At 40.9% G+C, this 47,380-nt stretch carries 42 protein-coding genes and 1 tRNA gene (1 of these 43 running past the window's edge); 9 read left to right on the top strand and 34 right to left on the bottom strand.

Going from position 1 to position 47,380, the window contains the following annotated elements; genetic code table 11:
* Window positions 1–540: 540 nt before the first annotated feature.
* From N3A72_05515 to N3A72_05505, 3 genes are read left to right on the top strand one after another with little or no spacing between them, the layout of a single operon-like run.
* Entirely contained in the window at window positions 541–1,989 is a 1,449-nt protein-coding gene (locus N3A72_05515) for an alkaline phosphatase family protein (GenBank protein MCX7919059.1), read from the top strand.
* 31 nt (window positions 1,990–2,020) lie between these two features.
* On the top strand, window positions 2,021–3,502 hold the full coding sequence (locus tag N3A72_05510) for a B12-binding domain-containing radical SAM protein (protein ID MCX7919058.1): 1,482 nt from the start codon (window positions 2,021–2,023) through the stop codon (window positions 3,500–3,502).
* Between the two features lie 47 nt (window positions 3,503–3,549).
* Window positions 3,550–5,211 (top strand): sugar transferase, encoded by a 1,662-nt coding sequence (locus N3A72_05505; protein MCX7919057.1) that lies wholly within the window; start codon window positions 3,550–3,552, stop codon window positions 5,209–5,211.
* A gap of 35 nt (window positions 5,212–5,246) precedes the next feature.
* Here the strand turns inward: N3A72_05505 and N3A72_05500 are convergent, their stop codons facing one another.
* The 11 genes from N3A72_05500 to N3A72_05450 form a co-directional block, all read right to left on the bottom strand.
* Entirely contained in the window at window positions 5,247–6,272 is a 1,026-nt protein-coding gene (locus N3A72_05500; protein ID MCX7919056.1) for an inorganic phosphate transporter, read from the bottom strand.
* Window positions 6,273–6,374: 102 nt separating this feature from the next.
* Window positions 6,375–6,998 carry a DUF47 family protein gene (locus N3A72_05495; GenBank protein MCX7919055.1) on the bottom strand — a complete coding sequence of 208 codons (624 nt, stop codon included), beginning with the start codon at window positions 6,996–6,998 and terminating at the stop codon, window positions 6,375–6,377.
* Between the two features lie 105 nt (window positions 6,999–7,103).
* Window positions 7,104–8,222: a glutamine-hydrolyzing carbamoyl-phosphate synthase small subunit gene (gene carA, locus N3A72_05490; GenBank protein ID MCX7919054.1), complete on the bottom strand. Its 1,119-nt coding sequence runs from the start codon at window positions 8,220–8,222 to the stop codon at window positions 7,104–7,106.
* A gap of 321 nt (window positions 8,223–8,543) precedes the next feature.
* On the bottom strand, window positions 8,544–8,966 hold the full coding sequence (locus N3A72_05485; protein MCX7919053.1) for a ferritin-like domain-containing protein: 423 nt from the start codon (window positions 8,964–8,966) through the stop codon (window positions 8,544–8,546).
* An 89-nt stretch (window positions 8,967–9,055) separates the two neighbouring features.
* Window positions 9,056–10,636: a D-aminoacylase gene (locus N3A72_05480; protein MCX7919052.1), complete on the bottom strand. Its 1,581-nt coding sequence runs from the start codon at window positions 10,634–10,636 to the stop codon at window positions 9,056–9,058.
* A gap of 8 nt (window positions 10,637–10,644) precedes the next feature.
* Entirely contained in the window at window positions 10,645–13,410 is a 2,766-nt protein-coding gene (locus N3A72_05475; GenBank protein MCX7919051.1) for a cation-transporting P-type ATPase, read from the bottom strand.
* A gap of 80 nt (window positions 13,411–13,490) precedes the next feature.
* The gene (locus N3A72_05470) at window positions 13,491–14,201 is read right to left on the bottom strand and encodes an HD domain-containing protein (GenBank protein MCX7919050.1); all 711 of its coding nucleotides are present in this window, start codon (window positions 14,199–14,201) and stop codon (window positions 13,491–13,493) included.
* Window positions 14,202–14,429: 228 nt separating this feature from the next.
* Complete coding sequence (yajC, locus tag N3A72_05465; protein ID MCX7919049.1) at window positions 14,430–14,789, bottom strand: preprotein translocase subunit YajC; 360 nt, start codon at window positions 14,787–14,789, stop codon at window positions 14,430–14,432.
* Between the two features lie 77 nt (window positions 14,790–14,866).
* Entirely contained in the window at window positions 14,867–16,009 is a 1,143-nt protein-coding gene (gene tgt / locus N3A72_05460) for a tRNA guanosine(34) transglycosylase Tgt (protein MCX7919048.1), read from the bottom strand.
* Between the two features lie 60 nt (window positions 16,010–16,069).
* Window positions 16,070–16,726: a lysophospholipid acyltransferase family protein gene (locus N3A72_05455; protein MCX7919047.1), complete on the bottom strand. Its 657-nt coding sequence runs from the start codon at window positions 16,724–16,726 to the stop codon at window positions 16,070–16,072.
* Between the two features lie 28 nt (window positions 16,727–16,754).
* Window positions 16,755–17,921, bottom strand: coding sequence for a 1-deoxy-D-xylulose-5-phosphate reductoisomerase (locus tag N3A72_05450; GenBank protein MCX7919046.1), 1,167 nt, complete (start codon window positions 17,919–17,921; stop codon window positions 16,755–16,757).
* A 239-nt stretch (window positions 17,922–18,160) separates the two neighbouring features.
* Here N3A72_05450 and N3A72_05445 point away from each other — a divergent pair, with 239 nt between their 5' ends.
* From N3A72_05445 to N3A72_05435, 3 genes are all read left to right on the top strand, one after another.
* Window positions 18,161–18,907: an N-acetylmuramoyl-L-alanine amidase gene (locus N3A72_05445; GenBank protein MCX7919045.1), complete on the top strand. Its 747-nt coding sequence runs from the start codon at window positions 18,161–18,163 to the stop codon at window positions 18,905–18,907.
* A 9-nt stretch (window positions 18,908–18,916) separates the two neighbouring features.
* Complete coding sequence (locus N3A72_05440; GenBank protein MCX7919044.1) at window positions 18,917–19,696, top strand: RMD1 family protein; 780 nt, start codon at window positions 18,917–18,919, stop codon at window positions 19,694–19,696.
* A gap of 68 nt (window positions 19,697–19,764) precedes the next feature.
* A complete protein-coding gene (locus N3A72_05435; GenBank protein ID MCX7919043.1) occupies window positions 19,765–21,264 on the top strand; it encodes an MFS transporter in 1,500 nt (499 codons plus the stop codon).
* 111 nt (window positions 21,265–21,375) lie between these two features.
* Here N3A72_05435 and nifA read toward each other — a convergent pair whose 3' ends face one another.
* The 10 genes from nifA to N3A72_05385 form a co-directional block, all read right to left on the bottom strand.
* Window positions 21,376–22,938 carry a nif-specific transcriptional activator NifA gene (nifA, locus tag N3A72_05430; protein MCX7919042.1) on the bottom strand — a complete coding sequence of 521 codons (1,563 nt, stop codon included), beginning with the start codon at window positions 22,936–22,938 and terminating at the stop codon, window positions 21,376–21,378.
* A gap of 184 nt (window positions 22,939–23,122) precedes the next feature.
* A complete protein-coding gene (locus N3A72_05425) occupies window positions 23,123–23,461 on the bottom strand; it encodes a P-II family nitrogen regulator (protein ID MCX7919041.1) in 339 nt (112 codons plus the stop codon).
* A 37-nt stretch (window positions 23,462–23,498) separates the two neighbouring features.
* Window positions 23,499–24,197 carry an ATP-binding protein gene (locus N3A72_05420; protein ID MCX7919040.1) on the bottom strand — a complete coding sequence of 233 codons (699 nt, stop codon included), beginning with the start codon at window positions 24,195–24,197 and terminating at the stop codon, window positions 23,499–23,501.
* 54 nt (window positions 24,198–24,251) lie between these two features.
* The gene (locus N3A72_05415; protein ID MCX7919039.1) at window positions 24,252–24,917 is read right to left on the bottom strand and encodes a hypothetical protein; all 666 of its coding nucleotides are present in this window, start codon (window positions 24,915–24,917) and stop codon (window positions 24,252–24,254) included.
* A gap of 107 nt (window positions 24,918–25,024) precedes the next feature.
* Window positions 25,025–25,969 (bottom strand): carbohydrate ABC transporter permease, encoded by a 945-nt coding sequence (locus N3A72_05410; GenBank protein MCX7919038.1) that lies wholly within the window; start codon window positions 25,967–25,969, stop codon window positions 25,025–25,027.
* 72 nt (window positions 25,970–26,041) lie between these two features.
* Window positions 26,042–28,729, bottom strand: a complete 2,688-nt coding sequence (locus tag N3A72_05405) for an extracellular solute-binding protein (protein ID MCX7919037.1) — start codon at window positions 28,727–28,729, stop codon at window positions 26,042–26,044.
* 307 nt (window positions 28,730–29,036) lie between these two features.
* Window positions 29,037–29,579 carry a cob(I)yrinic acid a,c-diamide adenosyltransferase gene (locus tag N3A72_05400; GenBank protein ID MCX7919036.1) on the bottom strand — a complete coding sequence of 181 codons (543 nt, stop codon included), beginning with the start codon at window positions 29,577–29,579 and terminating at the stop codon, window positions 29,037–29,039.
* Between the two features lie 426 nt (window positions 29,580–30,005).
* Entirely contained in the window at window positions 30,006–31,259 is a 1,254-nt protein-coding gene (locus tag N3A72_05395) for a hypothetical protein (protein ID MCX7919035.1), read from the bottom strand.
* An 8-nt stretch (window positions 31,260–31,267) separates the two neighbouring features.
* Window positions 31,268–31,720: a type II secretion system protein GspG gene (locus N3A72_05390; GenBank protein MCX7919034.1), complete on the bottom strand. Its 453-nt coding sequence runs from the start codon at window positions 31,718–31,720 to the stop codon at window positions 31,268–31,270.
* Between the two features lie 471 nt (window positions 31,721–32,191).
* Window positions 32,192–33,175, bottom strand: coding sequence for an SUMF1/EgtB/PvdO family nonheme iron enzyme (locus tag N3A72_05385; GenBank protein ID MCX7919033.1), 984 nt, complete (start codon window positions 33,173–33,175; stop codon window positions 32,192–32,194).
* Window positions 33,176–33,375: 200 nt separating this feature from the next.
* On the opposite strand from N3A72_05385, the gene N3A72_05380 reads away from it, so the two are divergent.
* Both N3A72_05380 and N3A72_05375 read left to right on the top strand, forming a co-directional pair.
* Window positions 33,376–35,040, top strand: coding sequence for a divergent polysaccharide deacetylase family protein (locus N3A72_05380; GenBank protein ID MCX7919032.1), 1,665 nt, complete (start codon window positions 33,376–33,378; stop codon window positions 35,038–35,040).
* A gap of 83 nt (window positions 35,041–35,123) precedes the next feature.
* Window positions 35,124–35,405 (top strand): hypothetical protein, encoded by a 282-nt coding sequence (locus tag N3A72_05375; GenBank protein ID MCX7919031.1) that lies wholly within the window; start codon window positions 35,124–35,126, stop codon window positions 35,403–35,405.
* Window positions 35,406–35,478: 73 nt separating this feature from the next.
* Here N3A72_05375 and N3A72_05370 read toward each other — a convergent pair whose 3' ends face one another.
* From N3A72_05370 to nagA, 12 genes are all read right to left on the bottom strand, one after another.
* On the bottom strand, window positions 35,479–35,691 hold the full coding sequence (locus N3A72_05370) for a DUF2997 domain-containing protein (GenBank protein ID MCX7919030.1): 213 nt from the start codon (window positions 35,689–35,691) through the stop codon (window positions 35,479–35,481).
* An 89-nt stretch (window positions 35,692–35,780) separates the two neighbouring features.
* Window positions 35,781–36,242: a hypothetical protein gene (locus N3A72_05365; GenBank protein MCX7919029.1), complete on the bottom strand. Its 462-nt coding sequence runs from the start codon at window positions 36,240–36,242 to the stop codon at window positions 35,781–35,783.
* 209 nt (window positions 36,243–36,451) lie between these two features.
* Window positions 36,452–36,625: a hypothetical protein gene (locus N3A72_05360; GenBank protein MCX7919028.1), complete on the bottom strand. Its 174-nt coding sequence runs from the start codon at window positions 36,623–36,625 to the stop codon at window positions 36,452–36,454.
* A 158-nt stretch (window positions 36,626–36,783) separates the two neighbouring features.
* Entirely contained in the window at window positions 36,784–37,020 is a 237-nt protein-coding gene (locus tag N3A72_05355) for a zf-HC2 domain-containing protein (protein ID MCX7919027.1), read from the bottom strand.
* A gap of 148 nt (window positions 37,021–37,168) precedes the next feature.
* Complete coding sequence (locus N3A72_05350) at window positions 37,169–37,849, bottom strand: RNA polymerase sigma factor (protein MCX7919026.1); 681 nt, start codon at window positions 37,847–37,849, stop codon at window positions 37,169–37,171.
* A gap of 172 nt (window positions 37,850–38,021) precedes the next feature.
* Window positions 38,022–38,097: transfer RNA gene (locus N3A72_05345), tRNA-Ala, on the bottom strand.
* Between the two features lie 90 nt (window positions 38,098–38,187).
* Complete coding sequence (locus tag N3A72_05340) at window positions 38,188–39,282, bottom strand: type II secretion system F family protein (GenBank protein MCX7919025.1); 1,095 nt, start codon at window positions 39,280–39,282, stop codon at window positions 38,188–38,190.
* Window positions 39,283–39,359: 77 nt separating this feature from the next.
* Window positions 39,360–41,540 (bottom strand): GspE/PulE family protein, encoded by a 2,181-nt coding sequence (locus tag N3A72_05335; GenBank protein ID MCX7919024.1) that lies wholly within the window; start codon window positions 41,538–41,540, stop codon window positions 39,360–39,362.
* Window positions 41,541–41,585: 45 nt separating this feature from the next.
* A complete protein-coding gene (locus tag N3A72_05330; GenBank protein ID MCX7919023.1) occupies window positions 41,586–42,071 on the bottom strand; it encodes a hypothetical protein in 486 nt (161 codons plus the stop codon).
* 149 nt (window positions 42,072–42,220) lie between these two features.
* Window positions 42,221–42,916 (bottom strand): hypothetical protein, encoded by a 696-nt coding sequence (locus N3A72_05325; protein ID MCX7919022.1) that lies wholly within the window; start codon window positions 42,914–42,916, stop codon window positions 42,221–42,223.
* Window positions 42,917–42,919: 3 nt separating this feature from the next.
* Complete coding sequence (locus N3A72_05320) at window positions 42,920–43,282, bottom strand: prepilin-type N-terminal cleavage/methylation domain-containing protein (protein ID MCX7919021.1); 363 nt, start codon at window positions 43,280–43,282, stop codon at window positions 42,920–42,922.
* A gap of 208 nt (window positions 43,283–43,490) precedes the next feature.
* Window positions 43,491–44,666: an N-acetylglucosamine-6-phosphate deacetylase gene (nagA, locus tag N3A72_05315; protein MCX7919020.1), complete on the bottom strand. Its 1,176-nt coding sequence runs from the start codon at window positions 44,664–44,666 to the stop codon at window positions 43,491–43,493.
* A 287-nt stretch (window positions 44,667–44,953) separates the two neighbouring features.
* On the opposite strand from nagA, the gene N3A72_05310 reads away from it, so the two are divergent.
* Window positions 44,954–47,095 (top strand): hypothetical protein, encoded by a 2,142-nt coding sequence (locus tag N3A72_05310; protein ID MCX7919019.1) that lies wholly within the window; start codon window positions 44,954–44,956, stop codon window positions 47,093–47,095.
* Here the strand turns inward: N3A72_05310 and N3A72_05305 are convergent.
* On the bottom strand, window positions 47,092–47,380 hold the 3' portion of the coding sequence (locus N3A72_05305) for a radical SAM protein (GenBank protein MCX7919018.1). 1,178 nt of this gene lie beyond the right edge of the window; only the last 289 of its 1,467 coding nucleotides appear in the window; the start codon falls outside the window, past its right edge; its stop codon occupies window positions 47,092–47,094. The genes N3A72_05310 and N3A72_05305 overlap by 4 nt on opposite strands.

Below are 47,380 nucleotides of genomic sequence, written 5' to 3'. Positions count from 1 at the left end.
CTTTTATACGGTGGAATTGTTGGAGCAATATTTGGGGTGCTGAAAGGGGTAGGATTTGCTTTAGTTAATGCCACGTTTATTGATCACTTAAGGACTATATTTTTATTGGGAATATATTTCGGGGCAGGATTCTTCTTTCTAGGGATTCTCCTTACGTTCGGAATAGTAATCCTAGTCTGGCTGGGTTTACTCTTGGAGAGAATGTTTTTTCATCGCAGGAAAATGGTTAACAAGAACACTGAATCAGAGATTGAACCACTTAGAATATCAACATCATCTTCTGAAAACAAATTTAATATGACATCGTTAAGCCGGTTGTGGTACGTTTTGCTTGCCGGTGTAATCCTCGTTTCTGGAATAACTTATTTGGGACTGCTACCGGAATTTAAACTCCTCATACCAAAATCAACACTCCAGCTATTATTCATATTTGGTTTAATCCAAATTATGACCGCTGGTTTTATATTTATCCTAATAATAATAAAATCCCATTCAAATCATGGTAGAAATTTTAAATCTATAATAGTGCTAATAGCAATTTTGCTCATCACAATTATTTTCGGTACCATAATCCAGAACCGGGTAGCTATTGCATGGCAAAAACAGCAGCAGGTTATTAATCCTGTTGAAACTGCAGGGGTTACAGCACTAGTTCCGCAGAACGTAAAAACGAAAGTTATCCTATTTGCTTGGGATGGTGCTTGCTGGGAAATTATCACCCCACTTCTTCAGCAAGGTAAACTGCCAAATTTACAACGCCTAATTACCCAAGGTGCTACTGGCAGAATTAAATCAATGCGACCAACAAAATCACCGGTTATCTGGACAGTTATCGTTACCGGCAAGCCTCCGGCTCAAAACGGGGTTTTTGAATTTGTACGAATTGCGAATATTCCCGGAATTCCAGAAGAATTTCCCATAACCACGACGTCAGAATTGACTCCCATCGAGTTTCGACTTTTTCCGGTAGCAGAAAAACTCGGGCTATGTTCTATGGTTCAAAATCAGCAAACCGACCGGCAAGTTAAAGCTATCTGGAATATTTTAAGTGAGCAAAAGAAAACCGTTGGAATTATCAATTTTTGGAATACCTACCCACCAGAACCTGTTAATGGATTTATGATTCCACATTTCTTAGATATCCACGCACACCACCAAGGGCAGATAACATATCCCCCGAGTCTTTACGCCGCAATAAGCGCATCGATTCCACAAGAACTCCCAATAACACACAAGCAGTTACTGCGCTATATTCCTATTCTCAAAAATAAACCAGCACTCGTTCTGCCGCAAGGGAAAGAAGAACAAGAACTCTATCAATTTCTGGTAAACCTTGGAGAACGTTGGGATACGTTCGTTGCTCGAATTGGAAAGCAGTTATTTCAACAATTACATCCTGACCTGCTTTGTATTTATTTTGAAGGGGGAGATATGGTCAGCCATAAGGCATGGAAATATTATTATCCAGAGCAATTTTGGGGTGTTTCTGCGAAAGAAGTAGCCCTGTTTCGAGAGATTCTTCCCAATTATTATATCTTTCTTGACCAGCAGCTAGGTGAGTTTCTCAACTTGATGGACGAAAATACGGTGTTTATCGTTATGTCAGACCATGGATTCCATGCGATACCTGCATGGAAAGAGTTTCTTTATAGTCGGATTACTGGACCGTACATTTCAGCAGACCACTATCTCGCACCAGACGGTATCATAGTTGTTGCGGGTAAAGGTGTTAAACCTAATAGCCAAATTACTTCCGCTTCTGTATTCGACATTACCCCGACACTATTATGGTTATTCGGGTTACCCACAGCAGAAGATATGACCGGAACGGTAATTAACTCCGTATTTGATGAACACATATACGGATCAATTCGGAAAATTCCAACGTATGAGTTTACGAAACGGAATACAATAACATCTACTACTCGCCAGGTATTAACTCCCGAAATGGTTGAACAACTGAAGAGTCTTGGATATATTGGGAAATAAAAGTCTAAATTGATATGCAAATTTCGAGTTTATGAAAATTTGGTTATTAAATCCACCATTTTTAAAGAAATTCTCTCGACCACAACGAAGCCCTGCGGTAACAAAGAGTGGGACACTCTATTATCCATTGTGGTTAGCGTATGCCACCGGTGTTTTAGCTGAAGCAGGATATGAAGTAGAATTGATTGATGCTCCGGCAGCCGGATTGGATTTACCACAGGTGCTTGAACGAGCAAAAATTTATCAACCGAATCTGATTGTTTTGGATACAAGTACGCCTAGTATTTATAATGATATTGCAGTAGCTGAAAAGCTAAAAGAAGTTGTACCAAATACCCGAATTGCACTTGTCGGTACTCACGTTACTGCATTACCCGAACAAACATTAGAATTAAGCGAAAAAATAGATTATATTTTACGGGGAGAATATGAATATACCTTGCTCGACCTCGTTCGATTATTAGATGATTCTTCGAACTTCGAACTACGAAATTTGAATTCAATTTTAGGATTGACGTATCGCCAGAACGGAAAGATTTTCCATACGCCTGAACGGCCGTTGATAAACGATTTGGATAAACTTCCTTTTGTCAGTAAGATATATAAAAAGTTCTTGCGAATTGAAGATTACTTTAATCCTAATGCATTATATCCGATGGTAACCATTGTTAGCGGTCGCGGATGCCCGAACAATTGTATATTTTGCGTATATCCACAGACGGTTAACGGTCGGCAATATCGGTATCGAAGTATTGACAATGTGGTTGCGGAAATGGAATATATCCAGCAAACTTTTCCACAAGTGAAATCTATCTTTTTTGAAGACGATACGTTAACTGCAAATCCCGTGCGATGTCGGGAACTAGCAGATTTAATTCAGCAGAAAAAACTTAGAATTCCCTGGACTGCAAATGCTCGGGCAGATGTTGATTTCGAGACCTTACAACATTTGAAGCGCGGTGGATGCCGGCAACTCTGCGTTGGTTTTGAAAGCGGAAATCAGGATATTCTGAATCGGATTCGAAAAGGATTAACGATTGACCGGGCAAAACAGTTTATGGCTGATGCTCGAAAAGTCGGAATCCTTATCCACGGATGCTTTATGGCAGGGAACCCCGGGGAAACCAAAGAAACGTTACAGCAAACCCTAGAGTATGCTAAAGAGTTAAATCCGGATACCGTACAATTTTATCCGGTAATGGTTTACCCTGGAACCGAAGCATATCAATGGTATAAAGCGCAAGGTTATTTAAGTACCGAAGACTATCGGCAATGGCTAACCTGCGAAGGATTGCATAATTGTGTCATTAATCTTCCGGGGTTAACCAAGACAGAGTTAGTTATATTTTGTGATCATGCACGACGCCAATTTTATTTACGCCCGAAATATATTTTCTATAAATTAAAACAAATGGTCATCCACCCCCAAGAAATTCGACGGACATTGAAATCACTTCGTACCTTTGTAAAATATTTATTGTTCGGCTCGTTCCGTAAAAACAAAACAACGTAAGAACCGAGATCCAAGGGTATTACGGATTTCCCGTTTTCAGATATACAATGTATATTTCAGTCATCGTTCCAGCATATAACGCTGAAACTACAATTGGCGAATGTTTAACAGCGCTTCTGAATCAGACTATTCCACGAGACCGATACGAAGTTATTGTTGTTGACGACGGTTCTACTGATAAAACGCCGGAAATCGCGCAACAGTTTCCGGTGCGTTATGTTCGAGAAGAGAATCAAGGTCCGGCTATGGCGCGAAATCTCGGCGCTAAAATCGCGACTGGCGAGATAATCTTGTTTACCGATAGTGATTGCGTTCCCGAAGCGGATTGGATTGAACAGATGCTGAAACCGTTTAAATCCGATTCTGAAGTGGTTGGGGTTAAAGGAATCTATTTAACCAAGCAAAAACAACTCAGCGCACGGTTCGCCCAGGCAGAGTTTGAAGAGAGATACGAACGATTAAAAAAATTCAAATATATTGATTTCGTTGATTCCTATTCTGCAGGATTTAGAAGAGAGATTTTCCTTTCGGTTGGTGGTTTCGACCCCCAGTTTGCTGTCGCTAATAATGAAGATGTTGAACTATCGTATAAACTCGCGCAGCAGAATTATAAAATGGTATTTCAGCCGACAGCAATAGTTTACCATCAGCATGCGGAAACCTTCTGCTCTTATCTCTATCTCAAACTTACCCGCGCTTATTGGCGAATGTTAGCATATCGGAGACATCCACGGAAAATGGCACAGGATAGTTATACACCGCAAACTTTAAAATTGCAAATTATTTTAGTTTTTCTAACTCTTGTATCCGGGTTTCTTTGGTTGACGCATGAAATGCTTCGTTATTTTCACACAAATACCTTATTTGACAAAATGTTGGGGATGACCTCTCTAATTTCCTTTCTAGTTTTATTAGCCACCACACTCCCGTTTGCGTTTAGAACGGCACAAAAAGACCTAGCTGTCGGGCTAGTTTCACCAATATATCTCATCAGTCGGTCAGTGGTTTTCTTGTTTGGTGCTGTTTGGGGATTTTTTATCTTCTTTACTGAACGGATTCGGCAGAAAACCTATCCAAGGATAAAACGGATTTTTGATATTGTTGTTGCCATGATAGTACTCCTGCTTATATCGCCAATTCTTTTGGTTATAGGATGTTTAATTAAACTTACTTCACCCGGTCCGATTATTTTTAAGCAGAAGCGATTGGGTAAAGATGGAAAATATTTTACTTTCTATAAATTCAGAACTATGGTTGCCAATGCTCATGCGATGAAAGAAAACGTGCGTCATTTAAGTAAACTTGATGGTCCGGTATTTAAAATTGAAAATGACCCCCGAATTACCAAATTCGGTTATTTCTTGCGGAAATGGAGTTTAGACGAACTTCCGCAATTATTTAACGTGCTGAATGGAACAATGAGTTTAGTGGGTCCACGTCCCTTACCCCAAGATGATATTGAGCATCCGGAACTATTGAATCCGAAACGAACCGTGAACGTTGAGCAAGTGAAACAATGGTTAGCAATCCGACAAACCGTTCCACCTGGCATCACTGGTTTATGGCAGGTTAGCGGACGGAGTGAATTACCTTTGGAAGGCTGGTTGAAATATGACGTTGAATATGTTCGGAGGAAATCGTTCTTGTTTGATTTATATATTATCATAAGAACAATTGGCGTGGTTTTACTCGGGAAAGGTGCGCAGTAAATACTACACTATAAAACTAAACCTGATGGTAGAATTTACTTAAATAGGGTTAATACAGCATAAATTATCGCAGCAATACCCGCAGAAACCGGTATCGTTAAAATCCACGCTAAAACGATACTACGCGCTACACCCCAACGTACTGCACTTATCCGATGTGTTGTTCCGACTCCCATCACGGCACCAGTTATTGTATGCGTGGTGCTAACTGGAATACCGAATGCACTCGCGATAAATAAGGTTATTGCTCCGCCGGTCTCAGCACAAAATCCATGCACTGGCTTGAGTTTGGTTATCCGCTGTCCTAATGTTTTAATAACAAACCAACCACCAGCCATTGTTCCCATAGCAATCATAAAATGGCATGTGATAACAACCCAGAACGGGACTTCAAATGGTTTTCCATAATAAAAAGTGCCCGGTGTGGTAAATAATAAAACAGCAATAATTCCCATGGTTTTTTGCGCATCATTTGTTCCGTGACCAAGACTATATGATGCAGCGGAAATCAACTGTAGTTTTCGAAAATATTTATCGATCCGCCGTGGGGGTTGCCTTTGGAATAGCCAGTAAACAATTATCATAAGTAACAATCCAAGTATTAGGCCTAAAATCGGCGCAATGAAAATAAATATCGCCGTCTTAATTATTCCTTTTAGTACCAGCGCACCAATTCCAGCTTTAACGAGAGCAGCTCCGGCAAATCCGCCAACTAAAGAATGCGAGATGCTTATTGGTATTCCGGAATGTGTACAGTATGCAGACCAAACGATTGCCCCGATTAGGGTAGCAAGAACCAGCCATTGGTCAACATAAGCTGGATTGACTACTCCTTTCCCAATAGTATTTGCTACGTGGAGACCAAGTACACCACTCAAGAAAGGAATATAACCGCCAAACGCGGCAACGAAATTAAAAAATGCTGCCCAGATGACCGCTTGCCATGGTTTTAAAACTTGTGTTGAAACTACCGTAGCAATTGAATTCGCTGCGTCATTCATTCCATTATAAAAATCAAACATTAATGCAATAAGTATAATTATCACTACCAGAGTTACCATACCCCTCCCGTAACATCTTTTTATCAAGCGGTTATTAAATTAATCGATACATTACGTAACTATCCGTTTGAATCTCATCTCTTTCGTAACCATCTATATAGCTTACACGTTTTTCAGCATTATCCCTTCTAGAATATTGGCAATATCTTCACATTTATCTGTCGCAAGTTCTACATATTCATATATTTCTTTCCATTTAATAATTTCTATCGGATTTGACGTATTATCAAATAGATGTGCGATAATTTGTCGGGTTACCAAATCCGCTTCATTTTCTAACCGGTTAATTTCGATACAATGGTCAGCAATCCGAGGCAACTCATGCATTTTTCGAATCGCATGCAATATTTCTTCGCAGGATAATAGAACAATTTTAGCTATCGTAATTAATTCTGGGGTAACCTGCTGGATTTTATACATCTTTAGCCGATTGACTGTTCCTTCAATCAAATCGAGAACATCATCTAATCGCGTGGTTAATGAATAGATATCTTCACGATCGAATGGAGTAACAAACGTCTGGTTGAGTTTCCGGATAATATCGTGACACAAAATATCGCCTTCGTGTTCTGCAGTTCGGATTTCAGCTGCTTTCGTGTCAATCGTTTCAAGACTATAATTTTCTAGAATATTAACCAATGCTTTTGCCGCTTTAACCACATGGTTAGCTTGGTCTTGAAACATATCAAAAAATTTTTCTTCTTTAGGAATAAATCGCCATTTCATAAATAACCAACGATGCAAACGGATTCATACAGATGGAAACAGATGAAGCCACTCCGTTTAAACCCGGAAACATCTAAGCATCTTCTAAAATCTTTACTCTTCCTTTCATTTATATTTTTCTATCAGTCGAATAAACTTATCAAATAAATAATGAGCATCATGAGGTCCTGGACTCGCTTCCGGATGATATTGCACGCTAAATATGGGGAGTTCCGTATGTTCAAATCCTTCGTTAGTCATATCATTTAAATTTATATGCGTTTGCTGTAATCCGCTTCCATTCAATGAGTTCATATCTACAGCGAACCCATGGTTTTGTGTCGTGATTTCCACTCTACCGGTAGCAACATATTTCACCGGTTGATTCGCCCCCCGATGACCAAATTTAAGTTTAAAAGTTTTCCCCCCAAACGCTAACCCAAGCATTTGATGCCCTAAACAGATACCGAAAATCGGTTTTTTATCTAACAATTTTTTAAGTTCATTGAATAGATACGGGACTCCTTCTGGGTCACCGGGTCCATTAGAGAGAAAAATTCCGTCCGGATTATATGATAAAACCTGGTCGGCTGTTGTATGTGCCGGAACAACGGTTACCCTACATCCACGGGATGTTAACATTCGTAAAATATTCGTTTTCATACCGCAATCGAACGCAACCACATGGAACTGCGGTTCAATCGGCTGTGGTCCAAGGTTAGAATATATCTCCTCTTGCGGATTAAATTCATACGGCTTATCAATTGTAACTTCTCTTACCAAATCACGGCCGATAAGTCCCGGTGATGCAATCGCTTTTTCAACCAATCGTTTCGGATTATGGTCAATCGTTGAAATAACCCCTTTTTTTACCCCGTTATCTCGAAGGTGTTTAGTTAATGCTCGTGTATCAATCCCTTCAATTCCAACAATATTGTGTTTGATTAGATATTCGGATAAACTGCTGGAACTTCGCCAATTACTAGGTTGTACACTTAATTCGCGAACTATAAATCCCTCAACCCACGGACGACGTGATTCGATATCTTCTGGATTAATTCCATAATTCCCTATCAACGGATAGGTCATGGTAACAATTTGCCCTTTATACGATGGATCGGTTAATATCTCCTGATATCCGGTCATGCTGGTGTTGAACACTACTTCGCCATATCCTTCACCTTCAGCACCAAACGACCGTCCATGAAATATTGTTCCGTCTTCTAATGCTAATATTGCTCGCATAAGATTAAATTAACATATGACTCCAACGATCGAATTAATAATTATTGTGCTTTAATTCATCGAGAGCCACTATCTTTAAATAGCGAAAATAGTTTACCATCTACTCTAGGTTTAGCTTAATCATGGATACTTTAAATATTTTATCCTAAATCATTCCTATCAGCTAGCGCTATTAGTAATTTAGGAACATAGTTTACTTTATGTTATTAAGAAGCAATACTCCCTGAACCTTATGTCACAAGGGTTAGGACTATTCAAAAAAAAAGCAGTAGATATTAGATATAATATCTACTGCTTCTAGGTAAAAATATGATTTTCTGATTACTTCTTGATTCCAAGTGTCGTTTCCCATGCGTCCGCATGACCCTCTTCATCAGATAAAATCTCTTCTAGCATTAACCGAGTAGTGGTATCACCTTCAGCAGCAGCGATTTTGATATGTTCTTTATAATTTTTAATCGCCTTATTCTCACCATCAAGGTCATCCTGAATCATCTTTTTTAAATTTCCGCCTTTTTTGATTTCCGAGGGTTTTTTAGTCGGTTCGCCACCAAGGTAATTTATCCGTTCCCCAAGCATCTCCGCATGTCGCATTTCATCTTTAGCGGTTTCTTTAAACTTTTCTATTATCGCTGGACTTTCCAATCCATCCGCTTCATAATGATGACCCATATATTGAATTATCGCAGCTAATTCATCTGCTCGGTCGGCATTCAGCATATCAATAATTTTTTTCTTATTCATATCTTTATTTATTGTCCCTCCTTTCAATAAAACAAAGTACGTTTATTTTACCACGAAACAATAAATTCCTGAAATAATTATTGTTGCAGTTATCTCTTTCTTAACACCTTTCCCGCCAGAATACCGGTATGTCCGCCTTTTTCAACTACGATTTTGCCGTTTACCATAACCAACTCTATTCCTTTCGGAAACTGATGCGGGTCTAAGAAAGTCGCAGTATCGGTTATTTTTGCCGCATCGAACACTACTATATCAGCATAGTATCCTCTCTGGATTTTCCCTCGCTCAACTAATCCGATTTTTTCAGCATTGAACAAAGTCATTTTTCTGATGAGCTCAGGTAACGCAAATAATTTTTTCTCTCGACAATAAACCGCAATCGCGCGTGGAAATGTTCCATACGCTCTCGGATGCGGTTTCCCTTCGCTCAAAGGTCCATACGGCGCTTTTGCGCCGGCATCAGTCCCAATTGAAACAAAAGGTTGCGATAAAATATAATCGGTCTCCTCCTCATTCATCGAGAAAAATATCGCGCTGATCTGTCCTTCTTCTTCAATTAGTAAATCAAATATAGTTTCGGTTATATCCTGATTTCGCATTGCAGCGATTTCCTTGAGATTCTTCCCTTCAAACGGTTTATTCGCTTCGGTAACCACACTCGAAATGATGGTATCTTCCCAACCCGATTCTTCTCCAATATTTTCAAGCATTTCATCCGCAATTTGACTCCTAGTTTCAGGGTCACGTAATCGACTAAGCAATGCATCCATTCCGCCGTTATGTGCCCATAGAGGGATTAATGAATCGAGCCCAGTTGCTGACGCAATATAGGGATATCTGTCCGCACTCACTGGCAGAAGGTTATTCCGCGCAATAGCAATTTTTTCAATCGCAAACTTCGCTTTCCCCCAATTCCGATTCCCAGAAACTTTCAGATGTGCAATTTGCACCGGAATCCCAGCATGTTTGCAAATCGTTATTGCCTCTTCAATCGCTTCGAGAAGAAATTTCCCTTCACTACGCATATGCGTGGAGTATATCCCACCATACTGTGCCGCAATTTTTGCAAGTTCCACAATTTCTTCAGTGGTAGCGAAACTTCCTGGTGGATATATCAGTCCGGTTGAAAGACCAAATGCTCCTTCTTCCATCGCTTTCGCGACTTCATTTTGCATTAATGCAATTTCTTCTGCGGTTGGTTTCCGGTCATCTTCACCCATAACTGCTGCGCGGATATTCCCTTGTCCGATATAAGTTGCATAGTTTATACCTATACCTTGTTTCTCTAATCGTTCAAGAAACTCGCCGCAAGTTGACCAGTCTAATTCTAATCCATACCGCGCCAGCCATTTTTTTGTCCCAGTCAATCCATTTCTCCCGTACGGAAACGGAGTTGACCCGCAGTTACCGGAAACTTCGGTAGTTATCCCCTGCCGGATTTTACTTTCCGCACGCGCATTAACTAATAACTCTACGTCCGTATGCGAATGAATATCAATAAAACCGGAAGAAACCGTTAATCCAGTAGCATGAATAACTCGAGCTCCAGCTGCATTCGGTAGATTACCAATTTCTACTATTCGGTCTCCAATTATTCCAATATCAGCGATATATCCCGGGTTTCCGGTTCCGTCAAGAATCTGCCCGTTTTTTATTATGACATCTAACATAGATTTGATTATCCATTTCCTTGACAAAAAGTTTTTAAATTCGAATCTCGAATACCTTTCTGTTCACTTCGCATTCGCAACCATTTTTCTATCTCTATTATAATATAGACGATGGAACTAACCGTAAGTATTCTCAACCACGATATTACATTAATTGGTGCACTACCAAAAAGGCGGTTCATTATCGGAATGTAAGTAAAAAGTAATTGTAATATAATCATGGCTATAACCCCAACGACCAACCACCGATTCGACAGTATTCCTATACTAACCATTGACCGAGTCAATGACCGACAGTTAAATAAATAAAATAACTCGACCATAACTACAGTATTTACTGCAACGGTTCGAGCTTCAGCAAGTGAAGCACCATTGCGTAGTTCTAACCTAAAAAGCCAAAAAGCACCTAGTAATATAAGAAACCCTACAGTTAATAAACGCAAAACAAGAGTCTTCGTTAAAATTGGCGCTTGGGGATTACGCGGCGGACGTAACATTAAATCCGGCTCCTTGAGTTCAAACGCTAGCATAATTCCTAAAACACTTGCGGTAGTCATATTAATCCATAACAGTTGGATGGGTAGAACAGGAAGTATCGTTCCGCTAAAAATTGCTGCCATTATTACCAACGCTTCCCCTAGATTAGTGGGTAAGGTCCAAGTAATAAATTTAACTATGTTATCAAAAATTCCTCTGCCTTCTTCAACAGCCGCTTCGATCGACGCAAAATTATCATCCGTTAAAACCATATCTGCTGATTCTTTTGCTACATCAGTTCCACTAATTCCCATAGCGATACCGATATCCGCTTTTTTTAATGCCGGAGCATCATTAACTCCATCTCCGGTCATAGCAACAATATGATGACGCGATTGTAACGCTTCAACTAATCGTAACTTCTGTTCCGGAGATACCCGCGCGAAAACTGACGTTTGTTCCACGGCAGTAATCAGTTGTTCATCAGCATATTCGGTTATTTCTTTACCGGTTAGTACCGGTGGCAATTGCGATTTGGATTCGGTATTGCGCTGTAAACCGAGCTGTTTCGCTATCGCTGCCGCCGTTAAGGCATGGTCTCCGGTTATCATTTTGACACAAATCCCAGCGTTTTGACATGCTTTCACCGCGGTGATAGCTTCAGGTCGAGGTGGGTCAATCATACCTTGCAACCCAAGAAATGTTAATCCGGTCGAGATATCCGACGGACGCAATTGATTTATGTTGTCCGATAATTCTGCGCGGGCAAACGCTAATACCCGTAGTCCTTGCGCAGCTAGCTCATTTATCTGCTGAAATATTTTGGGTTTATCCAGCGCTATTTTATTGCCGAATGAATCGAGTGCAGTCGAACATTTTTCGATAATAACTTCACCGGCTCCTTTTAGATACGCTATTCGCTTTTGGGTTTCCGTAACGGCATGTAGTGTTGCCATATACTGATGTTGGGATTCGAACGGAATCGAATCAAGCCGAGAATATTCAACCGCTATTTTTTCTGAGGATAGACCAGCTTTTAGACCTGAAACAAGCAGAGCAACTTCGGTCGGGTCTCCTTGCGCATCGTAGACTCCGGCTTTTTCTAATAATACGCTATCATTACACAACATCCCAGCAAGAAGACATTCTTTTAATGCCGGTGTCTCAGCAAGATTAATTCTTTTTTCTTGGGCAAGAATTTCCCCGGTGGGTTTATATCCGGTCCCGCTAACCTGATAATATTGGTCACCAACGACGATTGCTTTAACCGTCATTTGATTTTGAGTTAAGGTTCCTGTTTTATCCGAACAGATTACAGTCGTACTACCTATGGTTTCGACCGCCGGCAGTTTGCGAATTATTGCCCGGCGTTTAGCCATGCGGGCAACCCCAATCGCTAACGTTATGGTAATCGCTGCTGGTAACCCTTCTGGGATGGCACCAACCGCCAGCGCAATCGCTGCCATTAACATATCCACTATTGGTTCTCCTCGATAAACACCGAAGATAAATGTTATCGCCGAAAAAGAAAGAATAACATAGAGTAATATCTCACTAAATCGAGCGATTTTTCGGGTTAGTGGAGTTTCTAATATTTTCACTTCTGAGAGCAATTGCGATATTCGCCCAACTTCGGTATTGTCTCCTGTAGCGATTACAATACCTTCTCCTTGACCATAGGTGACCAACGTTGAAGCATAAATCATATTTCTGCGGTCAGCTAAAATAGTTTCTTTCGGAAGAATCTCTTCTGCTTCTTTCATCACAGGAACCGATTCACCAGTTAAGGTCGCTTCCGCCACTTGCAGGTCGCGGGAACGAATTAAGCGGATATCCGCCGGAACTTTATCCCCAGATTTCACCAGAACAATATCACCCGGAACTAATTCCGTCGCATTGACCCGTAGTTGTTTCCTAGCTCGAATAACCGTGGTTTCGGTAGCGACTACTTTAGCTAACGCTTCAATTGCCTTTTCCGCTTTAGACTCCTGGATAAATCCGACAATTGCATTAACCAACACTACGGCGAAAATGACTACCGCATCAACAACATCTTTCAAAACTAGGGTGATTACACTTGCGACAAGCAAGATATAAATTAACGGATTATGAAATTGCGCTAAAAAACGGAGGATAGGACTTTTGCCTTTTCGTGGAGTTAATTGATTGGGCCCGAAATGTTCTTGCCGCCGTTTAACTTCAAAAAGATCTAATCCCTTTTGCGGGTCTGTATCTAATAGTTCGATAATTTCTTGTGTCGGAAGATGATGCCAATGTTTCCCGAGCAATGTTTCCATATTATTTTTCAGCCTCTAAGCAATTGACTTTCTTTAGTCCAAACGTCCAAACTCGGTCGATTCGATATCTAATTTGATTATTATAACAACGTCACTTGATTCACAATTAATCCGAACTGGCATCCAAGAAACTGCGCTGCCCGACGAGAAACAATCATCCGGGTGAGGAATATTTCAAAATATTCCATCACCTGCGAGATGCTGGTATCAATATTCAATTCCAGCCAGATTTTTTTCCCCGATTTATCTACCTTCAGTTCTGAATGCCGTACCGCATAATTGACCCGGTCGTGAATATCAAACGATATCATTTTGGGATTACGTACCCGGGTATGATGTACATCCGATTTATCCGCAATAATGAGCGCAGACCCGACGTTGCTGACCGGTTCACCTTGTCCTTCTTCATCATCATGGTTTCCGATCGCTCCAATGATAATCGCAATTTCTGCGGCATCCATCCCGAGTTTTTCGAGTATCCGCAATGCTAATAACGCAGCAATCTGACCATGGTCATGTCGGGAAATAACGTTCCCAATATCATGCATGTATCCGGCAATAGCGCCAAGTTCTGCTTCTCGGTCAGAAAACCCAAGGTCTGTTAATATCTGCTGGCATCGCGCAGAAACAATACTGGCATGTCGTTGTCCATGCTCGGTATATCCAATCGCATCAAGATGTTTATCCGCTTGCTGGATATATGCTTTGATATCGACACTATTTCGGATATCGTTTAGAACGATTAAGGGGCGGGTAACCCGATTGGTTTTTCGTTTTATAGCATTTTTCATAGCAGAATTTACTCCTTTTCGCGCGAGTGGAGTGAAACTAGAATTGAAGTGTTCAATTCGGTTCTCGATTCTCGAATGAAACAACTCCTATTGCTAATGAAAAGCATTGAATTACAATAGGTTAGATGGTTTACTGTAAAATTTTGCCTTTTACAAAAGATTATCATAAAACCTCTTTTTTATGCAGGATATATTAATCGATTGAATTGCAATAATCCTTTTTATAGCTTAAACCTCTTTGCTTTCCTCTTGTGCAGGTTCAATAACCGCTATTGCTGACCGTGATATATCAATTTTCACATTATCAGCTATTTTAACTTTAACTGGGTCACCAGCAGCGTTAGCAACAATACCATGAATTCCGCCAGTCGTAATAATTTTATCCCCTTTTTTAAGCGCTTTCAGTTTTTCCGCATGTTTTTTTCGCTCTTTCTTCTGGGGCAACCACAGGAAGAAATACATTATTGCTACCATAATAACAATCATAAACCATGGCTGTGCGAAAAACGGTATCGCTTGCGGTTCCGCTGCTCCATTGGTTCCTGCCGGCGATGTGCCCATTGCATAAGCTATACCTAATAAAAACATAAATCTCCTTCTCTTACCGCAGAGTTCGCAGAAGATAATATGTTAAATAGATTATCGTTGCGGTCTCAGCGGTTAATTTAGTATTGATATTTGGTTAAGAACCCTTTTTTGAACTCTAAAAACCGGTTTTTACGGATTGCATCCCGTATTTTAACCATCAATTGTAGGAGAAAATGCAAGTTATGTAAAGTTGTTAGACGTAACCCAAGGATTTCTCCAACATTAATTAGGTGACGGATATACGCGCGAGTATAGTTTTTGCAAGCATAACAATCGCAGGTTTCATCCAGCGGAATGAAATCTCGTGCATATTGCGCATTTCGAATGACTAAGCGACCGAATTGAGTGAATACTGTTCCCGTTCTTCCATTTCGAGTTGGCATTACACAGTCAAACATATCGATTCCTCGTTCAACCGCTTCGAAAATATCTTCCGGCGTACCAACTCCCATCAAATATCGTGGTTTATCTTTCGGCAGTTCCGGTTCTACAGTTTCAATCATTTCATACATTATCAATTTCGGTTCGCCAACACTTAATCCGCCTATCGCATACCCTGGAAAATCGAGGTCTACCAACTGTTTTGCAGATTCAACCCTTAAATCCGGATACATTCCCCCTTGGACGATACCGAATAACGATTGCGGATTGTTTTCTGAACTCTGACCACTCGCCGCTAACTTCTGATGTTCAATCTGGCATCGTTTAGCCCATTGAGTTGTAACTCGCAGTGATTGTTCTACATAATCTTTTTCACAGGGATAGGGGGTACATTCATCAAACGCCATGATAATATCCGCACCGAGCGCATGCTGGATTTGGATACATTTTTCCGGAGTCATAAAATGCCGGGAACCATCTATATGCGATTGGAACTCCACCCCATCTTCAGTTATCTTCCGTAATTTGCTCATACTGAATACCTGATACCCGCCGGAATCGGTTAGAATCGGTTTTGACCAGTGCATGAATTTATGCAGCCCGCCGGCCTCTTGAATCAACTGTTCCCCCGGACGGAGATAGAGATGGTAAGTATTACTTAAAATAATTTGGGCACCAGCATCAATCAGCTCTTCAGGGGTAACGGTTTTAACTGTTCCTTGCGTTCCAACCGGCATAAATACCGGCGTTTCCACCACTCCATGCGGTGTTTGTAACCGACCTACCCGCGCTTTAGTAGATTGATCGGTATGAATAACCTTGAACATAAGTTTAACCACAATGGTTTATTGAATATAGCCTATTGGTTTACAGTGTTAATCAATGTTCATCCGTTGGTACTATTTAAAATATGCATCTGCTTCTTGAGTAATTAGGTTCAGTTCCTGTTCGAGCTGGCATCGATAGAAGTCAAGCTGGTCATGGTTCGCTTCTCTAGGAATAGTAAGTGGATTCCCAATAACAGTTACTGCTTGCGTAAACGGATACGGAATAAGATATTTATCCCAAGAGGAAAGTTGTTTAAATCGTTTTGCGCTAGCAGTGAGCGGGATAATCGCCGTACCGGTTTTCTGCGCTAATAAAATCACTCCGGATTTAACCTGTTCTCGCGGACCTCGCGGACCATCAACTGCAATAACAGTATCATATCCCTGTTCTATCATCGATATCAGTTGGAGAAATCCAGTGGTTGCCCCTTTCGAGCTGGATGCGCGAACGGTTGTATATCCGAATCGGGATAAAACTCCCGCTAACAATTCTCCATCTCGACTTCTGCTTGCCATAACGCACATTTTCTTCCGCGATTTAAACGTTACATTCCGAAACCGGTCAACCAGGATAAAATGCCGACCGTGCCATAACGCCCAGATAACGGGTTTTCCTTCCTGCATAATGGCTCGAACGCGTTCCATTCCGAGAACTCGCAAACGAAGTGACCGACCAATGAGATAGATGAAGAGCCAACCTAGATAAGATAAATATTTTACATATAACATTTTAAATTTACCGGTCAAATTAGCAATACTAATCTAACACTTTACATTGAGCTTGTTTTCGTGCCCAAGTATCTACTTCAAGAATTTGATTCAACGTCGGATGAATGATTACCTGATGTGAATCCATAGTTTGTCTAATCAACTTTGGTATTTCGGAGAAAGCAAGTTTCCCTTCTAGAAATGCAGATACTGCAATTTCATTTGCGGCGTTAAGTACTGCAGGCATCGTTCCCCCTATGTTCACTGCATCGTATGCTAAGCGTAAGCAGGGAAACCGACGAACATCCGGTTGAGCGAAAGTTAATTTGCCTAATTTCACTAAATCTAATGACAGGAGCGGACTCGGTTTCCGGTTAGGATACGTTAACGCAAATTGTATTGGCAGATACATATCGGTTATACTCATTTGGGCGATAATAGATTTATCCACAAACTCTACCATCGAATGAACGATACTCTCCGGATGGATAACCACCTCAATTTTATCCGGAGGTAAGTTAAATAAATGAGTTGCTTCGATAACTTCGAACCCTTTATTCATCAACGTAGCAGAATCGATCGTTATTTTCTTTCCCATTGCCCACGTCGGATGCGATAGCGCTTGCTTAACCGTTATGTTTTTAAAATCAGCGCGTAATGTTCGGAAGGGACCACCGGAAGCGGTTAGGATAATTTTTTCGATTTCAGTTGGCTTCCCTGCAGAAAGACATTGGAATATAGCGCTATGTTCACTATCGATCGGGATAATTGGAACCCTATACTTTTTCGCAAGCGACATCACAATTTCACCTGCCATAACCAATACTTCTTTATTCGCGAGTGCAATCTGCTTTTTCGCTTTTATTGCTGCTATGGTTGGAAGTAAACCGATTGCACCAACGGTTGCAACTACCACAATATCTACCCGATCATCGGTAACAATTTCGGTTAATCCTTCTAGGCCAACCAACACGTTACAGGATACCGCTGGTTTATGATATTTTGTCAGGAAGGTAGCCCGTTTAGTTTCATCCATTAATCCGATTAGCTTAGGATTAAATTCAGCAGCCTGTTTCGCAAGAAGTCTGAGATTATTTCGCGCGGTTAACGCAATAACTTCAAATTCAGCAGATAAATCCCGACAGACATCTAGAGTTCTAGTACCAATCGAACCGGTTGACCCAAGAATAGCTATACGTTTTTTCGTTTTCTGCATAGGATAAAATCATATCACGATTTTAATAAGCTAAACAAATATTCCAACTACTCTAGAGCGTGCTTAGTCTGATTTAAAAAGCAAATTCTCCAATGGAAAATTTGCTTAACTCTAATGTTATCAATAATAAAACGATATGACCTTAGGTCGGTTGGAATTCACTCGCTATGGTGCACCAGTGTGTTATGGTAAAATATATTAATCGATGTTTATTCAAAGGAATATTATAAGGGGGAGGTATGAAATTCATATATACCATTCCAATATGGTTGCTTTTACTAAACCTCCTTACCGCATGCACGACCTCCTCGATACATATCACGAAAAAGACTAAACCGAATATTACCATCGTCTGGCAACCATCGCATCAGACTGATACCGGTCGGAACTTTAATGAAGCAGTGGTATGTAATGCCATCGTTGAATCCGCAATGAAAACCAAACCGCGTTTGCGGGAATATAAAGTTTGGAGTTTAGGTAAGAAAGATTTACATCATGCAGATAGCGGAAGTAATACCAAAGTCGAACATACTTCAGCGATTATTGACGGCAAAATTTCGGGATATGCGTATGAACTCCAGCAATCAAATAAACGGCATCCGCTGATTTTCATTTCAGTTCACAACAATGGCGCAACGAACCGGCATGCAGTCTGGGGATATATCCACGAAGGGGATACGTTCGAAACAGAAAACCGTCAACTTGCAACGCGACTTATCGCTGCGATTGCAAATGTTACGGATTTAGAGAATCGTGGGGTTCATCTAGATAGTTCTACCGGCAGAAATGATTATCGTTGCAAGACAACCGGCAAGCTCGCGTTTTATAGTTTAGATGAAAATATTAATACCGCACCATATCGCGTTCTGTTAGAAATCGGGGATAATGCTGCTAGTCGCGATTTTTTACTCAATCCGGTAAATCAGCAGAAACTCGGACAAACGATTAAAACTGAACTGGTTAAATGGTTAAATGAAAAGGATTAGATACGACGTATGCATATTGAAGTTAAAGCTTACGACATCGCGAGAAGTATAAATTTAACTACGTTAAAATCCGCTGGATTAGGGGTTATCCTTTGTGAAGAACCATTGATTTATCAAGAAGTAGATAAATATCTAGCGGTATTTGATTTCGGGGTGGCGGTGTTTTTTGGCTACAATAAATCCGAAATTGCTAATAGAATCCAACAAATCAAAAAACACACGGTTGGTTATAAAACCGAATATTCTAAAGATGACTTTGTATTGCATGTAGGTCCTAAGGAAGGGATTTTACCAACTAAAGAAGAGTTAACTATCGAAACTTTGAATCTGGATACTATAAAACTGGTCAGCATTGTTTTAGCTCGGTCGGTATCTCTAGAATATTATGAAAATCTTATTGATAAATCATTAGAAAAATTAACTGAGGTTATTCATTCTTTGGCGTCAACTGGGAAAACCGGCGAAACTGAGTCTCGGTTGTCAAAAGAAGTTGGATTAGCGTTAGCGATCGAACATGAGCTAGCGTATAATCTCGAAATTTTAGACGAACCAGAAATCTTATGGGAAGGTGGCAAAAAAATTGAGGATTTGTATCATACCTTGACGAAAACTTTCGAATTAGAATCGCGAGTCCAGATTTTAGAAAAAAAATTGGATATTGTTTCCAAATCCTATCGATTTTTAATTGACCAACTTCAAGCTCGTCGAGCATCGGTATTAGAACTAATTATCATTCTATTGATTTTATTTGAAATCATATTTTTTATCGCTGAGTTTTATCTCCGATAACGAGAGTATCAGGTGATATCGCAACTGGATATTTAACAGATGTTCATTAGACGAGAACGCTATCCTGTATGGACGAAATTCCACCTCGACAAAACCCGAGGTTGAGCTGTAGTGTAGATAAACATACCGATTGGGCGTTACGTCGGTCGATTGCTGAAGGGTCGGTAGCGGCGGTTATGGGCAATCTCGCCGGCGGCGTGTTTTTAACCGGATTTGCGTTAGCGTTCGGTGCATCTGAATTCCATATCGGTCTGCTGTCCAGCCTCCCACCAATAATAAGTTTAGTTCAACTTTTTACTCCGCCATTACTACGGCGATTCGGCGGTAAACGCAAAGAATTGACCTTATTCTCATTTGGTATCGGCAGACTCCTATGGTTGTTGCTCATATTATTACCATTTATCGCTTGGTCACAAATTTCCCTTATCCCGACTTGGATTATTATTGGGGTTATCTGTGTTTCTACCGGATTTAACGCTATTGGCGGGATAACCTGGTTATCCTGGATGGGTGATTTAGTTCCTCGGGAACGGCTCGGTCGCTATTTTTCATCCCGGAGTTTAAATAATGGAATTGTAGGGATGCTTACTGCGTTCGCTGGTGGATTCCTTTTCGATATTTGGAAACGAAATACTCCGGATTCGTTTGAAATCTATGGGTTCGCTGGAATATTTCTTATCGGATTAGGATTCGGACTATTTTCGCTATTTATGATGAAAGGAATCCCTGAACCGGGATTAAGAATCCAATCGCGTAGAGCTACTGCTTGGAATGAATGGCTAATTCCATTTAAAGATAAAAATTTCCGTACATTCATTTTTGCGCGAATGTTCTGGCTGTTTTCTGTTGGGTTTGCGGCACCATATTTTTCAGTGTATCTCATTAAAAACCTAAAACTCGATTATGCATCAATTCAATTTTTTAACCTGATTGCAACCGCTGCATCATTATACTGTATGCGATTCTGGGGACGACTGATTGACCATTTCGGCAATCGACCGCTTTTAATTTTTTCGAATGTTATGAAAGGGTTATACCCTCTATCTTGGTTGCTAGTTACACCAAATAATTATTGGTTGGTATTACCATTTGCACAACTGTTATGTAGTTTTGATTCCGGAATAAATCTTACCGGGTCAAATATGCTCCTAAAACTTTCACCGAGAGGCGATAATACCGCTTATCTTTCTACCTATACTGCCTGTATGAACCTTGCTCTAGCGATATCTCCGCTTATTGGCGGCTGGGCAGTAACCCGATTTGCATACCAGGATATGTTTACATTCGGGTCGTACCAGGTTGAAGCGTTAAAAATTCTCTTTTTAGTTTCCGGCGTTTTCCGGTTATTATCCATTCCGTTCTTTTATCGGATTAAAGAACAAGAAACTACGTCACTAGGACATATGTTCCGTGTTTTACGGGAAATTAAAGGATTTGTTCCGAACGTAGGCGAGTTGAATGAAACTCTGGCGTTCTGGTTCGCACCGGTTACCGATATGATGTATGCGGTACGAACTCGAAGTCGAAAACTTCGACATCGTTTCCGAAACATTAAACTTCGCCCATAACTAAGGTAAGTATTCGATAATAAAATCAAGGAAATGAATCGTTCCAAGCTTAAGCTTGAATACTCTGGTACATACACTATCCTGACAATGAACTTGAGTTTATCCGACTATTTAAACCGGAGGTATTGAGATACGATATTTCTTAAGCTTATACTGCAGTTGACGCGGGGTAATACCAAGGAGTCTAGCTGCACGCGCCTGCACCCCACCGCATTTAATCATTGCGGCGGTAATCTGTTCTTTTTCAAGTTCTTCCACTTTGGTTAATAACGAATTGCCAGAAACAAGCTGGCTAATTTTAGAATCATTAGTTTCTGGAAGAGCAGAAATCTGTAATTGTATCGGTAAATCGTTCGGCTGAATAACATCTCCTCGGGTTTGTACGACTAACCGTTCAATACAATTCTCTAATTCCCGGACATTCCCCGGCCAGGGATAGCGTTCTAGCTGATAGAGCGCTTCAGGCGATATTCGAAGTTCTTTTCCATATTCCAGATTAAACCGTGTCAGGAAACTATCTACTAATGCCGGGATATCTTCTTTCCGGTCGCGTAACGGCGGGATGAATATCGGCACAACGTTCAGCCGATAATATAAATCCTCGCGAAACTGTTTCTGGCGTATTGCGGTTTCTAAATCACGATTGGTTGCTGCGATGATCCGAACATCAACAGAAATTGTTTTGGTTCCACCAACTCGTTCAAATTTCTTTTCCTGTAGAACCCGAAGAAGTTTAACCTGTGTCGTTAACGGAATATCGCCAATTTCATCGAGAAATAATGTTCCGCCATCAGCAAGTTCGAACCGACCGGGTTTCGATTTAATTGCACCGGTAAACGCACCTTTTTCATGTCCAAACAATTCCGATTCTAACAAGGTTTCTGGTAACGCTGCACAGGAGAGTTTTATAAATGGCTGTTCAGCTCGCGGACTATGATAATGGATTGCATGCGCAATAAGTTCTTTCCCGGTACCAGATTCACCACGGAGTAGCACTGTCACTTTACTTTTACTCACTTGTTCAACTAACGCAAATACTTCCTGCATTCGTTTGCTCGTTCCAATAACATTTTCAAGTTTATATTTTGATTTCAGTTCCTGTTTCAGAGCAAGATTGGTCTCTAGCAGATTCCGCTGAGATTCGGTTATCATTTGGTTCAGTTTAACCGCTTGCGCAATGAGGGAAGCAATGACGTTTAATACGCGAATATCCTCGGCTAATCCTGTGTTTTCGGTAAATAATCGATCGGCACCCAACACGCCTAACGTTTCCCCATTAACTTTAATCGGTACGCAGATAAACAAAATCTCCTGCCGAACAAATTTACTCACCGATTTTGGGTGAGTCAGCAATATCGGTTCATTACCTCTGCGCGGTATAAGCGCCGTTAACCCGCTCTGGAACACTTTTGTGGTACCCTGATTAACAACTTGATTCTTCTTATCTGCGATTTCGCTTTGTGAAAATCCATGAATAACCTCAATAGCGAGTTCATCGGTTACCATATCACGCAGTATCAATACACCACGGGTCATACCGAGAATCTGCGACAATACTTCCATAACCTTCTGGCAAGTAGACTTTAGATTGAACGACATCGCGAGATCGCGACTGATTTCGTATAACGCGGTAAGTTCCTGAAGTTTACGTTCTAAATCTAATTGGTCGGACACAAGACAAGTGATATTGAAATGAATAATAATTTTCGGGTTACAGTTAAGCAGTTGATGCTGTTATACCAGGTTAAGGTTTTGTATACTCCTACACCGTAAACCAGTCCTAACAATACCTTCAAACCTAACCACACCCTTTTTCCTCAATATTTTCGTACTTGATATGTGATACGCAGCACAGGATTTACAGTGCTTCTGCATCAATTTCACCGGTTCGGATGCGAACGACTTTTTCTACCGGATGAATGAATATTTTTCCATCTCCAATTCGACCAGTACGTGCTGCAGTCGCTATGGATTCAACGACACGGTCTACATCTTCATCTTTAACAATAATCTCTATTTTAACTTTTGGCAAGAAATCAACGGTATATTCCGACCCGCGATATAGTTCAGTATGTCCTTTCTGCCGCCCGAATCCTTTCACTTCAGAAATTGTCATCCCAGTAATCCCGATATCCGCCAGCGCTTCTTTAACATCTTCCAGTTTAAACGGTTTTATGATACATTCAACTTTTTTCATAGTAACCTCTTTACTAAAATAAAAATAACGCTTATTCTTAGGGAAGTTTTTCTCCTGATTTCATCATTTCGATCCGGTAATCTTTTCCTTCAAATGGGATACTAAAACACATTTCTACCAACCGCGAATATATTCTATCACCAATTTGTTCTTTTAGTTCTGGGATATCGCGATTGGTCGTAACAATCGTTGTTTTCCTGTTTTCATACCGTTTATTGACAATAGCATACAGTCGTTCATTCACCCAGCCGCTAGTTTTTTCCGCACCGAGGTCATCGAGAACTAAAATATCGGTATCACAAACCCGGTCAATTAAATCCCAAGTAGCGGATTCATCACTGCTATCGTACGTTGCACGTATAGCATCTAACAACGTTATAGTATTATAAAATAATCCGGTATAACCTTTATGAATCAGCGCTTTTAGAATCGCTACGGCAAGATGGCTTTTCCCGGTTCCGCATTTACCCCAAAAGAGGAGTCCGCGTTGGTTCGCTGTATAATCTTCAATATATTTTTTAGCGAGCTCAAATACTTTCTCCCGGGCTTTGGTGTTCGTTTTAAAAGTTTCTAAGCTTTTTTCGCGATACATTGGAGGGATATTTGCTGCAATTAATCGCATAACGGTATTCGCTCGTCGTTTACATTCGCATTCCATCGCTCCTTGCGGTGTGATAAGATTACCGTATCCGTCGCATTTATCGCAGCCGATAGGTGGAACCTCAAGTGTATTCATAGGGATCTCAACTAAAAATGTAAGAACGCAGAAACGAAGAAACGTACCTTGTGTTTAGTGGTATTCATGTAACTGGTTCTTTCGTTTTTTCGTTTTTGGGTTCTTTGGTTTATCCTTTTTTAATGGCGCATAGAGTTGCTTGAACACATAGTTTAAACTGCGAATATTGTTCTGTTTGGCTTTTTGGAATGCAGCTTTAATTTTATCTATATCAAAATTCGCTTCGAGTTCTTTCAATTCATCGAGAATAATATTATTCATCCGCATTCCGCATAAATCAAAATACCAATGTAATATCTGCGCGAATTTCGTCCCGTTTTCTAGTTTTACTGGTTTGGCTGGGTGGTAGTATCGTATCGTTATCGGGTCAGTTGCACCGTTTAATCCGCCATCTGCGAACGGAATTTCAGTCGGTTTAATCGGTGTTGATATAGGACTCCGAATTTTTAAATATGCTGGTTCCGCATCGGTTTCCGGGAGATAACAATCAATATACTCCAACTCGCGCAATGATTCAAGCAGCGCGCGCACTCGGGACGACGCAACTCCGGTCATCTGTGCGATTCGTTCAATCGGTTCATAGAACAAATCCGGTTGCGGATTCGATAAACAATCGAGTTCAATAAGTTTTTTTAATATAAGCCAGCCATCTACTCCAAGTTGACCAGCAATTTTCTGCGGTAACCCGCTAAACTCTAACCAGCGCGGAAATTGTGTCATCAAGAAAGGCATAATGCCTTCTTTCGAGCAAACTCCAAATCCCAAAATCCTGATAGAATTGGAGTAAACCTATTAACATTTGGATTAGGAAATTCGGAATTATAGGGTTATCCTTTCACGCTGCCGATGGTTAACCCTTTAATAAAATATTTCTGCATGAATAGGAACACGATAAGAATTGGAACCGCGGCAACCACTGCGCCGGCCATACGAATTCCATAATCTACCCCATGTTCTTGCAATTGCTGAAGAATAGCTAATCCAACTTGCAAGGTATACATCTTTTCACTTTTTAAAATAATCAATGGCCAGAGGAAATTATTCCAGTTTCCCACGAAAATGAAGATACCAAGTACTGCCAATACTGGCTTACATAACGGCAAAATAATTCGCCAGAATATCCCGAACTCGCTACAACCATCAATCCGGCCTGCTTCTTCTAGATCCGATGGCAAACTCTGAATATACTGTTTCATTAAAAATATCCCGAACACCCCGGCTATTGACGGTAGTATCAACGCAAGATAACTATCTAATAATCCGAGGTTAATCATCATTAAAAATAATGGAACTAACGTTACCTGACCAGGAACCATCATCGTTGATAAAATCATCCAGAATAAGAATTTATTTCCCGGAAATCGCCGTTTCGCAAACGAATATCCAGCTAATGAATCGAAGAATAAGTTAAACCCAGTGTTCACACAAGCGAGAAATAGTGAATTTAAAAACCAACGAACAATTATTCCGACTTTCATATCAACGAGAAATTTCGGTAACCAGCTAGCAAGCCAGCTGCCAGTACTGACCAGCGGTATCTGCGAATACTCATACAGCCGAACGAAATTATCGAACGTGAACCCACGCAAACTTATTTCCGGCGGCATTTTCACCAACAAATCTTTTTGCGTGAATGCGGTTAGAAACATCCAGATAACCGGAACAAACGATACGAACGCCCACGTTATCAGCACAACATATACCGGAATAACCAAAATAGCACTTCGTTTGGTTAAAATTCTCTCTTGAGTTTCAATATCTTCAGCCGACATAGAAGGAAGGACAATGCACTAAGTACAAAATTTTATTTTTTTATACTTGGTACTTGACACGTGGTAATTGTTTTAATATTCGACATCACTTTTCAAAAACTTAAATTGAATTACGGCTACGGTAACTACCATAACAAATAAGACGAGCGCCTGCGCTGATGCTAATCCGAACTCGAAATTTTCGAAACCGGTTTGGAATATCAACATAACCAATGGCGTGGTAGCATATCCCGGACCACCACCGGTCATAATATAGATATTCGTGAATACTTGGAACGATCCAATGGTGCCCATTACCAGCAGGTATAGTATCGTCGGTCGTAACAGTGGAACGGTAATTGTCCACCACCGTTTTATCCCACCTGCACCGTCAATCATAGCAGATTCGTGGAGTTCTTTCGGAACACGACCCATTGCTGCTAAAAAGAGTATCACACCACCGCCTGGTGCCATGAGCATTCCGGATAACATAATCGAATATAACGCGATCGCCGGATTTATCAACCAATCAACCTGATGTTTTTCCCGAATTGATGATAAATAGACTTGCGCTGGGGTGAAAATAACTTTTTGAATAATAATTCCGAGAATTCCAGCGATAATTGCTATCGAGACTACACTGGCAATGTAGAGAACAGTTTTTTGTGCGGGTGTAAAGTTAAGGTTTGACGGTCGTTCCGGATTTTTCCCTTTACAGAGCAGGTAGATATACCCACGTACCAACATCGAACCGAATAAATAGAGTAGTCCGACGAAAATGCAGATTGAAACCAACCAGGGCACAGTATATGTTGTGGTATCAAACGCGTTTTTAAGAATCGGGAACGGACTGATGAGATTAATAAAACTATTGATAACCGAATTAAATAAGCCGAATGTCGGGTCATAAATCCATTTCCAGATCATCGCAATCAGCACCGCTCCAATTACTCCAGGCAGATAATACGCTGCACGGAAAAAAGCACGGGTTTTCGGACCGAGCGGATTAATCACACTCGCTAATAACAACGCAACAATGATTCCTTCCGGAACCATAATGCAGGTATAGACGAGCGTATTCGGAATCGCATATTTCCAGAATACTTCACTGGTGAAAACTTTGTAGAAATTTGCGAATCCAACCCAAGAACTGCCGGTAACGCTAAATTTCTGGAATGCTAAAATAATTGAATAGGTTACTGGCATGAGCATGAAAATCGTGAATACGAATAAACTCGGCGCAATAAATAAATATGACCAGAAATGTTTTCGGAGTAATTTCATCGGTTCCGGTTCGCGTAGCAGCAGTACAGTTATCACTAAAATAATCGCGACAATAATCCCTACTGATATAACCACCATCATTTGTCGTGGGGTTAGTTTTGGTCCGTGACTTTCTTTTGTCATGGTTCGCTCTTTCTGGTACATCGCTAAAATATGCCCAACTTCTCGCGCCGCATCCTGCATAGCGGTTTCAACCGATTTCTCTTTTAGCAGGGCATTCTGTATCTGCCGCTGAATTACATTATCCATCTTCTGCCCTTCCGGATGGAACGCAGGCATAATCACATTTTCATACGCTTTAAATAAAATAGCGAAATCTGGGTCATCGCCATAAATGTTACCGATTGATTTCCGAACCGGAAGTGTGCCGGAATTATAGTTAATCCATTGCGCTTCATCAGATAACGCTAACATTTTCGCTAATTCAATACATAACGCTCGTTTTTTGGGATCTGATTGTTTGAATACCACCCAATTGCCGACTCCGGGTGATGCAGTGGTTATTTTCCCGCTTTTCCCAATCGGGGTTATCGCTGCAGAAAAATTCAGTTTCTTCCAGTTCTGTCGAACCGCTTCCGGGTCTCGGTCATCAATTTTTTTATTCCGTTTTTTTAATGAAATTAACGCCCATTGGCCTTGGAACGTTGCCGCTAACGGCCGTTTTTCGCTCATGAATGTATCCCAGACCGCACCGGATGGTTCTAATCCGCCAGCGTTCGGTAACGCACATTTATATTTATGCTCTAAATCAACCAGTTTTTGTACCCCGGACATAAATTCTGCACTGGTTATTGTACATACGGTCATCTCATCGTTAAAAAACCTGCCACCGTCACTATACATCACGCCCCATGCTTCACCCGTGCCTGGCATAACACCGAACCCAATTCCGTAAACATCAATTTTCCCGTCTCCATCTCGGTCGAATGTCAGTTTCTGCATCTTCTCAACAAACTCTTCATACGTCCAGATACCATCTTTTGGTAAAGGAACCCCACGTTCTTTAAAGATATCAGTATTTAAAATGGTGATATATACCGTTGAATACCACGGAAACGCATAGGTTTTCCCTTCAAACTGACATACTTTCAACGGTTGTGGAAAGATATCTGCTCGTTCTTCCGGGGTGAGATAATCATCAAGCGGTTCGAGTACATCTTGGAGGACATACGACGGTTTCATGGCTGACCCACAGATATCCGGATAATTACTGCCGGCAACCGCTACATCAAGTTTCTGACCGCCACGCGCCCAAGATAATCGGGTAAACTCGACTTTAACATTCGGATATTTCTTCTCGAAAGTTGAAAAGGTACTAAATTGCCACGCTTCAGTTTCTTTCGGTCGTGGAAAATTCCAGACTTCAATAATCATTTTTTCTTCTTTTTGTTTCTGCCCAAGTTTCAGCCAAGCGCAACCGGTGACAAGCAGTCCTCCAAGGATACCGAAGAGAATGAAGCTAATTAATCGAGTTTGTTTTGAGCATTTGTTTACCATAATTGAATATTATACTATATCAAACTAAGTTTGCGAAATAGTCAAGTTGAAATATATAATCAGTCATTTCTAGGTGGAATTAACCCTCAACACAGGAAAGTGAATTTAGCCAAGTTTGAAATGATCCCACAGGAGAAAAATAGGGGTTTTCGGTATTTTTAGCCCTGTTAAAGGGCAACTGAAACCTAGTCCAGCACGAAATGCTGCGGTTATCGTAGAACATTTAACTTAGTCGCGCGCACCACGGCTGCTAATAATTTCCTCCGCAGAATATTCCAATTGTCTCGATAAGACTTTCAATAATAAATTAAAATTCGATTCCTTTCCGTGGCTTAACGCCGGAATCAGCCGGATGTTTTATTGATTTCATTTCCGTTACATAATCCGCTAGCGCAATAATCTCTTGCGGCGCATTCCGTCCGGTTAAAACCAACTCGATTTTTTCCGGCCGAGTCTTGATTAACTCGATAACTCGCGAGATTGAAGCAACTTTTAAATCCATTGCATTATTTATTTCATCTAAAATAACCATATCATACTTTCCAGATTGCCATTCTTGTTCCAGCCAATCAAGTGATTTCCTGATTTCTTCGGTTGCAATCGGAAAATTCTTTTCATATTCCGGCGTGTGGAATAACCATCCTTGATAATGGTTGACACAAACGACCGTCGGTTTCGGTCGTAATTGACGGAACGCCGCATTTTCTCCCGATGTTTCCGCATTCGGTTTCAAGAACTGCAAAATTAACACGCGTTTATGCGCACCTATCGCACGAACCGCTAACCCATACGCACTAGTCGTTTTCCCTTTCCCGTCACCGGTATAAACATGAACCAATCCTTTACCCATATTCTTTTATTAACCCCAGATTACCATGGTTTTTCGATCGTTGTTAAAAAAATAAAGACTCTTAATAGCATAAGAGAATACGTAGGTATTGTCAATGATAATTTTTAGATTTTGAATTTTTATCTTGTGAAATCCGAATGTTTATCGGAACAGGGATGAACGAGCTCATAGCTCGTTCATCTTTGCTCCGAATTTTAGCTAAGCTGAATTTGTCTTTCAGTAACACAAATGTAACGGGAACTAAGTGGAGAAAGAGCGGAGCAGGGTTAAGGGAGTAGCTTACTCCCTTGATTTCACTCTATTGAGAAGACGGAATAATACCGAACGAACTTAGACACCAAGAGATACAATAATTAACCGATATAAAGATTTTGTTGGAGACACGGAATATTTTTGTGTTTTGGTGTCGTGGTGGTAAATTATGGTTTATCGACCGATAATATCGCCGACGCTGACAGTACCGTTGGTTGGGTCATAGACTGGTCGTTCATGGTTATCCTGCATATCTGGACCGATACTATAAAGATAGAAAGTTTTACTAACTAACCCATACATAAAATCCGAATCCGAGAAATAATCTTTCGGTACCGTAGATAAAAACCGTGGCGCTAGTTCAGATAACGAATTCGGGTACGTGCGATTCTCCTGATAATATAACTCTAAAGCAGCAAGAATCCGAATCAGCCGATTATCAGTTGCAGTACTCAACTCGCGGATCATCGCAGATTCAAAATTCGGCAGCGAAACGCTTACTATCGGATGGACTTTCCTAACCATTGCGGTGAGTTTCGACCCTAAGTTTTCCTGCCGAAACTGCGGATACGGCAAAGCAAACGTTTGTATCAAATATGCATATATTTTCTCACTTTCAGCCAGAATCCGCTGGATTTCAGGTTCGGTTAATTTTGCGAGCGCTTTATCCTGTTGCGCATAGTGTTTCGCATTCTGCAGAATATATTGCAAAGTCTTTTTTTCAGAAAAGAACACCTCGGTAAACGGGACTCGATTCTGTTCAGCTTTCTCTAACGTGTGAATTATCTGTTTTAAGTTATTAGAATCTTTCGGATTATTAAGTACAAACTGTTTGAGCGGATTATATGCAATGTTCTCTAACGCGCTGGCAACCAATTTCTGCGTTAACGAGGTATTCTTCCCAGCGAAAACGCTTCCGAACTGCACACCGAGCAGATAATTATTCACCGCTTTGTCTAGTTTCCCTTGATTCTCGAATCCCATTCCTTGAATTACAAGTAGTTTTCCTATCATTTGCGCAGCAAGAAAATTCGGTAGTTTCCGTTCCGGTCGGAAATCTTCGGGACAAATGTTAATTTTCGCATTAACCGCATTTCTGATTTCTGCAAATGATGCTGTGCATTGTTCAATCTGCGGTAAAAGTTTCTCAGCAGCAGCATAATCCATAGTTTTTAAAATATCGGTAGCGGTTTTCCCTGCTGGGAGCATTTCTTTCAATGGGAACATAGCGATTGCTTGTTCAATATAATCCTGTGTATTTGTTTCAGAGTGTTGGGTGAATTCAGGTAGGAGAACTACTGTAGTCGAACCAATAGTGCTTGTTACTGAACCAGATGGAGTTAAGAAATTCGAGCTAATCCAGAAATATACGCTTACACTTACCAGCACTGCCACTATAACAATAGCAATAATAATAACCTTTTTCATCTGGGAATTTAATTGGTTTTCGGTCTCCGAATAATATCACCACTGCTGGTTAATCCGTTATTCTGGTCATAAACAATTTGCCCGTTATCATTTTTCCCATCCGGTCCGATACTCCAGATAATAAAATCATTATCATTGAGTTTCTTATAATTGAATACTGCATTTTGAGTGAACGGGTCGGTAGGAATCCTAACTATATATGCAATCGGTGTTGTCAAAACAAATAACGTATCCGGATAAGTTTTATTATCAACTTTCCAGGAATCTAATGCGATATGAAGCGAACGAAGATCATCCTCCGCTTGTGCAAGCTGATTTTTAATAGCCTGTTCCTTTTCAGCTGGTGACCCTGTGAGTTGGATAGGAGTTACTGCAGGGTTTAATTTCGGTTTTATCCATAGAAAGTATAGTCCACCAGCGATAATGATTACTACGAACATAACCAAAAATGCTTTTTTCATAGTGTCCTCTCTTAGAATTATCCTCGATGATAACTTGAGATTTTATATCATTGTAGGGTAAGGGTACGAGTTTTGTCAAGCTTTTATCAGAAGACGTGAAATAAAAGACTTTCAAAAAGTTGTTGGGATTTCAGAATATTCTTTTGTGATTTTGTAGTCTAGCCCTTGGTTTTACTTTTTGAAAGTTGGTTCTCAATGGACGAAGTTGATAGGTTTTGTTGTAGCTAATGATGAGGATAATTGGCATAAAATTAGTAGTTCTTTTAGTAATAAGCCGCTTACACCTTACTGCTTTCTACTTTCAGGGTTTGCTTATACCGAATGGCTCGAACGTTCAAGGTCACCTACGCTTGCCCGGGGAGCGGGGTGCGACTCGTGTCGAAGCGAAGCGACAAGCACGAGACGTGACACGGATTAACGTTGGGCGCACCGTCTAGTTCGACCTTTTTCAGGACTGCATAGAGTTACATCTCAATTCTCGCGGACGACTCGGAAACCAACATCACTGAAGCTAGCCGATGGTTCCCTTCCTTCCCTATATTCGGTGCGGCAGCTCATCCGAGCTGAACACCAAGACCCGCCCTTTACCACCATAACAGTTTTACCAGGTTCTATGCCTTGGGAAGTCGCGATTTTGGTAGAAGTCCATTCCCAACAATTACCCCACATGTCGATTGCACCGCAAGCCGCTAGTGTTTTTGCATAAGCATCAACTGGCGTCGTTCCGTTTTTCTCGCCGCAATTGAAATCCGCATCTTTAGGCATGTGTCCAGCAGCAAGCTCCCATTCCATTTCGGTGGGCAGGCGGTAAATTGCTTTCCCATCCCTATCCGAGAGCCATTTACAATATGCGGTGGCATCATCATAGGATACATTCACCACGGGATGCCGTTCCTTATCAACAGGCATAATTCCATTAATCCAATCCTTCGGCGGCTTTCTTCCCGTTGCCGTAATGAATTTGAAATATTCTTCGTTTGTGACCGGAGTGTAAGCGATCGATACGTTATGAGCGGCTCCGAGCACTGGCAAATATCCATCATTGGTATAACGGGAACCGGGACGAAGACGTGGATCGGTGAAACGGAGCAAGCTTTGTTCAATGCGTTTTTCTCTGTTCTGAATCACCTCATCTACAATCTCCTGCATTTCCTGAACCTTGGATGTATCCTTGGCAGTTCGCTTTAACTCCTCAAGCTTCGCCTTTTTACGCATAATAACTTTATCATAATTAACTTCAACCTGTTTTCTCAATGCCGCCAGATTCGCCTCGGATGGATCCCTACGATACGCTGCAATTAATCTTTTTGTTTCTTCATTCAGCTCCGGACGCTCTTTCTCGATTGTGGTGCTGAATTTGAATTGTTTTGCTTCTCCATTTGGAGCTGTGAATCCTACGCTAACGCTTGCGAGCATGCACACTGATATTATGGTTTTAGCCAGATTGATATTCATAGTAGTTCTCCTCATTTTGCTATCAATTCTGATTGCAGTTCGCTACCTATCAGACGGTACAATACTTGTTACATTAGACGACTAGGAAGGGAAAAAAGTTCCATCCGAACATATTCAATATGGTACTTTAACTTGCAGAAGTTAGCGTGTTATTGTACCCTTTTTAATTCAATTCCCATTATTTAGGAAAAAACACCAAAATGGAAATGCAATATATAAAATTGGTTATAATCATGTTGTTGCTAGTATTCGGTGCATCTTTTACGCAAGCGTATCAGATTGTGCTAGATGGAGAAGACCCAGTATTAAGTATAAAAACCGGCGCGTTCATTCTGGATAAAACTGGCAGTTTTAACGGTAACTTTAAATTCAGTGCTGTCGGTCCAAGTATCGGAACGTCGTTAGCAGTCTGGACTATTGATGGGATTCCTACCGGAACCTATTTCATCGAGTTCTATGTCGATAACGGAAATTATGCCGCAACTGCGGAATATATTATCGAAGATGATTATGGCGTTTCAACAGTTATCCGGTCGCAGAATTATGTCGGCACCGGTTGGCATTCGTTAGCAACCTGCAAATTTACTAACGCTGGTAGAATAACCCAGACTGACCACTGGACTGGTGCGGGAACTAAAGTTATCGCGGATGCGCTCAGATTGACCTATCTAGGCACACCGAGTCTACCAACGATAGATGTTACTACACCAGCGATAACTATCGTGGTAGATGACCTAGGAACCTTGAACCCTTATGATATGTCAACGTATACCTATCAACTATTCGCTCAATGTTCGAGTATAACCTATGCAGTTATGCCGTTTCAGGCTTATACCCTGTCAGTATTAACCGTTGCGGCGGCGAAAGAACTCGAAACCATATTGCATCAGCCGATGCAAGCAACCGTAGATCCGAATTATAATCCATCGGATGCAACCTGTCTATATATTGGGATGAGTGATGCGGAAATTTTATCCTGTTTAACGACTAATATCAATTCCGAATATCCCTATATCATCGGTATGAATAATCATCGAGGGAGCCGGTTCAGCCAGTTTGCGCACGGTCTGCAGGTGGTTATGAATAAACTGAGAGACCGGCGGATGATTTTTTACGATAGCCGGACGATAACAGATTCCGTTGCTTATGATATAGCTAAACAGACGGGATTACTTACCGCAGAACGGGATTTATTCGGTGACGGTGCGTCGGTTCAGGATACAAAAGCTCGGATTCTATCAATAGCAGAACGTGCAAAATATTCCCCGAACTATAACCATCTCCTGATATGCCACCAATATAATGACACTGTTCCTGCGTTATTAACCGTTGCGTACGATTTACAAACCGCTGGCGTCGCCTGGATTCGGCTCTCGAAAAACGTTGCGTATATCGTTGAAACCGATTTCCAGCCGGCAGGTGCATCGGTTATTTTAACCGGTTCTTGGCAGACGACCGCAAACGATATGATTTCGCAAGAGTGTTATGATGGGAATGCATATTATGCCATTGGCACCGCAACCTATCAGTCAGCGAAATTCGTTCCGAACCTGCAGGAAGCTGGGAAATATGAAATCTTCGTCGGGTTCGGAGCGGGGACTACGAACGCTGCAGATTCGGTTAAAGTAACCATTCGAACGATTAGTGGGGATTCAGTTTTCATTCTGAACCAAGCGCGGGAACCGAACCGATGGCACTATATCGGAACCTATCAAATGCCAGCAGACACGAACGGATATGTTATGCTGGATAACTCACTGGTTGGAAGTGGAAGCAAACAGATTCGCGCAGATTGCGTGAAGTGGGTATATAAAGATGTAATTCATACTGTGCCGGTGGTTTTGAGTGAATGGTGGTTGGAATAGAAACTTAACCGCAAAGAGCGTTAAGAAGCCGCAAAGAGCATCATCGAAAAAGTAAAAGAAACAATAAGTATACTCAATTCTTTATGAAAAGATGTTATAACTGCGGGGAACCGTATCAGGAATCGCATCCTTTCTCGTTCCAGAGTACCTGCGGCAAATGCCATGCATATTTGCATTGCTGTTATAACTGCCGACTGTATGACCCGAACGCATCTAATAAATGCAAGAGTTCAACTACCGAATGGGTCACTAACCGGCAGAAATACAATTTCTGTGAAGAATTCGAGTTCGCTGAATCTGAACCGAAACGGCAACCTAGCAAAGAAGAGACGAAAGCGAAGTTTGATAATTTGTTTAAAAAATAATTTAACTGCAGAATATATCAAGTTTATTTTTCTTACGACCCTCTCCTAAAATGTAAATCGTCCGAAATAGCAATTAACTATTTTCAGTCTGGATAGAAATGCTAACATCCGTATCCGGCGGTTCGTAGTATTCGGGAGTTAGCGTTTGCTGTTTAATTTCGCCGACGATATGCTTAAATAAATCCGCATACTGCAGACATCCTTTCCCCTTGACACCTTGAATATGGACTTTCACTTCTCCGGTCGGGTCGATTTCAATTTCAAACTCGATTTTTCTCTTTCGCATAGAAAATCAAAGTTGAATGGTTTTTAGCGTATTCTCACGTATAAAACAATATCCGCTCGCATCCGGCTCCATTCGTTTGCATCAATGGTTCACCAGTGGCGAACTTTCAATCGGATAACATTCTGCGGCGTAGTTTCTTCTTCTGTAATAACGAACTTTCGCTGTTGCAGTTCCCGTTTAATTTTCTGATATACGTATTGCTGAACCAGCCGGTGAGCAAATTCCGTTCCAGCTTGTCGTAATTCCTCTTCAGTCTTAGTCGTTCCGGAAACGCAAACGGATAACCGTTTTCGTTCGTCACGTTTAAACGTTATCGTAATATTTCCTTTCGTAAACTCAAGTTGTTCTTCTTCAGCTAATCCATTCGCGACCACTTCACTATTATTCACCGCTAATTCTATCTGGCGAAATCGCGGTTCAATCGGTTTAACCGCAAGCGGAGTTATCTTCTTCATTGAATATCCTAATCGAGTGCCAGTAGTTGTAGCGGTATCAAGCAGGTCACTTAAACTTTCGATTATATAGGGAAGTAAAATAATTTCTGCGCTCATAACCAAGGAAAATGATGCTATAGATTTTTAAAGCTGAGTTAACCGATTCAGCTCGCGATAAAATATATGGTTTATGAGTTATGCGCACTGATTATACTCAAAAACGTAGCCGTTAACCATAGACGAAAAACCAACATTCAATCATACCCTTTAATTTTTTCGTAATTAATGAAATGATATTTTTAAGACGATTATAATAGGGTAAAGGTTTATTTCCGTTTCTTTTTCCGATTTGGGTGGAACCTCGTAATCCGCTTATTTCGGTTTGGATTTAAGGCAGTTGTTAAGTCAACCATTTCTTTCGAGTAGTTGATAATATTTATTTTTCCATCTGGTTCGATATAAATCGTTGATTCCATAGGGATAATTCTTTTTCTCTTCATAATATAACCTGATATTAGCAATTCAAAAATGCCAATTATAATGTCGAACTATATTGAGCTTTTCGACTCATCATGAGCTTTGGATTACCGCCCTTTTTCTGTCGATAAATCAGGATAACCCTTGGCTCAAGCTAAGTAGAAAAAGTTACTTTGAGCTCCTACTGTAGAAATAATCGCGCGCGAAGTCGCTGCCAGACCTGATGCCAATATGATTCCGGTGGACATGGTTCGTTATTCAATTCGGCAACTATCTGCCGGGTTTTCCGCAACGTATATAATTCGCCCATACAATCCGCGCACTGACTTAAATGCTGGTCAACCTTGTGTTTAGATTTCGGAGCTAGGGCACCCTCATCATATTCCGCTAATTTTTTACGGATGAAATAACAAAACATAGTCAAAAAGATTCAATGCAAAATGTAAAATGCGTCGATCCGAGCTATACCTCAAGGTTAGAACTATTTATGGTATCAATTCTCCTTTACACCTAATCCCGAGAAATCGGGATACAACCTTCGCTGAAGAGTGGAGTCGAAGAAGAAATTATCGCTTAACCGTTGCGAGCTGTTCCTTCTTCTGTTCTAATCCGGAAGTATAGCGCAATTTTGAATCTGATACCTCAACTTTCGCTCCAGCTTCCCCACGGAGTTCAAGCATCAATGGGAGCAGTTTTTGCCGGAGCCGGCGATGCGCATGGAAAAGAGTCGATTTAACGGTTCCGTCAGCACAATCGAGGATTTCAGCAATCTCTTTAATTTTCAAACCTTCTAAATCATGGAGAATGGTTATGGTTCTCTCCTGTAGCGGGAGCGAATCTATCGCACGACGGATAATCGTTCTGCGCTCATTCCCAATCGCTATTTCATCTGGCGCTAGAGTTCGGTTATCCGGTACTTCGATATGGATAGATTCAGTCGATTCCGACGTAGCGGATTCAATTGTGGTCTCTTTTAACCGGGTTCGTTGCCGAAGTTTATCGATAGCAAGATTCACCGCAGTTCGATAGAGCCAGCCGATAAGATTTTCGATAGTTTTCCCCTGTTGCAGCGTCGTATAGAGACGAATAAATGTTTCTTGTAGGATATCATCGGCATCAGCGTGATTATGGATCAGCCGATATGCAGCGAAATAAACAGTTTTCTGATATCGGATTACCAAGGTTTCAAACGCAGATTCATTTCCAGCAGCGGACTGGGTTAATAATAATGTATCATCTGAATCCATAAAATAAACAAATCTAAAATCCAAATATCGAAAATCGTACTAAAAAATTAAAAACTATAAGGTAAAAACAAAAACGATAGGATTACAATCGGGATTTTAAGGAATGCTCTTTTTCTTTTTCCCTATTTGTTTCGGATTTCGTATCGCGATATTTGGTTTTGTCTGTTAAAGATGGTGGAGACGACGGGACTCGAACCCGTGACCCCCACACTGCCAGTGTGGTGTTCTCCCAGCTGAACTACGTCCCCAAGCTAAAAAGTACCTAGTCCGAAGGATGAAGTACCAAGCACCGGAACTTTATCTCATTTCTGTACTTGGTACCCGGTACTTTCATAAAATTACTGGATAATTTTAACCAGTGAGAAATAGGGTAGGAAAACAGATAAAGCGATAAATAAAACAATACCACCGACAAAAACAATCAAAATCGGTTCGATTACTGACGTCATTCCGTGAATCAGGTCATCCAGTTCCTGTTCATACGATTCTGCTAGACGCTGGAGTACCGTCTCGAGTTGACCGGCTTGTTCACCGACCGCAATTAAATCTACCGCTAATCCCGGAAAGAAAATTGAATCTCGTAACTGGTCTTCCATCCGTCCGCCAGCTTCGATTCCTGCCCGGGTTTTTTCAAGCGCTTCCGCAACGTTCGGACTACCAACCGAATCTTTCGCTATCTGTAATCCTTCCAATAAACCGATTCCTGAGCGGAGTAATGTTGCTAACGTTCTGGCAAATCGTGCGATAACCAGTTTGGTAAATATCGGACCAATTAACCAAACCCGTAATCGAATTCGATCGTATAATAATTTTCCGGAAGCAGTTCTTCCGTAAATAATCAAGGCGATAATGATGATGATCAATAAAGGCACATAAATCGCCCATTGATTTCGGAGGAAATCTGATGTCGTAAGAATAATCTGGGTCGGTAACGGTAGGTTAACTTGTCCTTGTGTTTTTTTCTGAAACAACGGGACGAATATCGGAATAACGTAGGTTAACAGAAATATGACTACACCAAGAGAAGCCGTTATTGCCACTGTAGGATACATCATCGCAGACCGTATTTTACTGGTTAATGCAATGCGATTCTCCAGCATTTCTGCAATACGCCGTAATGAACTTTCTAAAACACCGCCGGTTTCTCCAACCCGAATCAAACTGATGATTAACGGCCTGAATATCCGCGGATATTTCGCTAATCCGCCGGATAAACTCCCACCTCCTTCAACATGGTCAGCGATTTCTTTAACAATTTTCGCTAACCGCGGATTATTCGTTCGTTCGGAAAGTATTCGTAAACTCCGCAATAACGGAACCCCGACATCAATCAAGAGCGATAATGACCGCGAAAAAACCGCTATATCCTTCTGTGATATCGGACGAGGAATATTAATTTTTAATAAACTTTTCTTTTTCGGTTTTCCCGCCATAAACTATACATCAAATCCGAATATCGAAATCCGAATCCGAACCAAACTCGATATTTGACATTCGGATTTGCCTTTCCTTATAAATATACCGTTCGAATAAGTTCATCTACCGACGTTATTCCAGCAAGAACTTTTTTAATACAACTTTCGCGAATAGTGTTCATCCCTTCAGCAATCGCAGTTTTCTTAATGTTAACTTCTGATTCACCTTCGGTAATCATACCGCGAAGTGTATCCGTCATTTTCAATACTTCGAACACCCCGGTTCGTCCGATATATCCAGTCCGGAAACAAGCTTCACATCCTTTTCCACGGAACAATTTTACTTTTTCTTTTGCGCTCAAGCCGAGTTCTTCTTTTAAAGCCGCATCCGGTTCATATTCTTCTTTACAATGTGGACAAATGGTTCTAACTAAACGTTGGGCAATAACCCCAATGACCGAACTGGCGATCAAGAACGGTTTAACCCCAAGATGAATTAACGTCGTTACGGCACTCGGTGCATCGTTGGTATGAAGTGTTGCAAAAAGTAAATGACCAGTTAACGCAGCACGAACCGCAATTGCTGCTGTTTCCGCGTCGCGGATTTCACCGACCATCAGGATATTGGCATCTTGACGAAGGATAGCGCGTAAACCGCTCGCAAAAGTTAAATCTACTTTGGGGTCAACCTGAACCTGGTTAATTCCCGGAAGCTGGTATTCAATCGGGTCTTCAATAGTAACAATATTTGCGGTTAAAACGTTTACTTCATTTAATGCAGAGTATAACGTAGTTGTTTTCCCGCTGCCAATAGGACCGGTAACCAGAATCATCCCATACGGCCGATGAATTAGTTTGCGGACGGTTTCTAAATCTTCCGGTTCAAATCCTAGTTGGGGTAATCCTTTCAACACCTGCGATTCGTCTAGGAGCCGTAGCACAATTTTTTCACCGAAATGGGTCGGTAAAGTAGCAACTCGGATATCATAATCTTTCTGGTTCATTCGGTAGGTAATATGTCCATCCTGCGGTCGACGTCGTTCGGTAATATCCATATTCGCAAGAACTTTTATTCTGGATTGAACTGGTAACTGTTGGTCTTCACCTAACGTCATAACATCATGGAGCATCCCGTCAATCCGGTACCGAATGCGCATTTTCGGCACCTGCGGTTCAAGATGGATATCAGTTGCTCGTGAACGTATCGCAGTTTCAATAATTGAATTGACTAAACCAATTATCGATACGCTATCAATTTGTTGCATCAGCTGGTCTTTTCCAATAATCGGACCTGGTCCTTTTATTGTGGTCGGTTGTACCTGTTTCTCAGATTCAGCTGGTTTAACTTCACCGGGTTCTGATCCCGCCAAACGAGAAACTTGTTCTTCGGTAGGGAATAGTTTATCCGTCATCATTTTTAATGGTCCTTCCTCAACTAACATTGGAACAATCTGGCACCCGGTTAATAATGCCATATCGTCAATCGTTGAGATATCTAAGGGATCTAGCATCGCTACCCATAACTGTTGTTTATCTCGTTTCACCGGGAGTACATGATGTTCCCGAATAAATGGTTCCGGTAATAAATGCGCTATTTCAGTAGATATAGTTTCGGTAGTTAAATCTATATATGGTACTTCCAGATACTTATCGAATGTTTCTTTAACCTGTTCGAGAGTGAGAAATCCACCGTCAACCAGCACTTTCCCTAGTGGAATCCGCTCTTTCTTTTTCTTCTCTAATGCGGTAGCAAACTCTTTTTCTGACATTAATCCGCGTTGAATCAAAATTCTACCGATAATTTTATCCTGGTTCGCTTCTTGCTGATATCGAATAATATCGCTGATATTTTTCGGCGTTACATATTGCAGATTTATCAGGATTCGTTCGAGCGGAAATCCAGTGGTCTTTTGTCGTTCCTGAGCGGTTTTAAGTTGGTCTTCGGTTATAAATCCTGCTTCAACCAGTGCGGTACCTAAATCCGTCTCTTTCGGCTTATATTGAACAAGGATCTCTTCTAATTCCGCTTCCGTAAATACCCCTTCTTCAACCAGCGATTTCTGTAGCACTTCCGTTTTTTCGCGGAGAAATGGAACCGAGATACGGTAGGTTAACAATTCTTTAATGGTTTCAAGGTTAACTTCTTGTTTAAGAATCGTTAACAACGATTTATTCGTCTGCTGATATTCTGTTTCGAGCCGTTTCGCCTGGTCTTCAGTTAATAGCCCGGCTTCAAGTAACATTTTCCCTAATTTTGTTTCTTTCTTTTTCGGCATAATTTTATTAACATTAGAATATCGAATATCGAATTTCCAAAAGGGTTAGTATTGCTGCACAATTTGGTTTCCTAAATCCTCCCAATAGATGATCGGATTATCTACTTTGGAAATGTCAACCAAGGCGAAAATCGTCCGAATCGCCCGGTCTTCATTTTTGAATTTAACGGTTCCTTTTGCGACAATTTGATATATGTTGGTCGGTGTAACCCCGAACTTACCGAGGGCATTAATTTGTTCAGGGTCAGCTAATTTCCATTCCGCAGTGTATACCAACCTCATTTCGCTGGTTATCGGGTCTGTTTTCGGAACAATTTCTCCTTCAATTTTACCCGGCGTGGATTTCGATTTCAGTTCTGCTATAGCCACTTGCATACCCGCTTTTGCAAGATGAAGCATCTGGATACTATCTTTCGTCTGGCTACCACGCATTAAACTATAATAAGCATAACCGGAAAAAGATAACGCGATAATTAACAATATCGCTACTAAACTGATTACGATGATGAGAACATAACCCTTTTTGTTCATAACATCCAAAATCCAAATAAATCAGCACATCTTCAAATCATTTAATCATTTAAATAAAATTTTATAATGTAATGATTATATGATTTATTTAGGGATTTTTTCATTGAAATTTATCCCGATTTACCGTGAGCTTCCGACGTAGTCGGGTTTTAACTTGCCATCAGCCGAACTACAGTTTGTAATTGGAACGTTCCATCTTGTTCTTTCGGATGCTGGACGGTAATAATGACCATAACCTGTTTTGGTAATCCAGGTCGGTTCATCCATTCTTCAACCCATCCGGGACCGGTCGGTAACTGCGTATCCCAATACCGTAATCGAAGTCCATATTTAACGTTCGGTAATCCAATACCAAGTCCGTGAACGTTTTTTGTGGTATTAACTTGACCGTCAATCATATCGTCTTCATAACGATATATCCGCGATTCGAAATCTTTTCCTCGATTCGTGGTTTGAACCGCATACAACACTTCTTGAAATGTTATTGAAGTTTTTCCTTTTTGTTCCGGTAAACTTTTCCCAACCACCAGCAGTAAAGAATCATTATCTAAACCAACCGCATCGCCCTTTCGCCCTTGAAATAAAACATGATTGTTGTTATCTTTTGCTAACGCTACCGCGCCGGATAAATCGCGCGTAATATAATCCATCGCTAATCGCGCTTCTTCTAATCGTTCAATTTCCGCTAGTCCTCGTTTTCCGAGTCGGAACGTCGTATCCATTGCGCCGTAAATAATGAACACTACTACTGCAGCGATCACCATTGCTACAACAACCTCAACAACCGTCATCCCGTGAGCAGCTCGGAATTTGAAATATAGATTTTGTCGTTTATATGTCAGCATACGTTATTTCGGTTTTAAGGTTACAAGACTAATGCTATGCTGACCATGCGGGTCAGACCATTTAACCTTTACTTCAAGCTGAATGAAACCGGGTGGAACTTGAACTTCAGGCGCAGTATACTGTTTCCGTTCCCAGTAGTAGGTTATTCTTTGTCGGTCTTCAGCAGCCATAGTTTTATCTGCGGATATTTCTTCAATTTTTTCCTGCGCGAGATATACTGCAGAGGTATACCCTCGACTTAAATCATACGCATCAAATCCAGTGATAAACAAATCGGTCAAACCGACAATTGCTACCGCAGCTATCGCAATAGCTACGATAACTTCTACTAACGTCTGTCCTTTTTTGGAGTTCGTTTGAACCATACTGCAATAAAATTTTAATAGATGGAAAATAGTTAATTGGGATAGTAATTGTATAAAATTTACTCTAGAAAACCGCATTTTGTCAAGAGAAAACCGTATTTATTTTACAAAAATATTACACTAGAACAAATAGCAAATTTACCCCTGGTTTGAGACGAATGATGAACCGAAAATTCAATTGATTCTCGCGCGAACTAAAAGACTCGTATCAGATTGTTTGGATAACCCCTTTAACGAAAACTTTTTTTACCCGGAATCGATTATCAAGTACAACAATATTCGCTTCTCTATTCGGTGCTATACTACCAATGCGATGCGATACCCCAAGGATTTGCGCTGGGGTTAATGTTGCCATACGAATCGCTGCTTTTAGCGGAATCTGGCAATAGTGAACTGCATTCGCTACGGCACGATTCATCGTTAACGTGCTTCCGGCAATTGTTCCGTCTGGTCGGGTAACTTTACCGTTCTTAACAATAATTTTTCGACCGTGTCCTTGAGAATGATATATTCCATCTGGAAGTCCAGCTGCACGAATCGCATCGGTTATTAACACCATTCTATTTGCTCCTTTAAGCCTATAAATCAACTTGATAATTTCCCAATCGAGATGGATGCCATCGCAAATAACTTGAACCGAGATTCTGTCATCCAATAAACACGCTAGTGTTGCTCCTGAATTACGATGATGGATAGGAGTCATCTGGTTGAATATATGCGTAGTATGGGTTATCCCGGCATCAAAACTGCGTTTTGCTTCTGCAAACGATGCGTTGGTATGGCCAATCGCAGCGATGATACCATGGTCCACAACATGTTGAATGATCGGAATTGTTCCTAACAATTCAGGAGCGATAGTAAGCATTTTCAAATTGCCCTGTGATAATCGTTCGATTTCTTTGAGTAACTTTTTACTTGGTGGCTGAATAGATTCACCTGGAATTCCGCCTTTTCGTTCCGGGTTGATAAATGGTCCTTCAAGGTGTATCCCGATACAGGTCGCCGCTGGCTCGCTATCCGGTGCAGAATTTTGAGTTGCTAAGAACCGGCTTAATCGACTGATCGTTGGTGGATGAAATTCGGTAGTGGCAAGAAATGCGGTTGTTCCTCCCTGAAGAAGATTTTTACATAAAGTTGGTAATGCAGTTTCAGGTTCATCCCAGACGTCGTAACCATACGCCCCTTGAAGATGCAAATCTATAAAACCGGGTACAACAAGTTGATTTGCAGCATTGATAATCACCGCATCCTTCGGCAGTTTAATTCGTTCTCGATGACCAACCTGTTTAATTCGCTGGTTTTCTATCACCAACGTTCCGTTTTGAATGAGCGAGATAGGCGTAACAATGGTTCCATTTATAATAGCAATCCTATTGTTTTTCATAGGTAAATAGTATACCATAATTTATAAATCTCAATTCGATTATCCTTTATTGCAAAACAATCAAGTGGTTCCATAAAATCGTAATGAATAACGCTAGGTTGCAAAAAGTTAATTGAGAGAAACATTTTATGTTCTCGACAAAAAATTGTTACAAATTTTGCTACTTAGCATAATTTTATACTTGTCATTTTATATCAAATTGTGCTATTATGCCGATAAACCTAAAATGAATAGATAGGTTAAATAGTTATAACTGTTTAACCATTTAACTTATCTACTTAAATTTTGTGCTATTTGGCAGTAAAAAAGAAAAGGAAACTGAGTTTTGGACTGGTGATGCGGTATTTCCTTTTGATTTAGTGCCGGTAGAAGAATTATCTCTTCGTCTTGCTTGCCCGCTAAAAGTTATACCGCGATATGTTCCGCGCTCGCTCCCATTTAATACTGCTAATGTACAAGAATTGATGGGGAAAAAAGTAGCAATCACTGGTCGACCGTGTTCCGGAAAAACTCGGGAAGCGATCGAACTTATTCGGAACCTGCATCAAATTCACCCGGTTACTGTGTTTGTTTTACGTTGTTGTCTTTCGACGCCTATCGAATTTCCAGAAGGGTTGCCTACCGCAAATATTGTTCTTCTCATAGATGATTTACCACATTTACCGAGTGTATCTGCGCCAGAATCGTTATCCGAATGGCGGTATAAACCACCAGGGTTACTCCATCGATTGCGTGCAACCATATCCTGGTTTGAAAAACAATCGCAACAACCGGTAACCGTCATTATAACCGCACGAGATGAAGAACTATACCCGATTATTGAACGCGCGACTTCATCTTGGTTCAAAGATACCTTTAAAGAAATCCGGCTCCCGAATTTTACACCGGAACAAACCGGATTGTTTATTGACGCGGTCTGCGATGCAACCGATATTCCACCGTTAGATGAAAAAATGCGGGCGAATTTTGTCCGAGACGGGGATGGAACCCTTGAACGCTACGTGCATTTTTTCGCTCGAAAAACGCGAGGCACCAAGATAACTGATTCGGAATACACCGAGTTCTCTCAAAATAAAGATATGTTCTGGCATTGGATCCATTTACGAATGAAAAATGAAGAACGCGCGATTTTTCGGGTATTAAGTTTATTCCGGTTTTATAACATTCCTGCGGTTAAAGATTTAGTTATTCAATGGTGTATTCGATATTGTGAAGAAGGAAAAGGACTTAAACCCCATCAGATAGAATTGGCGATAGATTATCTCTCCCGTCAATATTTCAATTTATGGCAGAATCGGATTTTCTGCCATGATACGAGATTAAAATTTGAACCAGTACCATTTGCACACGAACTAGACTCGTTAGCCCAGTTTCTGATTCACTCAGCAAACGCGGATAAACATATTCGCCCGCTCCTGCTGGGCAGTCTCTGCGAACTGGCCGAAGCCGCTTATTTACGACACCATTATCCACTAGCAAAACAAATTCTTGAGTTCGTCTATAAATATCATCGGGACCATCCGCAGGTGAATCTGACCCTTGCTTTAGTTCATTTAGCGCTTGGACTTCAGCAAAAGAAAAAATTTCATACGGAATTAGCAACTGCAATTAAATATGGCGAAACTGCGTTAAGATTCTTTCCAGAAACAGTTTTTCCCTATGAACATTCACTGACCCAATATCTTCTCGCGATATTATATACCGAACTAACTCAAGGGAATCGCGAGGATAACGCCCGGGTAGCGTTATCGTGTTGTAAACATGCGTTACGCTATTTCACGCGCGAACAAGAACCGTTCTATTATGCGGCAGTCCAACTCCAGCTTGGTGCCATCCACTTACATCTCACCAATCCTACCCGAGATGACAACTTAGCATCCGCAATAGATGAACTTAACGAAGCTCTATCCATTTTCGTTCAGGGAGTACATGCGGAACCGTTTGCCTACGCTTCGATGCTATTAGGGAAAGCTTACCACGAATTAAACTTAGGTGATAAAGCGACCAATCTTAAAAATGCTATGGATAACTATTTTGCTGCGTTATTAGTTGCAACACGGCAATCGTTCCCATTCGACCATGTGCACCTTCAAGTCCTTCTGGGCAAAGCGTATCTCGAGCTTCCAACCGGAGAAACTAAAGAGAATATCGGACAAGCGCTTGATTGTTTCCGGGAAGCGCTGACGGTATATGTACCTACCGAACATTCAAGTGAATATGCCAATGCACAATATCTTATGGGAATCGGATTTTCTAAACTGCCAGGGGATAAGGTTCGTAACCTCCAGCAAGCGATTATCTTTTTCAAAAATGCGTTAAAGATTTATACTAAAGCTGCTTATCCAACTGAGCATCAACTTGTGACCGGTGCACTAACCGCTGCAGAAATGGAACTCGAACGACTCCAGAAATCATCTGTAACAACCTAGGAGGATATCTTATCCGTATCGGTAACCAGTGCGGGTAACGTCTCTCGAGTACCTAGCGACAAGAGAGTTTCTAGCCAGGCAGTATGAGGATTAACTAATTGGAGTTGAAGATTATTTTCTTTCTGGAGCGCGCTTCGGAGTAAACGATTTTTCCGTTTAAGTTCTGCAATATCATCAAATCGCTCGTGTTCAAACGCGGTTCCTTTTTTTGGCACAAACGGGGATATCGCTACAATTACCTTACCCGCGCGACCAAAAGGTTTACTTGCAGAAATCAAAATATTG

The sequence above is a fragment of the bacterium genome, from assembly GCA_026416715.1.
Classification (GTDB): Bacteria; UBP4; UBA4092; order JAOAEQ01; family JAOAEQ01; genus JAOAEQ01.
This window is presented reverse-complemented; position numbering and strand designations above follow the sequence as displayed.

What these genes read in the sequence shown, in the direction of transcription:
- N3A72_05510 (MCX7919058.1), top strand. Translation starts at nt 2,021, where the DNA reads ATGAAAATTTGGTTATTAAATCCACCATTTTTAAAGAAATTCTCTCGA.
- N3A72_05470 (MCX7919050.1), bottom strand. Translation starts at nt 14,201, where the DNA reads ATGAAAAATGCTATAAAACGAAAAACCAATCGGGTTACCCGCCCCTTA.
- N3A72_05340 (MCX7919025.1), bottom strand. Translation starts at nt 39,282, where the DNA reads ATGGCGGGAAAACCGAAAAAGAAAAGTTTATTAAAAATTAATATTCCT.
- N3A72_05385 (MCX7919033.1), bottom strand. Translation starts at nt 33,175, where the DNA reads ATGAATATCAATCTGGCTAAAACCATAATATCAGTGTGCATGCTCGCA.
- N3A72_05475 (MCX7919051.1), bottom strand. Translation starts at nt 13,410, where the DNA reads ATGGAAACATTGCTCGGGAAACATTGGCATCATCTTCCGACACAAGAA.
- N3A72_05350 (MCX7919026.1), bottom strand. Translation starts at nt 37,849, where the DNA reads ATGGATTCAGATGATACATTATTATTAACCCAGTCCGCTGCTGGAAAT.
- nagA (MCX7919020.1), bottom strand. Translation starts at nt 44,666, where the DNA reads ATGAAAAACAATAGGATTGCTATTATAAATGGAACCATTGTTACGCCT.
- N3A72_05505 (MCX7919057.1), top strand. Translation starts at nt 3,550, where the DNA reads ATGTATATTTCAGTCATCGTTCCAGCATATAACGCTGAAACTACAATT.
- N3A72_05480 (MCX7919052.1), bottom strand. Translation starts at nt 10,636, where the DNA reads ATGTTAGATGTCATAATAAAAAACGGGCAGATTCTTGACGGAACCGGA.
- N3A72_05445 (MCX7919045.1), top strand. Translation starts at nt 18,161, where the DNA reads ATGAAATTCATATATACCATTCCAATATGGTTGCTTTTACTAAACCTC.
- carA (MCX7919054.1), bottom strand. Translation starts at nt 8,222, where the DNA reads ATGCGAGCAATATTAGCATTAGAAGACGGAACAATATTTCATGGACGG.
- N3A72_05420 (MCX7919040.1), bottom strand. Translation starts at nt 24,197, where the DNA reads ATGAATACACTTGAGGTTCCACCTATCGGCTGCGATAAATGCGACGGA.
- N3A72_05425 (MCX7919041.1), bottom strand. Translation starts at nt 23,461, where the DNA reads ATGAAAAAAGTTGAATGTATCATAAAACCGTTTAAACTGGAAGATGTT.
- N3A72_05360 (MCX7919028.1), bottom strand. Translation starts at nt 36,625, where the DNA reads ATGAAGAGAAAAAGAATTATCCCTATGGAATCAACGATTTATATCGAA.
- N3A72_05440 (MCX7919044.1), top strand. Translation starts at nt 18,917, where the DNA reads ATGCATATTGAAGTTAAAGCTTACGACATCGCGAGAAGTATAAATTTA.
- N3A72_05405 (MCX7919037.1), bottom strand. Translation starts at nt 28,729, where the DNA reads ATGGTAAACAAATGCTCAAAACAAACTCGATTAATTAGCTTCATTCTC.
- N3A72_05365 (MCX7919029.1), bottom strand. Translation starts at nt 36,242, where the DNA reads ATGAGCGCAGAAATTATTTTACTTCCCTATATAATCGAAAGTTTAAGT.
- N3A72_05495 (MCX7919055.1), bottom strand. Translation starts at nt 6,998, where the DNA reads ATGAAATGGCGATTTATTCCTAAAGAAGAAAAATTTTTTGATATGTTT.
- N3A72_05485 (MCX7919053.1), bottom strand. Translation starts at nt 8,966, where the DNA reads ATGAATAAGAAAAAAATTATTGATATGCTGAATGCCGACCGAGCAGAT.
- N3A72_05335 (MCX7919024.1), bottom strand. Translation starts at nt 41,540, where the DNA reads ATGCCGAAAAAGAAAGAAACAAAATTAGGGAAAATGTTACTTGAAGCC.
- N3A72_05320 (MCX7919021.1), bottom strand. Translation starts at nt 43,282, where the DNA reads ATGGTTCAAACGAACTCCAAAAAAGGACAGACGTTAGTAGAAGTTATC.
- N3A72_05450 (MCX7919046.1), bottom strand. Translation starts at nt 17,921, where the DNA reads ATGCAGAAAACGAAAAAACGTATAGCTATTCTTGGGTCAACCGGTTCG.
- N3A72_05375 (MCX7919031.1), top strand. Translation starts at nt 35,124, where the DNA reads ATGAAAAGATGTTATAACTGCGGGGAACCGTATCAGGAATCGCATCCT.
- N3A72_05415 (MCX7919039.1), bottom strand. Translation starts at nt 24,917, where the DNA reads ATGACACAATTTCCGCGCTGGTTAGAGTTTAGCGGGTTACCGCAGAAA.
- N3A72_05435 (MCX7919043.1), top strand. Translation starts at nt 19,765, where the DNA reads ATGGACGAAATTCCACCTCGACAAAACCCGAGGTTGAGCTGTAGTGTA.
- N3A72_05355 (MCX7919027.1), bottom strand. Translation starts at nt 37,020, where the DNA reads ATGTTTTGTTATTTCATCCGTAAAAAATTAGCGGAATATGATGAGGGT.
- N3A72_05410 (MCX7919038.1), bottom strand. Translation starts at nt 25,969, where the DNA reads ATGTCGGCTGAAGATATTGAAACTCAAGAGAGAATTTTAACCAAACGA.
- N3A72_05400 (MCX7919036.1), bottom strand. Translation starts at nt 29,579, where the DNA reads ATGGGTAAAGGATTGGTTCATGTTTATACCGGTGACGGGAAAGGGAAA.
- N3A72_05370 (MCX7919030.1), bottom strand. Translation starts at nt 35,691, where the DNA reads ATGCGAAAGAGAAAAATCGAGTTTGAAATTGAAATCGACCCGACCGGA.
- N3A72_05390 (MCX7919034.1), bottom strand. Translation starts at nt 31,720, where the DNA reads ATGAAAAAAGCATTTTTGGTTATGTTCGTAGTAATCATTATCGCTGGT.
- N3A72_05395 (MCX7919035.1), bottom strand. Translation starts at nt 31,259, where the DNA reads ATGAAAAAGGTTATTATTATTGCTATTGTTATAGTGGCAGTGCTGGTA.
- N3A72_05500 (MCX7919056.1), bottom strand. Translation starts at nt 6,272, where the DNA reads ATGGTAACTCTGGTAGTGATAATTATACTTATTGCATTAATGTTTGAT.
- N3A72_05455 (MCX7919047.1), bottom strand. Translation starts at nt 16,726, where the DNA reads ATGTTATATGTAAAATATTTATCTTATCTAGGTTGGCTCTTCATCTAT.
- N3A72_05330 (MCX7919023.1), bottom strand. Translation starts at nt 42,071, where the DNA reads ATGAACAAAAAGGGTTATGTTCTCATCATCGTAATCAGTTTAGTAGCG.
- N3A72_05380 (MCX7919032.1), top strand. Translation starts at nt 33,376, where the DNA reads ATGGAAATGCAATATATAAAATTGGTTATAATCATGTTGTTGCTAGTA.
- N3A72_05325 (MCX7919022.1), bottom strand. Translation starts at nt 42,916, where the DNA reads ATGCTGACATATAAACGACAAAATCTATATTTCAAATTCCGAGCTGCT.
- yajC (MCX7919049.1), bottom strand. Translation starts at nt 14,789, where the DNA reads ATGTTTTTATTAGGTATAGCTTATGCAATGGGCACATCGCCGGCAGGA.